At 61.4% G+C, this 56,336-nt stretch carries 49 protein-coding genes, 1 tRNA gene and 1 pseudogene (2 of these 51 cut by a window edge); 16 read left to right on the plus strand and 35 right to left on the minus strand.

Annotation, left to right across the window (positions count from 1 at the left end; genetic code table 11):
- Window positions 1-544, plus strand: the 3' portion of a protein-coding gene (locus ASD15_RS15315; RefSeq protein WP_057155814.1) for a response regulator transcription factor. It extends 86 nt beyond the left edge of the window; only the last 544 of its 630 coding nucleotides appear in the window; its start codon lies beyond the left edge, outside the window; it ends in the stop codon at window positions 542-544.
- A 65-nt stretch (window positions 545-609) separates the two neighbouring features.
- Here ASD15_RS15315 and ASD15_RS31740 read toward each other — a convergent pair.
- From ASD15_RS31740 to ASD15_RS32355, 10 genes and pseudogenes are all read right to left on the minus strand, one after another.
- Window positions 610-905 (minus strand): annotated as a pseudogene (locus tag ASD15_RS31740) (type I restriction enzyme endonuclease domain-containing protein); the annotation flags it as partial.
- 71 nt (window positions 906-976) lie between these two features.
- Window positions 977-2,665, minus strand: a complete 1,689-nt coding sequence (locus tag ASD15_RS15320; RefSeq protein WP_057155815.1) for a DUF262 domain-containing protein — start codon at window positions 2,663-2,665, stop codon at window positions 977-979.
- 20 nt (window positions 2,666-2,685) lie between these two features.
- Window positions 2,686-3,321 carry a hypothetical protein gene (locus ASD15_RS32340; RefSeq protein ID WP_157200951.1) on the minus strand — a complete coding sequence of 212 codons (636 nt, stop codon included), beginning with the start codon at window positions 3,319-3,321 and terminating at the stop codon, window positions 2,686-2,688.
- 410 nt (window positions 3,322-3,731) lie between these two features.
- The gene (locus ASD15_RS32345; protein ID WP_157200952.1) at window positions 3,732-4,520 is read right to left on the minus strand and encodes a hypothetical protein; all 789 of its coding nucleotides are present in this window, start codon (window positions 4,518-4,520) and stop codon (window positions 3,732-3,734) included.
- Between the two features lie 93 nt (window positions 4,521-4,613).
- Complete coding sequence (locus ASD15_RS32350) at window positions 4,614-5,327, minus strand: hypothetical protein (RefSeq protein WP_157200953.1); 714 nt, start codon at window positions 5,325-5,327, stop codon at window positions 4,614-4,616.
- Window positions 5,328-6,076: 749 nt separating this feature from the next.
- Window positions 6,077-9,007: a DUF927 domain-containing protein gene (locus ASD15_RS15325; protein WP_057155816.1), complete on the minus strand. Its 2,931-nt coding sequence runs from the start codon at window positions 9,005-9,007 to the stop codon at window positions 6,077-6,079.
- A gap of 157 nt (window positions 9,008-9,164) precedes the next feature.
- On the minus strand, window positions 9,165-9,542 hold the full coding sequence (locus tag ASD15_RS15330; RefSeq protein ID WP_057155817.1) for a hypothetical protein: 378 nt from the start codon (window positions 9,540-9,542) through the stop codon (window positions 9,165-9,167).
- A gap of 692 nt (window positions 9,543-10,234) precedes the next feature.
- Entirely contained in the window at window positions 10,235-10,444 is a 210-nt protein-coding gene (locus tag ASD15_RS31745) for an AlpA family transcriptional regulator (protein WP_082551855.1), read from the minus strand.
- Window positions 10,445-10,861: 417 nt separating this feature from the next.
- A complete protein-coding gene (locus tag ASD15_RS15335) occupies window positions 10,862-11,551 on the minus strand; it encodes a hypothetical protein (protein WP_057155818.1) in 690 nt (229 codons plus the stop codon).
- The gene (locus tag ASD15_RS32355) at window positions 11,541-11,882 is read right to left on the minus strand and encodes a hypothetical protein (protein ID WP_157200954.1); all 342 of its coding nucleotides are present in this window, start codon (window positions 11,880-11,882) and stop codon (window positions 11,541-11,543) included. The genes ASD15_RS15335 and ASD15_RS32355 overlap by 11 nt, the downstream gene beginning before the upstream one ends.
- Before the next feature lie 345 nt (window positions 11,883-12,227).
- On the opposite strand from ASD15_RS32355, the gene ASD15_RS15340 reads away from it, so the two are divergent.
- The 6 genes from ASD15_RS15340 to ASD15_RS31760 all read left to right on the plus strand — a co-directional run bounded on the left by ASD15_RS15340 (window position 12,228) and on the right by ASD15_RS31760 (window position 17,433).
- On the plus strand, window positions 12,228-12,677 hold the full coding sequence (locus ASD15_RS15340; protein WP_057155819.1) for a hypothetical protein: 450 nt from the start codon (window positions 12,228-12,230) through the stop codon (window positions 12,675-12,677).
- A 1,647-nt stretch (window positions 12,678-14,324) separates the two neighbouring features.
- Window positions 14,325-14,807, plus strand: coding sequence for a hypothetical protein (locus ASD15_RS32360; protein ID WP_157200956.1), 483 nt, complete (start codon window positions 14,325-14,327; stop codon window positions 14,805-14,807).
- Between the two features lie 70 nt (window positions 14,808-14,877).
- Window positions 14,878-15,366: an HAD family hydrolase gene (locus ASD15_RS31750; protein ID WP_082551856.1), complete on the plus strand. Its 489-nt coding sequence runs from the start codon at window positions 14,878-14,880 to the stop codon at window positions 15,364-15,366.
- A 157-nt stretch (window positions 15,367-15,523) separates the two neighbouring features.
- On the plus strand, window positions 15,524-15,763 hold the full coding sequence (locus tag ASD15_RS32365) for a hypothetical protein (RefSeq protein ID WP_157200957.1): 240 nt from the start codon (window positions 15,524-15,526) through the stop codon (window positions 15,761-15,763).
- A 44-nt stretch (window positions 15,764-15,807) separates the two neighbouring features.
- The gene (locus tag ASD15_RS31755) at window positions 15,808-16,035 is read left to right on the plus strand and encodes a hypothetical protein (RefSeq protein ID WP_082551886.1); all 228 of its coding nucleotides are present in this window, start codon (window positions 15,808-15,810) and stop codon (window positions 16,033-16,035) included.
- A gap of 825 nt (window positions 16,036-16,860) precedes the next feature.
- Complete coding sequence (locus ASD15_RS31760; protein WP_229418200.1) at window positions 16,861-17,433, plus strand: HNH endonuclease; 573 nt, start codon at window positions 16,861-16,863, stop codon at window positions 17,431-17,433.
- Between the two features lie 1,194 nt (window positions 17,434-18,627).
- Here the strand turns inward: ASD15_RS31760 and ASD15_RS15350 are convergent.
- The 6 genes from ASD15_RS15350 to ASD15_RS15375 all read right to left on the minus strand — a co-directional run bounded on the left by ASD15_RS15350 (window position 18,628) and on the right by ASD15_RS15375 (window position 25,627).
- Window positions 18,628-19,959: an integrase arm-type DNA-binding domain-containing protein gene (locus ASD15_RS15350; protein WP_229418201.1), complete on the minus strand. Its 1,332-nt coding sequence runs from the start codon at window positions 19,957-19,959 to the stop codon at window positions 18,628-18,630.
- Window positions 19,960-20,054: 95 nt separating this feature from the next.
- A tRNA-Ser gene (locus tag ASD15_RS15355) sits at window positions 20,055-20,144 on the minus strand.
- A 22-nt stretch (window positions 20,145-20,166) separates the two neighbouring features.
- The gene (locus ASD15_RS15360; protein ID WP_057155821.1) at window positions 20,167-22,200 is read right to left on the minus strand and encodes a bifunctional diguanylate cyclase/phosphodiesterase; all 2,034 of its coding nucleotides are present in this window, start codon (window positions 22,198-22,200) and stop codon (window positions 20,167-20,169) included.
- Between the two features lie 2 nt (window positions 22,201-22,202).
- Window positions 22,203-23,306 carry an EAL and HDOD domain-containing protein gene (locus ASD15_RS15365; protein WP_307188281.1) on the minus strand — a complete coding sequence of 368 codons (1,104 nt, stop codon included), beginning with the start codon at window positions 23,304-23,306 and terminating at the stop codon, window positions 22,203-22,205.
- 296 nt (window positions 23,307-23,602) lie between these two features.
- Window positions 23,603-24,238 (minus strand): response regulator transcription factor, encoded by a 636-nt coding sequence (locus tag ASD15_RS15370; protein ID WP_057155823.1) that lies wholly within the window; start codon window positions 24,236-24,238, stop codon window positions 23,603-23,605.
- A 15-nt stretch (window positions 24,239-24,253) separates the two neighbouring features.
- On the minus strand, window positions 24,254-25,627 hold the full coding sequence (locus tag ASD15_RS15375; RefSeq protein ID WP_057155824.1) for a cache domain-containing protein: 1,374 nt from the start codon (window positions 25,625-25,627) through the stop codon (window positions 24,254-24,256).
- Window positions 25,628-25,895: 268 nt separating this feature from the next.
- Between ASD15_RS15375 and ASD15_RS15380 the strand changes: the two genes are divergently transcribed.
- Both ASD15_RS15380 and ASD15_RS15385 read left to right on the plus strand, forming a co-directional pair.
- The gene (locus ASD15_RS15380) at window positions 25,896-27,956 is read left to right on the plus strand and encodes a carbon starvation CstA family protein (protein WP_057155825.1); all 2,061 of its coding nucleotides are present in this window, start codon (window positions 25,896-25,898) and stop codon (window positions 27,954-27,956) included.
- A complete protein-coding gene (locus tag ASD15_RS15385; RefSeq protein WP_057155826.1) occupies window positions 27,956-28,156 on the plus strand; it encodes a YbdD/YjiX family protein in 201 nt (66 codons plus the stop codon). The genes ASD15_RS15380 and ASD15_RS15385 overlap by 1 nt, the downstream gene beginning before the upstream one ends.
- 289 nt (window positions 28,157-28,445) lie before the next feature.
- On the opposite strand, the gene ASD15_RS15390 is transcribed toward ASD15_RS15385, so the two are convergent.
- From ASD15_RS15390 to ASD15_RS15420, 7 genes are all read right to left on the minus strand, one after another.
- Window positions 28,446-29,510: an AAA family ATPase gene (locus ASD15_RS15390; RefSeq protein WP_057155827.1), complete on the minus strand. Its 1,065-nt coding sequence runs from the start codon at window positions 29,508-29,510 to the stop codon at window positions 28,446-28,448.
- Window positions 29,507-30,874 (minus strand): AMP-binding protein, encoded by a 1,368-nt coding sequence (locus ASD15_RS15395; RefSeq protein ID WP_229418202.1) that lies wholly within the window; start codon window positions 30,872-30,874, stop codon window positions 29,507-29,509. Before ASD15_RS15395 ends, ASD15_RS15390 begins: the two co-directional genes overlap by 4 nt.
- Window positions 30,875-30,881: 7 nt before the next feature.
- Window positions 30,882-31,469 (minus strand): hypothetical protein, encoded by a 588-nt coding sequence (locus tag ASD15_RS15400; RefSeq protein ID WP_057155828.1) that lies wholly within the window; start codon window positions 31,467-31,469, stop codon window positions 30,882-30,884.
- Window positions 31,466-33,271, minus strand: a complete 1,806-nt coding sequence (locus ASD15_RS15405) for a VWA domain-containing protein (RefSeq protein WP_057155829.1) — start codon at window positions 33,269-33,271, stop codon at window positions 31,466-31,468. Before ASD15_RS15405 ends, ASD15_RS15400 begins: the two co-directional genes overlap by 4 nt.
- Entirely contained in the window at window positions 33,268-34,275 is a 1,008-nt protein-coding gene (locus tag ASD15_RS15410; RefSeq protein WP_057155830.1) for a hypothetical protein, read from the minus strand. Before ASD15_RS15410 ends, ASD15_RS15405 begins: the two co-directional genes overlap by 4 nt.
- Before the next feature lie 14 nt (window positions 34,276-34,289).
- Window positions 34,290-35,870: an AAA family ATPase gene (locus tag ASD15_RS15415; RefSeq protein WP_057155831.1), complete on the minus strand. Its 1,581-nt coding sequence runs from the start codon at window positions 35,868-35,870 to the stop codon at window positions 34,290-34,292.
- A gap of 72 nt (window positions 35,871-35,942) precedes the next feature.
- On the minus strand, window positions 35,943-36,380 hold the full coding sequence (locus ASD15_RS15420) for a DUF29 domain-containing protein (protein ID WP_057155832.1): 438 nt from the start codon (window positions 36,378-36,380) through the stop codon (window positions 35,943-35,945).
- Between the two features lie 89 nt (window positions 36,381-36,469).
- Here ASD15_RS15420 and ASD15_RS15425 point away from each other — a divergent pair, with 89 nt between their 5' ends.
- Window positions 36,470-37,102, plus strand: coding sequence for a hypothetical protein (locus ASD15_RS15425; protein WP_157200958.1), 633 nt, complete (start codon window positions 36,470-36,472; stop codon window positions 37,100-37,102).
- 258 nt (window positions 37,103-37,360) lie between these two features.
- Here the strand turns inward: ASD15_RS15425 and pnp are convergent, their stop codons facing one another.
- The 3 genes from pnp to ASD15_RS15440 form a co-directional block, all read right to left on the minus strand.
- The gene (pnp, locus tag ASD15_RS15430) at window positions 37,361-39,487 is read right to left on the minus strand and encodes a polyribonucleotide nucleotidyltransferase (protein ID WP_057155834.1); all 2,127 of its coding nucleotides are present in this window, start codon (window positions 39,485-39,487) and stop codon (window positions 37,361-37,363) included.
- A 237-nt stretch (window positions 39,488-39,724) separates the two neighbouring features.
- Window positions 39,725-39,994, minus strand: coding sequence for a 30S ribosomal protein S15 (gene rpsO / locus ASD15_RS15435; protein ID WP_056405183.1), 270 nt, complete (start codon window positions 39,992-39,994; stop codon window positions 39,725-39,727).
- A 115-nt stretch (window positions 39,995-40,109) separates the two neighbouring features.
- On the minus strand, window positions 40,110-40,841 hold the full coding sequence (locus tag ASD15_RS15440; protein WP_057155835.1) for an MOSC domain-containing protein: 732 nt from the start codon (window positions 40,839-40,841) through the stop codon (window positions 40,110-40,112).
- A gap of 131 nt (window positions 40,842-40,972) precedes the next feature.
- Between ASD15_RS15440 and bamE the strand changes: the two genes are divergently transcribed.
- Window positions 40,973-41,473 (plus strand): outer membrane protein assembly factor BamE, encoded by a 501-nt coding sequence (gene bamE, locus ASD15_RS15445; RefSeq protein ID WP_057155836.1) that lies wholly within the window; start codon window positions 40,973-40,975, stop codon window positions 41,471-41,473.
- A gap of 37 nt (window positions 41,474-41,510) precedes the next feature.
- On the opposite strand, the gene ASD15_RS15450 is transcribed toward bamE, so the two are convergent.
- From ASD15_RS15450 to ASD15_RS15460, 3 genes are all read right to left on the minus strand, one after another.
- Window positions 41,511-43,058 (minus strand): 2-isopropylmalate synthase, encoded by a 1,548-nt coding sequence (locus ASD15_RS15450; protein ID WP_057155837.1) that lies wholly within the window; start codon window positions 43,056-43,058, stop codon window positions 41,511-41,513.
- Between the two features lie 53 nt (window positions 43,059-43,111).
- On the minus strand, window positions 43,112-43,984 hold the full coding sequence (gene pssA, locus ASD15_RS15455; protein ID WP_057155838.1) for a CDP-diacylglycerol--serine O-phosphatidyltransferase: 873 nt from the start codon (window positions 43,982-43,984) through the stop codon (window positions 43,112-43,114).
- A 97-nt stretch (window positions 43,985-44,081) separates the two neighbouring features.
- The gene (locus tag ASD15_RS15460) at window positions 44,082-44,843 is read right to left on the minus strand and encodes an SIMPL domain-containing protein (protein WP_057155839.1); all 762 of its coding nucleotides are present in this window, start codon (window positions 44,841-44,843) and stop codon (window positions 44,082-44,084) included.
- A gap of 160 nt (window positions 44,844-45,003) precedes the next feature.
- Between ASD15_RS15460 and ASD15_RS15465 the strand changes: the two genes are divergently transcribed.
- Window positions 45,004-45,420: a YidB family protein gene (locus tag ASD15_RS15465; RefSeq protein WP_057155840.1), complete on the plus strand. Its 417-nt coding sequence runs from the start codon at window positions 45,004-45,006 to the stop codon at window positions 45,418-45,420.
- 10 nt (window positions 45,421-45,430) lie between these two features.
- Here the strand turns inward: ASD15_RS15465 and ASD15_RS15470 are convergent, their stop codons facing one another.
- From ASD15_RS15470 to ASD15_RS15480, 3 genes are all read right to left on the minus strand, one after another.
- The gene (locus tag ASD15_RS15470) at window positions 45,431-47,230 is read right to left on the minus strand and encodes a bifunctional diguanylate cyclase/phosphodiesterase (RefSeq protein WP_057155841.1); all 1,800 of its coding nucleotides are present in this window, start codon (window positions 47,228-47,230) and stop codon (window positions 45,431-45,433) included.
- 351 nt (window positions 47,231-47,581) lie between these two features.
- The gene (locus ASD15_RS15475; protein WP_057156106.1) at window positions 47,582-48,829 is read right to left on the minus strand and encodes an MFS transporter; all 1,248 of its coding nucleotides are present in this window, start codon (window positions 48,827-48,829) and stop codon (window positions 47,582-47,584) included.
- Window positions 48,830-48,831: 2 nt separating this feature from the next.
- On the minus strand, window positions 48,832-50,274 hold the full coding sequence (locus tag ASD15_RS15480; RefSeq protein ID WP_057155842.1) for an amidase: 1,443 nt from the start codon (window positions 50,272-50,274) through the stop codon (window positions 48,832-48,834).
- Window positions 50,275-50,428: 154 nt separating this feature from the next.
- Between ASD15_RS15480 and gcvA the strand changes: the two genes are divergently transcribed.
- The gene (gcvA, locus tag ASD15_RS15485) at window positions 50,429-51,361 is read left to right on the plus strand and encodes a transcriptional regulator GcvA (protein ID WP_057155843.1); all 933 of its coding nucleotides are present in this window, start codon (window positions 50,429-50,431) and stop codon (window positions 51,359-51,361) included.
- A 41-nt stretch (window positions 51,362-51,402) separates the two neighbouring features.
- On the opposite strand, the gene ilvC is transcribed toward gcvA, so the two are convergent.
- From ilvC to ASD15_RS15500, 3 genes are read right to left on the minus strand one after another with little or no spacing between them, the layout of a single operon-like run.
- The gene (gene ilvC, locus ASD15_RS15490; RefSeq protein ID WP_057155844.1) at window positions 51,403-52,419 is read right to left on the minus strand and encodes a ketol-acid reductoisomerase; all 1,017 of its coding nucleotides are present in this window, start codon (window positions 52,417-52,419) and stop codon (window positions 51,403-51,405) included.
- Window positions 52,420-52,473: 54 nt separating this feature from the next.
- Complete coding sequence (ilvN, locus tag ASD15_RS15495; RefSeq protein ID WP_057155845.1) at window positions 52,474-52,965, minus strand: acetolactate synthase small subunit; 492 nt, start codon at window positions 52,963-52,965, stop codon at window positions 52,474-52,476.
- A complete protein-coding gene (locus ASD15_RS15500; RefSeq protein WP_057155846.1) occupies window positions 52,965-54,689 on the minus strand; it encodes an acetolactate synthase 3 catalytic subunit in 1,725 nt (574 codons plus the stop codon). The genes ilvN and ASD15_RS15500 overlap by 1 nt, the downstream gene beginning before the upstream one ends.
- 481 nt (window positions 54,690-55,170) lie before the next feature.
- Between ASD15_RS15500 and ASD15_RS15505 the strand changes: the two genes are divergently transcribed.
- The 3 genes in view from ASD15_RS15505 to ASD15_RS15515 are tightly spaced (at most 2 nt apart) and all read left to right on the plus strand, a layout consistent with a single transcriptional unit that may run on beyond the window.
- Window positions 55,171-55,743, plus strand: coding sequence for an RNA polymerase sigma factor (locus ASD15_RS15505; RefSeq protein WP_057155847.1), 573 nt, complete (start codon window positions 55,171-55,173; stop codon window positions 55,741-55,743).
- Window positions 55,740-56,141, plus strand: coding sequence for a DUF3619 family protein (locus ASD15_RS15510; RefSeq protein ID WP_057155848.1), 402 nt, complete (start codon window positions 55,740-55,742; stop codon window positions 56,139-56,141). The genes ASD15_RS15505 and ASD15_RS15510 overlap by 4 nt, the downstream gene beginning before the upstream one ends.
- 2 nt (window positions 56,142-56,143) lie before the next feature.
- On the plus strand, window positions 56,144-56,336 hold the start of the coding sequence (locus ASD15_RS15515) for a DUF3106 domain-containing protein (RefSeq protein WP_082551858.1). It continues 614 nt past the right edge of the window; only the first 193 of its 807 coding nucleotides appear in the window; its start codon is at window positions 56,144-56,146; its stop codon lies off the right edge, out of view.

Here is a 56,336-nt window from a genome sequence, read left to right on the forward strand (position 1 = left end):
TCCACGCTTCTGCGTGGTGGGCGAGGCCGATGACGGCATCGGGGCGGTGGAGCTGTTCAGGCAATTCCGTCCCGCTATCACCTTGATGGACCTGCAGATGCCCGGCCTGAACGGCATCGACGCGACCAAGGCCATACGCCACATCGATCCCGAGGCGCGCATCATTATCCTGACGACCTTTGATGGCGACGTGCAGGTGACCCGCAGCCTGCAGGCGGGGGCCAGCGGTTACATTCTGAAAAACCTGACCCGCACCGACTTGATCGACTATATCCTTTCGATCCATGCGGGCGGGCGGCAACTGCCGCCGCAGGTGGCCAGCAGCCTTGCCGGCAGTTTTCAATCCGACTCGCTGAGCAAGCGCGAAATCGAAGTGCTCAGGCTGGTCGCCGGCGGCAATACCAACCAGCGGGTGGCCGACGAGCTAGGCTTGCGCGAGGACACCATCAAAGCCCATATGAAAGCCATCCTGCAGAAACTCGGCGCGCGCGACCGCACCCACGCGGTGATGATCGCCATGCGGCGCGGGTATTGGGAAGGCTGATACGGCCTCGCGCCCAGAATTCATCACGCCGCACTGCCCGTAGCAGAATGGCATGGTTGGACGTGTCATCCGTACATTGAAAGAGCTTCTCCCAAAACCTCAGCTTGCCTCAACACCATTTCCACCGCCTGCTCTTGCTTATCTGGCGGGTACTTGTACTTTCGCCGGATTCGCTTGACCATCAAGCGCAGAATCGCGCGCACACTTTCGCGTGCAGACCAATCGACACTAACGTTATTCCGAAGATTTTCGGTGAGCTCATGTGCTGTCTTCTGAGCATCTCATCGGCCAATTCATGCACAGCAGACTCATTACTCGCCAGCGCATCATAGAACTTCACCTCATCGTCCGTGAGCCCTAGAGAACCGCTGAATTATTCCTCAGCGGCTGCACGATTACTGTCAAACGAAACTGACGAGGAAAGCATCGCTCTCAATTCAGAGCCCAAGCAGTCCGCAATACGTCCAACAGGTCTTCTTGGCGTCGCTTGACAACCTCCGGAGTCCAGCTAACAACGCTCAGTACTTGCGTAGTCAACACGTAGGAAGACACTCCTTTTTTACCAACGAAATAGGCTTTCTTCTTACGTTCGAAATCGAAATTTTTCGCTTCGGAATTCCGACGCTGATTTAACGGTACAAGGTTAGCTAATTTATGCAGCCACGACGCGCGCTCGATAACTTCGGGCCACAGCATCGACCACTCGGTGCCATCCCGCACCGTCTGAGGAAGCACATGTTCAATAGTGAGAATCGAAGGGTCGTACGTAGCAGCACCATCAGTCATGAACGAATCCAAACGAAGAATCAGATAGTTCCGACGACGCGCAGTCATCAGGTAGACGTCACCTCGTAAATGGGCTTGGAACTCTGCTTTCTCTTTGGAAGACAATTCCACCGTTAGCACGGGATGAGTAATTGAATGCGGATTTTCCATTGCAGTCAAAATCTGGGCGTAACGCTCAATACGGCTGTTCACGTCATACGCGCAAATATGCATAAAAGCTGCGAGTCGCTCAAGTCGAATCAGGAACCAATGAACGTATGAGGCATCCGAGCCATGCTGCGCTAAAAATTTCATCGCACTAGGCAGCCAATCAGAGTTGTCAATGCGGTTGAGCCACTTCAGAAACGCATTGATTTCAGCCGCATTAGACGTAGAAACGTATTGAGAATGCTTCGCGATTAAGTAGGCTCCAGTATAGGGGACAATAACATCGGACACTAGGCTCTCGGCTGATACCGCCTTGCTAATTACACGCTCTCGAAATTCCTCGAGCAACGCGCGCCGAGCCTTGTCTTTTGCGTGAATCATCCGGATATGAGCGAAGACCTCAGCGAAACCATCACGGCCAGTCTCAACCTCGAGCTCCTCCCAGGTATCGTTGTATTCGTCGCGCTTGGCTGGCGCCACTTTACCGATAACATCAGACTTAATGATATCGGTAGGCAGCAAGTCAAGGCCGCGACTGTTCAACACTGAAAACACCCGAAACGCTGACTGCTGGCTGGGCGTAGATACCGCCACCAGGAAACATCGCTGCACTAAAAAACCACCAAATTGGGTCGCTGCGGCCACGTCATTGCCGAATGCAGCTTCCAGCCGCTGCAAGAAAAGGCGAGCATTCGCTTGCATATTTCGCTGCGACTCATTCTCGAGTTGAGCAGGGTCGAGCATTAATAGCTCATTCAATGCCACGTCTTGAACGTACTGCTTAAAAAACCAGCGGTCGCGCTCGCGCAGTGTGAGCCTGGGCTTTTGAGGCAAATTCTCCAACACGTTGCCCGGCTCGCTAAGATAACGCTGAAACGCATCACGAATGGCGCCGCTTGCACGGTGTGTCAAAGCAGAAAGAAGAATGGTCAGAGTTGTGAGACGTTGCTGACCATCGATTACTTCAGAATGAGGTGCGCCCTCCTCCTTAATCAAAACAATACTGCCTAGGAAGTAGGTATCGTCTCTATCCTCTTTGCTGTAGAAGTCATAGAGGTCCGAGAACAGCTCACCTGCCTGGACTGTAGTCCAGGCATAAGGACGCTGATAGCTAGGTATTACATAATCAAAATCAGAGCTGAAGATTTTGGCAAGAGGGAATTCTGCCCCGCTAATTTTCTTTGACATGTTCTTTACTTTTCACTCGCTCACTTCTTCCCAACGCTCTTGTACGCGCCCAATACTGCGCCGGCAGTAGCGCCGGTTACCGTTCCAATGACCGGCAGCACCGATGCCAATGCTCCACCGACTACCGCGCCAGCGGCGGCGTCTTTAACAAGTTGCGACTGTAAAGCGCTCTTACCCAGCTGGCCAAGTTCAGAGGCCGCGGAACCAGCAACGGCCTTGACTTTGGCAGCAGCGATTTTTGCGTCCTCGAAATCAACTTTTCCGTCACCGTTCAAATCGCCGACTAAGACACCAAACGCTCCGAGCACCTCACCGGCGGAATCGGCGGCGATACCCAGAGCCGTTGCGGCGCTTTTCGCGCCGGCAGATGCTGAATCACCAGCCAAGGCTGCACCGAGTTTCACGGTAGCCAACGACCTTGTGGCGCTGCTTGAAACCGCAACTCCAGTCTTTGAAGCAAAGCTCGAGGTAGCCTGCGCAGCGCCGACCGCAGCTATGCCGGCCGACCGTCCTAATTCAACTGCAGAATGGCCTGCCTTCCCTGCGGAAGACTTTGCGGCGGTTAAGGAGGCATCGACAGCCCTTGATGCGGCGTCGGCGGCTGAGGCGGCAGCGCCGCCCATATCTTTGAGGAATTCTGGGAATGTGCTTTTCATAGATTCTTATTTTGGGTGGCGGCCATGCAGATTGCAGGCGTACTATCGCAGTCTAAACATGCAGCGTACAAATGTCCATTAGGCAATTTTCTCGCGCTGACTGAAAAGCGGCAACTGCATTACTGTGAATCGCCGCGTCAAAAGTCGCCAGTTACTACGATGTAGCTACGGAAGCCGTATCCGCAACTACGACCATCTACACGCCCACTTACGCATAACAAGATTGACATCGCCAAATGCACAGACGAAAAAAAACCCTTGTAGTACAAGGGTTCCTTTGAAGATCTTGGCGGAAGCGGTGGCAGTCGAACACCCTCCTATAGGCCGCATAATATCTGAGAAAGAAGCACTCCAAGCAACTAGCATGCCCCCAAACATGCCCCCAAAAAAATTCCTCCTAAGAACGCTGCTCATGAGCTGGGGCAATGCTGCGATGTCAACCGCAGCATGTCCAAGACAAGGGGGAGTAGCACGTTGTCAACAGCGACCATAAATTCGTGCACATCTGTTTCAGATGCTTTCCACTCTCCGTCTGATTCAGCAAAGACGGTGCGGCCATTAGCGTAGAAAATTGGAACTAAATGCTTATGCTTTGCACAGTTGACAATATCTTGCAGCTTAGAAAACAACGGCTGTTTCGAGAACGCGACCAATCGGTCTGCCAATAGATTCTCACCTAAATTTCTTGCCCCAGTTTCGAGTAACTCGATACTTTGTTGGGTCCACCCTATACTTCGTGAGTCAAATGATACTACTCTAAGATACAAGTTCAAAACATACGGAAGAGAGTCGCACAGAGCATGAGCATTCTGCAAAAACGCAATGACTTCGGCATTGTATTTAATGGCGTTGACGTGTCCATTCCCGCCAAGGCGTTCGCTCAGTTTTCCCGCGTATGTCCCTGTTTCCTTAACATCTTTCCAATTCTTATAATGGTAGTGGACAATGTTAAGCCTGCTATTAATACTTTCGGTGATCGGACCTAGCAACTCAATTGCACGATTAATTTTCGCGATTTCAGCGACTACGTTCAACGCATCACGTTTCAGGCGCGTGGCTTCCAATCCAGCGTTACGTCTAGCATCAGCATCCCCATCCCCGCCCCTCTTCCGCCGGAGAACGTCTGCCTCAACCAACAGTTCTGCATGACGCATTTCGAGTTGCCTTCTATCTTTTACCAACCGAGTGTCCAGTTCCATACATCCCCAATTTAATCCCCAGAGGGGCAATTCAGCTCTTACACGCAAAGCTCCGCTTCCATTCGCTACAACTGCGCCCAAGGAAAAACGGCCCTAATTGCGTAGATATCTTATCTCATAGCGTCGGAGCCGATCAAGGAATCCATCCGTCTTCATGAGAATGTCATAAGATGAATTTTCGTTAAGTAAGATGCTTGCGGCAAGCGTCGCGTGAGAGATGTGCGCTGCAAAATCCTCAAGTAGAGCTGTGAGTAAATTTATGTCGAAGAACGGGCCGATTTTCGGTGTGCCGCAAGACGTTATGAACTGTGTCCCTTTGAACGTTGGGTGAATCGCCACATCGGAATAGACGGAATAAATATGGTCACGTCGCTGCCCATTAAACTCGGGGTTCTTCTCAAGTGTCGTACGTACCCTAAAAGGCTTGAATTCATCACCTGCCCGTTTGTCCTGAACGGACATCCAGCGCTCCAGAGCCGCAGGGTCAATTCTGAATAAATCGAGCAAATTTACGAGTTCCAGAGCATCTCGCAAGAGTTGAAATGCAGCCTGATAATATCCGGTAAGTCCTACATTAAGCGTGCTTCCTCCCAAATTAAATAGACGAATTGCGAGTAACTGCAAAGCGTGGTTTCTGCCACCTGGATGAGCAGGTACTTCGAGCAAGGTGATGAGATGATCCATCGCATCGTGGACGGCAAACAGATGTTCCTGCAACACGACACTGACAGAGATAGCAGCGGTGATTTGCTCGCCTATAAGCTGTTCCTGAGCACGTAAATTATGTAAACCTTCAAGGTTTTTCATATGCGATAAGTGTTGTTGGAGACAATACACTGTAACTCAGCTTCCTACGATTTCTCACAAGTTTCCATCCATCGTGACAGTGAAGATGGCACAACATTTACGCACTCCTTGCATCCCAACAACTCAACCCAGACCTCATTCGTCAGCCTTGGCTCATCTACGTAAGTTGTCAGGCAGTTTGTCAGGAAATCTTTTCGGCATCCGCTAGCACGTCGGCGGGGTCTGAATCACCCTTGTCCCTCTAACGTCCTGGAAGTACCTTCATGGGGGGCAACGCCCACGCGGTCGAGATCGACTGGAGACAGTCACCGGCCAGCGACGTGCCAGCGCGGCCAACCCGAACCCGTCCCGGCCAAGGCGGCGCGAGGACGGCACCCGCTAACGACCACAGACAGTCGGGCTTCCTGAGGACCGCTGTTTTTACCGGGACGCCGGGACAATTGTTAAATGCATATATAAGCCTTTGTTTTATAAAAGAAAAACTGTCCCGGGAAATGTACTTTTTGCAACCGGGACAAGCCGGGACAGCCGGGACAACGCGGTGTCAAAGATAAGAAACGCGTTGAAATCAGCAGAAGAACTCACTATTTCCGATTTGGAACAGATCGTTGATTGCTAAATACCAATCATTTAGGCAATAAAAAAGCGGGCTTCGCACCCGCTTTTCCTGGCATTCCGATCACGAAAGCCTAATTTTCTTCGCGCAAAAGGAGTCTCCCCGCGCCGCCCACCGCCCGGCGGCGGAGATTTCAAACATCAATCCCTGCAATTTCTGGTTTAAAACGATAGACCCGCGCAGCCCCAATGCCTGGCAGACGCTCTCTACGGGTTGCCCCGCCATCGCTGTCCGTCATCAGCAAGCCGCGCTCGATCAACAGGCGCGTGACGGTTTTGGGATTGAAACCCTTGCATATCTCTTCCCTGAAAACCTCACTCAGTACGAAATACTCCTGTTGGGATTCTTCCGCATCCACAGGGTGCACCCTGTCCCCATACACCTTGTGGTGATCCGCATTCGAGTTGATGGCCGTGCCGTCCCGCGTCAGCAGGCGCTTGAAGCCGGCACGGTTTATCGTGTTCGGCTTGTGGTCATCCGTCGCACGATGCCACCAGACAAAGCGCGCCTCACCATGCGCTTGGAAGAAGCCACTCACCTGACGCAGTATCGAGACATGCTCGACGTTACCGGCACCGCCACGGCCATCTAGCCAAGCCGCAAAGCAGGCGCGGGCGGCGTCTGTGGCTTCACCTGCCGCCCAGCCAGTAATTCCCGCAGTCGTCGCCAGTTCACCCGCCATCCCCACCAAGGCAAAGCGCGTTGCCACCCGCGCCACCTGACCATGAGAATCAGACGGGCATATCTCCCTCGCCATCTCAGCCACGCCGGACGGCAACGCGTCGGACAGCGCTTCGGCGTGCTGCACGGCGTATTCGATGAAGGCCATGCCCGCCGTACCATAGTGCTGCTGCGCCTTGCTAACCAAGTGATCGGACAGCGCTGCCCCACTGGGAAAGCCGTTGAGCGTTTCGTATACACCAAACCCTCGGCCCGCATCGGCGGCGATATGGGCCATCCGAACGTCATGCCCCGCCTTGGTTCCCTTACCCGCTTGCTCCATGTGATTCGCCAAGCTGATTTCACCATCGGACAGGAACAGTACGCGCCATGTCGCCACCTTGCGCGCTGTGGCTGTTTGCGTGGCGCGGCCTTTGCCGGACTCGTTCGCCAGCATGTACACGGTATCGCCCACCACCTTGGGATCGACTTGGGCGATTTCGTCCAGCAAAAGCAAGGCATCGCTATGCTGCGTTGCAACGGTCTCCAGCGCGTTATCTGTCATACGCCAGTTGCGCGGGTAATCCTTGCCGCCAAACACCGACCCGGCTACCTTGAATGCGGAACTCTTGCCGCTAGAACTGTCACCCCATATGTGGAATCCACCAGACGGCACACGCGCCAAATGCAGCAACGGCGCCGCGAACGCGGCCGACACGCAGAACAGCATGCGGGAATTGCCCCGACAATGACGGGACACCTCGTTGCGCCACTCCGCAAGCGTCCCGCGCTGTTTGAACTGCGAAATCACGCCGCCCGCCGCCTGAAACATTACCGTCTCGCCACCGCCGCCAATGGTGCGATCCGGCAGCACATAGACATTGTCATGCCAGCCGATGCGGTCCGTACAGCGCACCCGAACGGCGGTCTGCTGGGTCTGGATATAGACGCTCAAATGATTCTTCGCCGCCGTACCCGATCCGATGCGTAACCCCATCCCCAGGAGCGTGGAGCGGTATTGCGTGCCGTCCCCGGCTAGCAGGCTGGCGGGCATGGCCCAACGCTTTGCATTACCGTCGCCATCGTTGAATTCCAGAAGATAGCCCCATTCACCGTTTGCGGAGTCACGGGACTGCGCGGTAATATGCAGCTCGCTACAAATCCATTGCGCGGGCAGCGGGTCTCCCTGCTGGCTAAAACCATGAAACCACACGCCTCCCTCATCGACGTGAAAGAACGGGCGCGACGCTTGGTTCGGACCCTTTGTGGATACCGCCGTGCCCTCTTTGCCTGGGCTCTTGCCCTTCGCAGCTTCGGATTTCTTGCCGCGTAAATTAACTGCGCTGTCCGCAGGGGTTGCGGGGGTTGCCGCCGTATTAGTTGGGGACAACTTATCTACACTCGCTATGCCATCCACCTTCGCAATCGCCGCCGCCAGTTGCATGCGCACCGTCTCAATGCCCGCCGTTGCGGCTAGGTCGTTGAAGTCCGACCCGCCCACCAGCAGACCCTCGGGCTTACACCAATAACCGCCAACGGCGGCAGCGCTTTCCAACGCAGATATGATGCCTGGATTCTTACCAGTCCTCTCTTCCGTTTCCTTGTCATCGTCGGCGCACAGCATCAACCTGGCGTCCGGCCGCGACTGACGCATCACTGCGGCCACATGGCGCACGTTGCCCTCGTTGAAAGCCACCACCACGGCATAGCCCGTTGCCGCATGCAAAGTCGCAGCTGTCGCGTAACCCTCCGCGATCAACACCCAGGCCGACTCAGCAATGTCGCCGATCACATGAAAACATCCCGACACGCGGCCGCCGGCGGGAAAGCGCTTGTCGCCCTTGGCAAATATCCGCTGCACGTTCCACAGCTTACCCTCGCCATCGCGCAGGGGCACCAACAGCACGCCGCCACTCAGGTAACGCAATCCGTACGCCTGCACACCCTTGCTCGTCAAGTATGGGCTTGCACCGACCTCCGCCGCACTCGCCCACGCTTGACCAGCCTCGACGGCCGCCGCCTCGTGTTTCTTCGCCAAGTCTTTTGCCGCAGCATCGTCCCGCGCTTCCCGCTCCTTACGGATGCGCACCTTGTCGGCAGCCGACAGCGGCACCGCAGGCGCAAATTCTTTGGGATCGAAGCCGCCCCGCTTGGCTTCCAAAATTAATGTACCGATCGTCACCCTGCCACCAGGCTTGAAGCTGTTCCAAGTTGATTTCACCGCCTTGGCGTCGAAGCTCGCGCCCCGCTCACTCCAATTCTGGAATAGGTCGAACCCACCCTCTCCAAACTCCGATTTCAGCGCCATGCCTATGCGCCACCACACCTCCCGATCATCCGACGGGATGAAACCGAGCGCGGCGCGCGCCGCATCAACGCTGACTGGAAAAGCCTTGTCACTCATTTGTTGTTCCTTTACTTCATGCTACAAGCAGCAGCTTGGGTCGCCTCAATGCGCTTCGTTCTTACACCACGGCTCCGGGCTACAAAACCATCTACGCTAGATGCCAATCAGCGACTTTTTCAGCATTGTGTGTTGCTCGTTCCGTCCAAACTACTTCCTAATGACTGCCATCGCGACTGCTGAAAGTTGGCTCCTGAGAACGAAGCAACCCGTCATCGTGGAACAGCCGCAGCTCTTGCTGAATCCGCCCCAAATACCCTGCCGCGAAGGCGTCTGTGCAGCCCTGCATCGCAACCGTGGGAACAGTTTTAGTGGCCCGCATTCCTGCACGCACACTCACCATGAATTCATGCATCGAAAGTGCGATATGGTCGTGCAGGCCGACGGACGTCATGTCGTCGAAAAAGCACACAGCAGCCGCCACGCCGGCATCAACGCAGGGTTGATATTGGGCCGATATATTCAATGACAGCGGCGGTAGATGAGGACCGCCCAGGTGCATCAGCAGCGCTTGGTGTTTATCCCAGCTACTCATGCCGCACCTCCGATCCGGTGCGCTTGCCGTCCATTGCGTTGGAGCTTGATGCGAATATCTCCGTGCCAATGCGGAGGAACATCAATCAGCTCCTGATGTGCATCAATCGCCGAGGCGGCGCTTTGATGAGAAACACCAACCATAAGAATTTCGCCACGCTCATTCAGAACGTCATACAACGGCTCGCACCGGGCTAACCCGACGAGCAGCGAGGCCGCCAGTGTGCATGGTCTAGAAATGTGGGATTGAATGGTTGAACTGGATTGTTCAGGCGTGCGAGTACAGCTAGGCATGTGTGCCTCCTTGGGTAGCGGTCTTGCCGCGCCCCGCGTCCAAACGAGGTGAGCGGCGAATGGCAGGGTTGGACGACTGGTACCCAAAGAAACCAGCAAGCCCGAAGGCTTCCCCACCATCGCCGCTCATAGAGACGTACGAAGGCATACACACGTAAAAAAACCGCATGGCGCGGTCTGTGCGCTTTGAGTATTCAGGTGTCCAAGCCTGGTCCCGTCTTTTTCGGGGACATACATAGAGTATCCTCTAATTCGAAACCATGCAAGAAGCCTGCTCATCCGTTTGGCCAATCCATAGCGAACCCCACTGCTCTACCAAGGTTGAAAATCGTAAAAGTACATACGTCTGCACTAGGTCGCGGTCCTTCCGCGCAATCGGCGGAAAGACCGTTGGACACGTCAAGCCTTGACTTTTTGTCCTTGCGCAACCATCGAAGCAATCCAAGCTTCTATTGCCGAAGATGGCCAGGCGACGGCACGTGCTCCCAATTTGATCGGTGCGGGGAAATCGCCCTGACGAATTCGCCTGTAGATTTCCGTCTTCGAGAGGCCAGTCTGCGCCTCAATTGTCGGCATACGCCACAGCGGACCGTGTGCTGAGTTAGACATTATTCCCCCTTACCGATAAAAAAGACTTCAATGGCTTCCAAAACCTGATTCCGTGCATGCCCGCCAGCTCGATAGGTGCCAGTGCACTGGACGCATACGTCGTATTGCGTTGCAATAGGTACAGGCAAATCACTCCGATACAAGCGCAGCGTCATACCCCGTGCAAGACAGGCTGAGAATTTTTTCTTGCAGCCCGGGCAAACTTCCTGGACGGCTCCAATGGGCAGGGACAAATGCGATACACCCGCCCACTCCCGCAAAAGATCCCCCACCGTTAATCCTGCAGGGATTTCATACATTGAATGATTACAGTTCATTTATGCTTTCATGAGTGTTCTTATGTTGCGCGCAAGTACGCAAATCGCTGACAACCGAAACCGCAAAATTCCTAGCAATTCGGCCACCGAAAAAATGCAATCAGCGTAGCAAGGCTAGCTCGCGCACCAACTCATCCACATCCGTTGATTGCATCGCATACCTTTCCGCGCACAGGAAAATGCCCGGATCGAAGTAGCCGTCAGACACTTGAAGCCGAACGGAAACTTCCTTGGAAGCGGGGCCAATCACGGGCAGCTTGATGTCGCTGCTGGCGTGGAGTTTGTACGGGCCGTAATCCTCGCCTGTCAGGCGATACATAAGCTTTCCGCACGAGCGCGCACGCCGGAAGTGTTTGACCACCTCAGCAACGGCTTCGGTATACGCCAGATCGGCGGCTTGCAGTTCCTCAAACGCCCAAGCCCGCTGGACTTCTTTAAAAGAATTCTCGGCATTGGACAGGGCGCCTCTAGCAACTGCTAAATGCCGAGACAGGCCATCGCGCTCAAGCGCTTTCTCTGAGCGTGCGCTCTTGCTTTGTTCGAACGCGCTCTGGGCTATCCGCAACGCGGCCTTGGCTTGTTGCTCCTCTGCGTCGGAAGCGTCCCCTAAGGCCCGGCTTGCCAAAAGGTCTTCAACTCGTTCCCTGCTTCTCAATACAGCAGCCTCATCAATCTCTGGGATGACGATTGATCGCAGTGTCCTCTCTACTCGCTCGACCTTCTCCTTGGCTTTTGCCAGAGTGGACCATGCCGAACGGACTGCTGCGGCCTGCGGATTCTTAAATTTCATGAGGAACTCCTAAACTATTTATATAATTTTCACGTAGCACAACGGACCGTGAAACACCGAGAACAACAACCGCGATGATAGATAGGCGTCGAACCTCAAAATAGGGCAATTTGAGACTACTTTCGAAATTGGTTTGTCGCTGGCGATTCATCGTGTAACTAGACGCCACCGATTCACTGAGTGGCGCGACTCGCTGACCAGCACGAGCCAGCGCATCAAGCGCAGCCAAGGCGACAACAGGCGGCAACAGGCTCGCGCCAGCTAGACGGCCGCAGCGACCGACTACACCGCCCGCCGCAGCCGCACGGGCCAGCGCATCGAGCGCAGCCATGGCGGCATGCGGCACGCACCAGCCAGACCGCCACAGCGACCAGCTGCACTTGCAGCACGCCGCCGATGAATCGCAGCAACCCAACGGATCACAGCACCAGGCACGCAGCAAGGCCAGAGCACACAGCCATGACCTGCCGCAACCTCACGAGCCAGCGCATCAAGCGCAGCCACGGCGGCAACAGGCTCGTGCCTGCCAAACGGCCGCAGCGACCGACTACACCGCCCAGCGCGTCGCCGATGAAGCACACTAACCCAACGGATCACAGCACCAGGCACGCGGCCAGGCCAGAGCACACAGCCATGCCCCGCCGCAGCCGCACAGGCCCTCGCATCAAGCGCAGCCATGGCGGCAAAGCGTGAAGAAGTCGCGGCCAGCAGCCGCAAGCGCGAGTTCGCCAGCCGCATGGATAACTGGCGCCGTGTGGTGAACTCGCAGACGGGCAGCGCGTCGAGCTGCTGCGCAGCGTGGGCGAAGTGGTACGTCGCTCTGCGCGTGTCGGAGGGGCCGCCCGCAAAAGACGTGTTGGATGAAAAGGTAAAACCGCTTCGCGGTGTGGTTACGGCGGACCACCTGGACGGCTGGATGATCGAAGCCGCGTGGCGGATGCTCGGCGACTATAACGACCGTATGGCGCTGAAAGCCAAGTACGTCTTCCAGTTTCCAGACGACCGCATCAGGCTGCAGTTGAAGGGCGTACGCGGGCCGCACGTCAAGCTGGTGGTGGCCCGTGCGGAAAAAAGATTGCAAGACCTCTTGATAACTTTGGAAAGCGCGGATACGATCCTGTCTTGAAACAACTTGCCTGCCGGGGTGTCCCGTGCCTTCCGCCGAATCGGCGCTTCCCTGTGGGAGGCGCGCGCTCGGCGGTTGCTAGTGAGGATGTAATCCCTAAAAAAGTAGTATCTCCGACGAGAAGTGACACTCGCTGTCGGGTGGTTAGAGTTTGTCCTTGCCGCTTCCGGCCAACAGCAGACGCTAATGCTAGATACCACGAAAGCTAAGTTGACTTAATGGACCAACCAACAGGAAATCGGGCTCTGACACCCGATGAGCATCGGCTAGCCCGCTGGATGCTTGAACACGGCAATGCTGAGGCGTCGGCGTTTCTTCAGCAAGTTGACCTGGCAGAAGTCACTTCATGGAAATGTCCATGTGGATGTGCCAGTATCAATTTCCAAATCAAGGGACGCCCTCTGCCACCTCCCGGTGTAAATATTTTGGGCGACTACCTAGTAGGCGAAGGTGATGAGGTAAGTGGTGCATTTATATTTGAGAGTGGCGGGGTACTGAGTGGAATCGAGTTTTATAGTCTTGGGGGCGATGCGCTTCAGCATTTGCCAAGCATTGACGAACTACGCCCGCATGCGGATGCGAAGCGAGCTTGAGTTACCCGCTTCCGGCCAGTAGCCGCCGTTCAAACCCCGGCTCGAATTTTAAGAAAGCGATTCCGCAATGCCATTGAGTCATCCGGGAGAGGTCGAGCACTATGCATTTTTCAACACTCACTTGGGGCCGCGATTTCAATCTGCGGGTCTGCGTGTATAGTTTCATTACAACCAAGTGCCAGGAATTCGCTTCATTGTCGAGCCGCCTGAAGAGTACGCTGCGGCGATTTTGAAGGGTCTCAATGACGGGCTTGCTCGATACTTCCCAAATTTTCCAGACACAGGCAGTGTGTGGGTTAAAGAGGTTACTGTGCATGATGTCAGTTCGTCGCAGGCAGCTTTCTATCGTGCAGGTCTGCTCGTCATGAGTCAGGCGTTTGCTCTGGTGGAAATCGCCGAATCAGGTGCTCGGATGACGGACTCGGTTTAGAGGCGCGATGGCCCATTTCGGCCAAGAGCGGACGGTCGGCACATGGCATTAAGGCGGAGAACAAGATGAGCATCGTACCAACAAACCGAACCGCCGCGATTACAGGAGTCTGGTCATCAATGGGCCTTGTAACTTCCGATGCGTGGTTCGAACACGCGAGGTTTGCCTCCGTCCTCGCCCACGATTTAGCATGGTTGTCGGTATTTGCTGTGTTCTTCTTCCTGCCCGTACTCTACTTTGTGATTGGTTGCCACACCGGCGCTGTTAGTCGCGGGTGGTTTTTTGACCCCTCCGAGCGTGCGGGATACTTGGTCGTCGTAAAAAGGATGTTGGCCTGGTTCGGAGGCGCATGTTTCGCAGGAGGTTTCTCATCAATAGCCATGACCCTCCTCCTTAGGCTGTAGTTGCTGTTACTGAGTGCCGCTTTAGGGCGAAAATGCATCACACGCGACCGGCTACAATGAGGCGGCTTCGGCCTGGAGTGAGGTTTTGTGAGTTTTGCAGATGAGTAAGCTGCTATCCTGAACACCGTCGGCCGAGTTCGGCCACAAGCCGTCGTTCAGAACGCAGTGTGGGACTGGCTTATTAGCCTTTCAAATTGGGATTGTCATAATGTGTTCTTGCGTGCAGTTCAATGATTTAGAGTTTCTTCGTGCAGCTGTAACGAAAAGAATAAAAGACAGCCGTCAATTGAAGAAGTCGTTAGCCGTGCTTTCCAAGCATCTAGACGGTGAGCATAGGCTCTATCATTGCGCGACCTGCGGTCAACTCTGGCAAGGTAGTCGGGCATGGAATTGGGGCAACGAGGAATACCTTTTCAGGGTGCCGCCCGTCGAACCTACTGAGTGGCAATCTGAAGTTTATGTGCAACCTGACGAACTTCTAATCTTCGCCGCTGTCATGCATGATTTTTTGACGCGCGGTGCGTTTACAGATACTGCCTCGATTTGCCGAACTGAAGGTTGTTCAAAAAATGCGGTTTCCGGCGCAGTCAACTGCCTGAGACACCATCTGGGCAACTTGCAAAATTTAGGGACTATGCCGTCATACCCAGTTGGACGCTGGTTTGGTCCGTATGTTCGTGAGAATATTGTTCCAGACTTCTAGCATTGTTACTACTTTATGATAGGGCCGACATCGGCCAGAAGCCGCCGCCCAATCTAATGATAGGCAATGCATGACAAGTAATCTCCTTATCTTCGACCTTGATGAAACGTTGGTGCATGCCACTCCCAAAAAACTTAGTCGGGATGCAGATTTTGAGTATGCTCCTTACTTCGTCTACAAGAGGCCATTTCTTTTTGAGCTTCTTAGCGCTGCTAAGCCTTTATACGATTTTGCTGTTTGGTCTTCCTCTTCGCGAGAATATGTAGATGCAGTCGTAGCGGAGATTTTCGCCGGCTTTGATGTGAAGTTTTCTTGGGCGGTAGAGCGTTGTATTCAACGTGTGGATACACAGTCCAACGGCTACGTATATATTAAGGACCTTCGCCGCGTGCAAAGTCATGGTTATCCAGTCGAACGTATTACCATCCTTGATGATTCGCCTGAAAAAATAGCCCGCCAGCCTCGCAATCATCTCAGGATAAAACCCTATCATGGCCTAGAGGGGGACCGAGAGCTGCTGGCAATAGCTGAAGAATTGGTTGTCCGCTCAAAAAGATAACGCCGCGCGACCGGCGGCTTTGGGGCGACTTCTGCCGGGTATGATAATTCGTGAGTTTTACATGCAGGCAACATGCTATCCTGAACGCCAACGGCCGGGTTCGGCCAATACCGGACGATTGAGTTGGTAAATATTTATAGCGATTTCGGGATTATGTATGGCTAACTGCGATTCGATTAAAATAAAAAACACCTCGGGTTCAGCGCTTGCCATTGTAATTGAGCCGTGGGCGGTGGAATTTCTTCTCCCGATAAACTCTAGTTGCAATGTGGTTTCTGTTGGAGGTGTGGTGCCCGCAGTCATAAATTTGGAAGTGCTGACCGGTCGAATCATCTGTTATGTCGAAACAGAGGGCGCAGTATATGAATATTGGCAGGATGGGAAGCTGGTCGGCTGACATCGGCCACAAACGGACGTTGTAAAATTTAAATTAGGATGCTCATGGAAGTACGTGCATCAATTTGCGCTTTGGTTGATAACGCTGGCGAAGTGGGTGAGGCAGAACATTGGCTGGAGCAGTATCGAGAGCAACTTACCTATGTATCCGAAATGAATGGATGTGGTTGCTGCGTGTTTTCCTGGGATATACAGGGGGCCAAGGAAATCATCGACACGCTACCCTTCCACTTATCTGCTGGGGGCACATGGGCGGCGACTGCTCCTGAATGAGCACCACCATCGCTTAACGGCCAAGAGCGGCAGCCGCTGTTTGATGTTGGCAGACGCAATAGATGAGGTACGCAGGATGGGTAGTAGTGCTAGGTTTACAGATCAACGAATGGGCGTCTACTGTTGTGGGCACTTGTTCCGACGAGAGCGACTCGCGCTCTTGGTCGTTAGGGAAGAGGGGGACTGGCAATTCCTGTGCGGTGCCGCTGATCACGATGATCCCCTCGAACCTTATCATGTCAGCGTAGGCGCGTTGCTTAGTGCGGATCCCACCCTAAATGAGATCGCAGACCTGCATCCTGAGTGGGAGGCCGAGCGTGCCAATACCAGCACCGACTGGCTGCGAACTCGCGGGCAGCAGTAGACTGACTTTAGCCTGTACCCCTATTAATGCGAATTGTTGCGACGGGCTATTCAGGGTCCGCTATGGGGCGGAAGCTGCCTCCCAACTGACAACCCATATCTGATCAAGTCTTAGCTACTGCACCTCGAACGATTGAATGCCAGCCCGCGCCGCGCGGGTTTTTTTTCGTCCTGATTTTCCATCAGCGTTTGCGCTTCTGTCCGGCCTGGCTGGCCATTGATATTCGTTGGCCGGTACAACCCGCCACAACGTTCGTGCGGATGCGTCGGCCGGTGCAGACGTCTGCACAGATAAATTTGCCAGGAGGCGCTATGCCAGTCTCAGCACCCCGTCCGTGCAGCTTTTCTACCTGTCGCGTGCTGGTCCGCGACGGAAGTGGCCGATGCCTGAAACATCCACGTGAACAGTGGCGCAAAGACGTGAAGGCCACACCACGTATTACCCGACGCTGGCTACAGGCCATGCGCGCCTCGCTGTTCCAGCGTCATCCGCTGTGTGCGGAGTGCCTGCGTAACGGGCGCGCTTCCCCCGCAACGCAGCGCGATCACGTCATCCCGCTTGCTGAGGGCGGCCCCGACGATGAAACGAACGAGCAAGCGCTGTGCGATGCGTGCCATGACGCCAAGAGCAAACAGGAACCCAACGGATCACAGCACCAGGAACGCGAGCAAGCCAGAGCGCACAGCCATGACCGCCGCAGCCGCACGGGCCGGCGCATCAAGCGCAGCACGGCGGCACAGACGCGCGCCAGCCAAACCGCAGCAGCAACCGGCTGCACCGCGCAGCACGCCGCCGATGAATCACACCAACCCAACGGATCACAGCACCAGGCACGCGGCCAAGTCAGGCGCACAGTCATGACCCACCGCAGCCGCACGGGCCAGCGCATCAGCCGCAGCCACGGCAGCAATAGGCTCGCGCCGGCCAGACGACCGCAGCGACCAACCACACCGCGCAGCGCGTCGCCGATGAATCGCACCGCCCAACGGACCACAGCACCAGGCACGCGACCAAGCCAGAGCGCGCAGCCCTGACCCGCCGCAGCCACGGCGGCAACAGGCTCGCGCCAGACAAACCGCAGCAGCGACCAGCTGCACCGCGCAGCACGCCGCCGATGGATCACACCAACCCAACGGATCACAGCACCAGGAACGCGAGCAAGCCAGAGCGCACAGCCATGACCGCCGCAGCCGCACGGGCCAGCGCATCAAGCGCAGCCACGGCGGCAACAGGCTCGCGCCAGACAAACCGCAGCAGCGACCAGCTGCACCGCGCAGCACGCCGCCGATGAATCACACCAACCCAACGGATCACAGCACCAAGAACTCGAGCAAGCCAGAGCGCACAGCCATGACCGCCGTAGCCGGTCCACCGACTAGAGTGATTCGCCGGCCAGCATAGGCCAACGCATCAAGCGCAGTAACGGTGGCACGCGGGCCGCGCCGGCCAGACGGCCGTAGCGACCAACTGCACCGCGCAGCGCACCGCCGATGAATCGCACCGCCCAAACGGATCACAGCACTAGGCGCGCGACCAAGCCAGAGCGCACAGACATGGCCGCCGTAGCGGTCCACCGACTAGAGTGACTTGCCGGCCAGCATAGGCCAACGCATCAAGCGCAGTGACGGCGGCACGCAGACCGCGCCGGCCATGCGGCCGCAGCGACTGGCTGCACCGCGCAGCACGCCGCCGGTGAATCGCACCAACCCAACGGATCACAGCAGCAGGCAAGCGACCAAGCCCGAGCATACAGCCAAAGCCGACGCAGCCGACCAAGCGCCTGGAGGTGCTTATCGACCAGCACGGACCAAAGTAGCAAGCGCGGCCAAGATAGTGCCGAGCCAGTACCAACTAAGCTCCAACATCAACCATCCGGCACAGCTTCAAGTACACACGTCTGCACATCCGGCGGGCGGCGGGGGAGCGCAAGAAACCCCTCGCGCACAATCCCAGGAGAGCAGGTAAGCACTAACCGAAGCTTCTCAGCCTCGATTAAATGTACCTAACGGCTTCAACATGAGACACTTGTCCCGGAGCCGTCCCGGCTCTGTCCCGGCAACCATATATGTTTACCGGGACAAATAAAGACTGAAGAATCAAAGACTTAACCTATGTATTTATTTGTCCCGGCTGTCCCGGCAAATTTTTTATCGTTTTCCATTTTGCGTTTCGCTTCTTGGGCCAAAAAAACCGTGCAAAGCACGGCTTCATGCGGGTTTGCAAGGGACTTACGCCCGCTTGAAACTAACCGGTATGACGTTGCCGCCGTTCTCGACCATTTCGATGTAGTCGGCGTACGCCTGCATCATCACCTTGCGCTCTTCCTGAAATTGCTCGCGGTCGTAGGCCTCTCCGTACTCATCGTTCGATCCATGTGCAAGCTGGCGGTTCACTACCTCATGCCTGTAGCCAAGCCGCGCCTTGATGATGCCCATTGCCAGCGAGCGGAAGCCGTGACCCGTGTGCCGCCCCTGATAACCCATACGCCTCAGCGCCATCAAGATTGCGCCATTAGACGCGGGCTTTTCATGATCAGTCCGATTGGGGAATAGGTACACACCGTGACCAGTAAGCTTGTGCAACTCACGCAACAGGGTCCAGCCCTGGCGTGGTAGGTGGACATAATGGTCCAACTTACGCGGGTTAACCTGTTTCTTTCCCATCTTCATACGCTGCCAAGGTATGACCCAGGCTTCGTTCGCCAAGTCGATCTCTTCCCACCGTGTTTCGATCAGCTCACTGGTGCGTACAAATACCAGAAGCATTAAGCGCATCATGATCCTGGTCGGCAAAAACATGCCCGCCTCGGCTTTCGCCAGCGCAGCCAGGAACTCCGGTAGCTCATCGGTTCCGATAGCCGCGTGGTGGCCCCTTGCACGCGGCTTGAGTGCACCTCGCAGATCGGGAATCGGATTGTATTTCACGAGCCCCTTGGCGATGGCAAAGCGGAAGACAGCGCTACAATGCGCGCCAACACGAGCGGCCATATCGACCGCGCCACGCTTCTCGACTTGGCGTAGTACATCCAGCATGAGCGGCGCGTCCACCTCAGAAATCGGGCGGTTGCCGATGCGCTTAAACACGTCGTTCTCCAGGCGTGCCAACGCCTCTTTGGCCGTGTTGGGCTTCCATGTCTCGGCCTTGTTCGCGTGCCATTCCCTGGCTAGAACTTCAAATGTATTCTCCGCAGCGACCTTCTTCTGCAGCTTCTCGACCCTCTTACTTTGGGCAGGATCAACGCCACTTGCTTGCAGCTGCTTGGTCTTGCTGCGCTCAGCACGCGCGCCCGCCAGTGACACGTCGGGATAAGCCCCAAAGGTGAGCCGAGATTCTTTGCCATTCGCTTGGCGAACTTTCATACGCCAAAACTTGGAACCGTTCGGCATGACTTCGACATACAGGCCTCCGCCATCGGCCAACTTGTAGGCCTTGTCCGCCGGTTTGGCGTTGCGAAGTTTGATATCTGTGAGTGGGGTAACTAGTTTGGGCATCTTGGGGGCATGTGATTTTAAGGCGTAGATTGTGCCCCCAACCATGCCCCGAAAAATACGGGATGTCAATCAACTTCCTGGCACTTCCTGAAACTAAAAACCCGCGTTCTCACTTGGAGAAACACGGGTTCCGGGTCCTTCTGGCACTGCTTGGATTCAATTTTTGGCGGAAGCGGTGAGATTCGAACTCACGAACGGCTCACACCGTCGGCAGTTTTCAAGACTGCTGCCTTCAACCACTCGGCCACGCTTCCTGAGTGGCAGCATTATACAGAATTACCGCCCTTCCGCCAGCCAGTCCTCCCGCAGCGCTTTTTCGAACGCTTCCGCCGGCAGCGGCTTGGAGAATAAGTACCCTTGCACTTCATCACACCCGTTGTCCTTGAGGAAAGCGAGCTGCTCCACCGTTTCCACGCCTTCGGCGATCACTTTGTGGTTGAGCTGCTGGGCGATGCTGATGATGGTACTGGCAATCGCGCAGTCGCTGGCGTCGGTGGGAATGCCGGTGGTGAAGGAGCGGTCAATCTTCAGGGTGTCGATCGGGAAGCGCTTCAGGTACGACAGGCTGGAGTAGCCGGTGCCGAAGTCATCCAGCGACAGGGTCACGCCCAAGGCGGTAATCCGGTCCATGATGCCGATCACGCGGTCGATGTTGTGCATCAGCGTGCTTTCCGTAATTTCCAGCTCCAGCCACGACGGTTCCAGCCCGTAGCGCTCCAGGGTCTCTTTCACCCGCCCCGGCAGCGCGGAGGTAAATTCGCGGGCGGAGACGTTGACGGCCAGGCGGATCGGCGGCAAGCCGCCGTCCTTCCAGGTCTGCGCTTGCGCACACGCCGCTTCGAGCACCCATTCGCCCACTTGCACCACCAGTCCGGTGGCTTCGGCCAGCGAAATGAATTCGGCCGGCGGCACCAGGCCGCGCTCGGGGTGGCGCCAGCGCACCAGCGCTTCGGCACCGATGATCTTGCTGTCGGCGATGGAGAACTTGGGCTGGTAGTGCAGCTCGAGCTGGCCGTTGCCAAGCGCTTGCCGCAGCCCGGATTCGATGCGCATGCGTTCTTGCATGCCCTGGTTCATGTCGCGGCTGTAGAAGGCCACGTGCTCGGCGTCCGAGTCGCCGCCCTGCTTGGCGCGGTACATGGCAATGTCGGCCAGCCGCAGCAGCGTTTCGGCGTCGGCGCCGTCCTGCGGGTAGACGCTGATGCCGATGCTGGCCCCTACCCTCAAATCGTGGCCGTCCACCATGAACGGTTCGTTGAGCGCGGCCAGCAGCTTGTGCGCCACGCGGCTCGCTTCGTAGTGCTGGCCGATGTCGAACAGGCCGACGGCGAACTCGTCGCCGCCCAGCCGCGCCACCAGGTCCTGGTCGCGCAGCACCACGCGGAAACGCGCGGCCACTTCCTTCAACAGCGCGTCGCCGATGCGCCGGCCCAGCGTGTCGTTGATCAGCTTGAACCGGTTCAGGTCGATGAACAGCACGCAGCCGTGCAGCTTGCTGCGCTGGGCCACCGTCAGCGCCTGGTCGACCAGCTTGGTCAGCAGGGTGCGGTTGGGCAGCCCGGTCAGCGCGTCGTAGTAGGCCAGGTGGTGGATGCGTTCTTCGGCCAGCTTGCGCTCGGTGATGTCGGTCAGGTAGGCGATCATGCCGGTCGGCCTGCCGTCCATGTCGTGCAGGGTGGACAACGACAGGCTGGCCCAGAACACTTCGCCGGACTTTTTCTTGCGCCGCACTTCCATCAGGCGCCCGCCGTGCTCAAGGAAGGGGTCGCTGAAGCCGACGTCTTCGTCATCGTACAGGAACAGGATGTTGCGCCCCACCGCTTCCACCGGGGTGTAGCCGAACAGCCGCTCGGCGCCCTTGTTCCAGCTGGTGATGAAGCCGTTCATATCCATCGTCAGCACGGACTCGTGGATCTGGTCCAGGATCTGTGCCTGGTGCTGCAACTGGGCTTCCACCTGCACGTAGGCGTGGGTACTGCGCTGGGCGATGGAGTGCACCTGCAGCACGCTGGCGGCCAGCGCGGCCAGGCTGGCCAGGTGCTGGCGCTCGGCGTCGCTGTAGTCGTCGCGCCCCGCCACTTCAAAGCGGCCGAAGTACTGGTTTTCAAAACGGACTTCCTGCACCATGCCGCCCTGCCATGCGGAGGCCCCGTCGGCGCCGGCGGGCAAGTAGCGCCCCTGCGGCGAGTGCACCACGTCGCGCGCGATGCGGCCCAGCTCCTCCGCCAGGGCCGCGCCGCGCAAGCGCAGTACCGCGTCGCACAGGGCTGCGCTGCTACCCAGGAAATCGGAGACCGGGTGGGCCAGCATGGCTAGAGGTTCCTGCTCACCTGGATCGCCCAGTGGCAGGCTTGCAGCAGGCTGCGCCAGTGCGTTTCGTGGTCGATGCCCAGGTCGTGCAAGGCGCTGGTGTCGGACATGTCCTGCTCCACCAGCTTGAGCATGTCGCCCATCGGGCCGGCGCGGTCCAGCAGCGCCATCACCACGTCCAGGTCCAGGCTGAGCGCGCTGACGATTTCCGTCATCGGCATGTCGAGCAGCACGTCCAGCAGCGAGAACACGCCGGCCACGAAGGCCATGTCCTGCTGGTCGCGGTCGCCGCCGCGCGCCTTGCACAGCGCTTCCATGCGGGCCGCGCGCACGGCCGCCAGCGGCAGCAGCGCGTTGGCGCCGCCGTCGTCCTGCTGGCGCGCGTACAGCAGCAGTTGCAGCCAGCGCTGCAGCTGGCGCCGGCCCAGCACGTTGATGGCCTGGCCGAAGCTGTGGATCGGCGACTTGGCGGCGAACGCGGCCGAGTTCACCACCTTCAACAGGTGGTAGGCCAGCGCCGGGTCTTGCTTGAGCAGGATTTCCAGTTCGCGCGAGTCCGCGTCGCGCGCCAGCAGGCCGAGCAGCGCCAGCAGGCGCTTGCGCGAGGTGCCGTCGGCGGCGCTGCTTTCGCGCTGCGGGTGGCGCACGTAGTCGCCGCTGAACAGGGTAAAGCCGGCCGCGCGGCAGGCTGCCAGCCGGGCCGGGGTGTCGACATTCAGGGCCAGGTGCGGGCCGGCCATGGTGAGCATGGTCAGTTCACTGGGCAGCGTTGCGCGACAATCGAAGGCCAGACTGCGGATGGCGCATTTGCCGGCGTCGATGCCCGCTTCGCCGTCCACCATCAGGCGGTAGCCGGCCTCGGCCAACTGCTTGCACTTGGCTTGCATGGCCGGCTCGGCGCAGGCCGCGGCGGGAACACGCAGGATGGTGCGCGCCGGCGCCAGGAAGGCCAGTTGGCTGAGGTCGTACTGCTGCAGGCCGGCGACGGTGACCAGGTAGTCGAGCGGCGCCAGCGCGGCGTCCATATCCGGATAGCCGAACACGGTTTGCAGCGTGGTCAGCTGGGTTTCGTCGGGGACGGCGGAAATTTGGAATGACAGGGCCACCCACTCGTTTTGAGCGTTGGACACCGCTGTGAGGCCCACCAAAGGAAACGGGCTTGCGTCAGACAAGGACATCAGTATCTCGGCGTGGGTAGTGCGTGCAATAGTAGAACAAATATTGATTCAAAGCAACTCTTTGTAACCAAAATAACAACGGTTCGCATTTCGCGTTGCCTGGGAGCAGGAATATATCAGAAATTGCCGATTGGACAGGTTCTGTACGCTAGAGTGCGTGCTCTGATTGTGACATTGTTGCAGCCCGCCGACGCGTTATTGGCGGCTTCAGCGGTGGTTTGTGGCTATTTAGTCTGTAGTGACGGCGTACCGTTGGCAAATTGCACGGCATAGCGTATCAATTCGGCCTGCCCTTCTATTCCCAGTTTGCGCTTGATGTTGAGGCGGTGGGTTTCCACCGTGCGCACCGACAGGTCCAGGTCGCGCGCGATCTGCTTGTTGGACTGGCCGTTGGCGATATGCAGCAGCACCTGGTGCTCGCGCGAGGTGAGCTGGGCGTCCAGGTTCTGCGGCTTGGCCAGCTGGCGCGCAAGCGCGGCGCTGTAATAGATACCGCCGGACATCACCGTCTCGATGGCCACCACGATGTCCTTGCCGGGCGCGTCCTTGAGCACGTAGCCGCGCGCGCCGGCCTGGATGGCTTGCGATACGTACTCGAGCTTGTCGTGCATGGACAGGATCAGCACGGCGATATCGGGAAACTGCTGGCTGAACTGGGCAGTGGCTTCGATACCGTTGCCGCCGCGCATATTAATATCCATCAGCACCAGGTCCACGGTGCAGTGGCGCGCCTGCTCCAGCGCTTCCTGCGCGCCGCCGGCCTCGGCCACCACTTCGAATTGCGGCACGGCCTCCAGCCGGGCGCGCAGGCCGTCGCGCACCAGGGGGTGGTCGTCCACCAGCAAGATCTTGATTGTCATCGGATTAACTTTCGTTTAGCGCTCATTCGAAACGTGGGCCAGCAGCACGGTGCCCGCTGGCGAGGACGAGATGGAGAATTGCCCACCGATGGCCTCCATGCGCTCCATCATATTGCGTAAGCCGATGCCCCGCTTGGGGTGGACGGCAATGCTGTCGGTGTCGAAGCCATGGCCGTCGTCGGCAATGCGCAGGGTGACGGCGCGCTGGGCGCCGGTCAGGCTGATCTCGATATGGCTGGCGCCGGCATGGCGCTCGATATTGGTCAGCGCTTCCTGGGCAATGCGGAACAGCACGGTGTTCGCCACTTCGGGCAGATCCTCGGTGCTGCCCTCGGCCGAAAACGTGATGGGCACCTCGCTGCTAAGGCGGAATTCTTCGGCCAGGTGGCTGAGCGCGGCAGCCAGGCCCAGGTCGTCCAGCAGCGCCGGGCGCAGGTTGTGGGAAATGCGGCGCACTTCGCCCAGCACGTTGTTGAGCTGTTCGGCGGCGTGCTCGAACACGCCCTGGGCGGCGGCGCACTGGTCCGGCCCGGCGGCCGGCTTGACGTTGCCGAGCCGGATGATGCCGGCCTCGATCTGCAGCTTGATCGACACCAGCCATTGCGAAATGCCGTCGTGCAGGTCGCGCGACAAGCGCGCCCGCTCCTCCTCCTGCGACTCCACCACCCGTTGCGCCAGCGCCTTGAGCTTGGCGTCCGCGACGCGCAACTCGCTGATGTTGAGCGCCACGCCGGCGCCCGCCACCACCAGCGCGGCCAGGATGGCGATGCCGGTAATCCACAGCATGGTGTTCTGGATGTTGGCGCGCTGCTGCGTGTCCACCTTTTCCAGCGCGCGGTCCACGTCGTCCAGGTAGATGCCGGTCCCCAGCATCCAGCCCCACTCCTTCAGCAGGATCACATAGCCCAGCTTGGGCGCCGGCTGGTGGCTGGAGGGCTTGACCCAGTAATAGCGCTCGTAGCCGCCGCCGGCCTGGGCCCGCTGCAGCAGCCGCTGGATGGTGGGCGTGCCGTTCTGGTCCTTCAGCTCCCACAGGTTCTGCCCCACCAGCTCGGGCTGGCGCGGGTGCATCAGCGAATTGCCCTTCAAGTCGTAGATGAAGAAATAGCCGTCGTCGCCGAAGCTGAGCGAGCCGAGGATGCGCTTGGCTTCGTCCATGCTGGCCTGATCCTTGGCGCCGGACTTGTACAGCCGCGAAATGGAATGCGTGGCCAGCGTCACGTAGTGCTCCAGCTCGGCTTCCTTGCTGTCCAGATAGGCCTGCTGGATGGTGTCGCGCTGCTGCTGGGCCAGCACATTGGCCTGATGGCGCACCGCCAGCGCAATGGCGCACAGCGCCAGGATCAGCGGCGTAATCGCCAGGAAAATGACTTTTTGGCGCAGCTTCATGTCTAAGGTTCCGAGCTCGGGTCCGATGGGGTGACGCGGATTGTACGTCGCCGGCACCGCCTGGCGCTCCGTAGTAGTACGTAGTCTATCTGCGTAGTGCTGCGCTTGTGGCAGATATTTGCTTCATGAATACTAGCCATAAGCCGAAAAGGTCTCGTAGGGCGGGTTAGGCGTAGCCATAACCCGCCATGCGTCTCGGCGGCTCATGGCGGGCGACGCAAGCGAACCCGCCCTACGAAAACTATAGCTATCTCTCGGAGGAAAAACCATGCAAGCACTGCTACGCAAGCTCGGCTGGGCGGCACTGTCGCTGGCCGGCGCAAGCGCCCTCGGCGTCATCGCGCTCAAGCGCGGCGAAGCCATCAGCGCCATCTGGATCGTCATCGCGGCCGTCTGCGTCTACCTGATCGCCTACCGCTTCTACAGCCTGTTCATCGCGAAGGAAGTGATGAGCCTGGACAAGAACCGCATGACCCCGGCCTACAAGCTGAACGACGGCCTGGACCACGTGCCCACCAATAAATACGTGCTGTTCGGCCACCACTTCGCCGCCATCGCCGGCGCCGGTCCGCTGGTCGGCCCGGTGCTGGCCGCGCAGATGGGCTACCTGCCCGGCATGCTGTGGATTCTGGCCGGCGTGGTGTTCGCCGGCGCGGTGCAGGACTTCATGATCCTGTTCATCTCCATGCGCCGCGACGGCAAATCGCTGGGCGACCTGATCAAGTCCGAGCTGGGCCCGATCCCGGGCAATATCGCGCTGCTGGGCACCTTCATGATCATGGTCATCATCCTGGCGGTGCTGGCGCTGATCGTGGTGAAAGCGCTGACCGGCTCGCCGTGGGGCAGCTTCACCGTCATGGCAACCATCCCGATCGCGCTGTTCATGGGCGTGTACTCGCGCTATATCCGTGTCGGCCGCATCGGCGAAGTGTCCATCATCGGCTTCGTGCTGCTGATGCTGGCCATCGTCGGCGGCCAGTACGTGCAGGAGAACCCGGCGCTGGCGCCCATGTTCAACTACAGCGGCACCGAACTGACCTGGATGCTGATCGGCTACGGCTTCATCGCCTCCGTGCTGCCCGTGTGGCTGCTGCTGGCCCCGCGCGACTACCTGTCCACCTTCCTCAAGATCGGCACCATCGTCGGCCTGGCGCTGGGCATCGTGATCGTCGCCCCTTACCTGCAGATGCCTGCGGTGACCAAGTTCATCGACGGCACCGGCCCGGTCTGGTCGGGCAACCTGTTCCCCTTCCTGTTCATCACCATTGCCTGCGGCGCCGTGTCCGGCTTCCACGCACTGATCTCGTCCGGCACCACGCCGAAGATGATCGAGAACGAATCGCACGCCCGCTTCATCGGCTACGGCGCCATGCTGATGGAATCGTTCGTCGCCATCATGGCGCTGGTGGCCGCGTCCACCATCGATCCGGGCATCTACTTCGCCATGAACGCGCCGGCCGCGTTGCTGGGCACCACGCCTGAAGCGGCTGCCGCCGTCATCTCAGGCTGGGGCTTCCACATTACTCCGGAAGTCCTGGTACAGACCGCCAAGGACGTGGGCGAGCACTCCATCATCTCGCGCGCCGGCGGCGCGCCGACGCTGGCCGTGGGCATGGCCCACATCCTGTCGAACGTCATCGGCGGCAAGGCCATGATGGCCTTCTGGTACCACTTCGCCATCCTGTTCGAAGCGCTGTTCATCCTGACCGCCGTGGACGCGGGCACCCGCGCCGGCCGCTACATGCTGCAAGACTTGCTGGGCGCCTTCCACCCTGCGCTGAAGGATTCCAAGAACGTGTTCGCCGGCCTGCTGGCCACCGCGCTGTGCGTGGCGGGCTGGGGCTACTTCCTGTACCAGGGCGTGGTCGATCCGCTGGGCGGCATCAACACCCTGTGGCCGCTGTTCGGTATCGCCAACCAGATGCTGGCCGGTATCGCGCTGATCCTGGCAACCTGCGTGCTGTTCAAGATGAAGCGCGCGCGCTTCGCCTGGGTCACCATGGTGCCAACCGTGTGGCTGCTGCTGTGCACCCTGACCGCCGGCTTCCAGAAGATCTTCGACGCCAATCCGAAGATCGGCTTCCTGGCCCACGCCGCCAAGTACTCGGCCGCAATCGCCGAAGAAAAAGTGCTGGCCCCGGCCAAGTCGATGGCGCAGATGCACCAGATCGTCTTCAATGACTACCTGGACGCGTCGCTGGCCGGTTTCTTCATGGTGGTGGTATTGAGCGTGCTGGTGTTCGGTGTGCGCACCGCGATGATCGCGCGCGCCAACGCCAAGCCGACCGTGAAGGAAAGCCCGTTCCAATCCATGCCTGCGGTGCAGTAATGTTTCAGGAACTGGTACAGGCCGGCCGCTATCTCGGGCAAAGCATGCGCCTGATGGTGGGCCTGCCCGAATACGACACCTACGTGGCGCATCATGAAAAGACCCATCCGGATCAGCCCATGATGAGCTACGAGGAGTTCTTCCGCGAGCGCCAGGAAGCGCGCTACGGCGGCGCCGGCAAACGCGGCGGCTGCTGTTAGGCTTCCTTCCCCCTAAAAGCCCCTTGCTCCCCAAGGGGCTTTTTTATGGTTCTTCACGGATATACGGGAACCAGGCATTGCTCTCGGGGCTTACCTGCCGACGGTGCACGGCAGCCCCGAACCGGCCGGGCCGACAGCCCGCCGCGCAGCGCGCCGGCGGCAAAGGAAGGAGACAAGAGCAAGCACGCCTCCGGGACGGGCTAGCCGCCGCAAGCGCCTCGCGGCGAAACACCATCTCGGAAATCCGCGATGGCCCTTTGTTCGTTTTAACAGGCGCGCAGACAAACCCTTAGCAGCGGAGGCACTGCAGCACGGTTGCGATGCGCCGCTGCAGCGGGCCTTCCAGCAGCACATGGGAAATCTCGCGCCGCGCCAGTTCGGCGAGGTACCAGCTGTGCTGGCGCTGGCGGAATTCCGCCTCGCGCCGCGTGCCGTCCTGCACGAAGTCAAAATCCGGTGCGCACAGGAACACGTGGTCGTAGCGGCGTTGCGCCATCCTCTCCAGCGCAGGTTCGGCCCGGCCAAACATCTCGCCTGAATAGAACAAGGTGGTGAGCGCGGACGTGTCGCAGAACAGATAGCGGCGCGCCTGCAGGCGCTGGCTGTCTTCCCGCCGCTGCTGCGTTTCCGCGATGCGCGCCATGTCTGCGTAGGCAAGCCGCCCGCCCTGCTCCATCCACAGCTCGCGCCCATACTCGGCGGCCCAGACGGTCTCCATGCGCGCCGCCATGGCTGCGGCCATGGTGGTCTTGCCGCTCGATTCCCCGCCGAGGAAGCACACAGTCTGCACGAAGCTGCTATAGACCTCGGGCGACAGGAAGGCGCGGTGCGCGTGAGGGTCGCTGCGCACCAGCGTGCCGGACGCCGGCACCGCCTTGCGCGCCTGGTCGACGCACACGTGCTGCACTGCCGCCAGTGCGCAGCCCTGCGCCACGGCAAACGCGCGAACGCCCGCGTCCCTCTTCGCTTCCGCGCACGCGCGCCGCGCGAAATACCGCGTCAGCTCGGCTGCGAAGCCGTCGCCGTAGTCTTCACTGGTAAATACCGCATCGACAGTGGTGCCCAGCACGTCCACGCAGAGCCGGCCGACGAATTCGCGCTGCGCCAGCGCGTCCGCGTCGTTGTGCGGCAGCGCGTGCCGCTCGCCGTCCAGCACCAGCACCCGCGCCTGAGGAAAACGCGCGCGCAGCCACTGTTCGCGCTTCCATGGCTCACAGCCTTGCAGTTCGGGCAGCGAGTAACTGATGATGATGGTCTCGCCGCACGCCTCCATCGCGCGCCGTATCAGCAGCTCGTGCCCGAGATGCAAAGGGCTGAACTTGCCGACCACCAGACCGGTCCTGAAAGCTTTCATGCGTGCGCGCCTTCCAGGTCGGATGAGTACTGGAGTGTCTTGTCGTCCGCTGCCAGTACTTCCAGCGTGACCTGGCCTGCGCCGAACAGCGTCTCCAGCGCGGAGCGCGCCTCGTCGCCCAGCGGGGTGACGGCCTGCTTCATGCGCAGCACCACCTTAGCGTCCGCGTGCTGGTGCACGCTGAAGTGCGGGATGGGCAGGTTCTGCAAGGCGTGCGTGACGTCGATGTTGTTGATCCACTTGCCGGAAGCAAAATAGCGCACCGGGGAGCGCCCGGACAGGCCCACGAGCACCGGCGCGCCAGAGGCGGCGTCGAACGACAGCGACGCAAAATCGCCGGTCCGGTAGCGCAGCAGCGGCAGGCAGAAGTTGAAGCCGCCCGTGACGGTGATTTCGCCGCGTTCGCCGTAGGGCACCGGCTGGCCGCCGCGGTCCAGGATCTCCACGTAGAGCTGCGGTTGCAACAGCACGTGGCCGCCCGCGCGCGCGTCATGCACCGCCACCGGGCCCACTTCGTTCAGCGAGTAGATGTCCAGCACGGGACAGCCGAAGCGCTGCTCCAGCCGGGCGCGCAAGGCCGGCAGCAGCAGCATCGACACCGACAGCAGGGCGCGCGGTTTCATGGTCAGCGGGATGTTGAGCAGTTCTGTGAACGAGATCGGATCACCCGCGATCACCTCAGGCGCCAGTGCGTCCAGATAGACCGCCCGATCTTCCGGCGTGCGCCACTCGTCCGGATACAGGTTGATCTTGGCCAGACCGGATTCGCCCATTGTCGGCGTTACCGACACGTAGGTGAAGCAACGCTTCTGATGCCCCAGCAGCACCACGCCCACCTGCCCGCTGCCATGCGTCAGCTCGACGCCGAAACGCCGCAGCGCGCGCTTGTGGAAGGCCAGGTAGCGCGCCGCCACCACGGGGTGCGATGCAATCACCAGCGGATGGCCGGTGGTGCCGGTGGTACGGAAGTTGATCATGCGCTTCACGTCGGCCGTATCGGGAACGAAGGCAGCAATGTCGGCAGCGAAGTCGGCGCGGCAGACTGTCGGCAGCGCGTTGAAGTCCCTGGGCGGGGAACCAAGCTGGCGGTAGTGCGGCACGCTCTCGAAAGCGGCGCGCACAAAATCGTCCATCCACGTGGGCCGGCCCTGGCCGGACCAACCCACGGTGGCTTGTGCCACATCCTGCTCGAATGCACGCACCTGCTCCACCTCGTGCGCCAGCAGCTTGTTGCCGCTCTCGTTGCGAAACACCGGAGCCGACGGGTGCTCGCGCAGGAAATTGAGCATGGCGCGGCCAGCAGCGGTGAGCGTGGGGAAGCGTTCGGCGTCTTCGTCCATGCGTTCGTCGTTCAATGCTGTCACGCGTGCCTCACTCGCGCGACCATTTGTCGGCGGATTCTTCGGCCGCCTTGCGCGCCAGCGCGGCGCGGATTTCGGCCGCACGCTCCTCGGCCGCACGGCTCGCTTCGAGCAGGCGGCGGCGCTCCACGCCGCTGATGCCGGACAAGCGGTCTGTCGCCTGCGCCACCGTCTCGCCGGCGGGCCGGTAGTCCAGCCGCGCCAATACCACGCGCGCCAGTTCTTCGCGCCGGTCCGGATCGGTCACGAATTTATGGGCCGGCGTGGCCTCCGCCAATTCCTGCATGGCGGTTTGCAGCAGCGCCAACACCTTGGCCTGAGGCATGCCGGCGGCCACGAACCAATCGTCGGCCAGCAGCCAGGCAGCGATCATCGCCAGCGCCAGCCGGTTGCGGTCGCGCCGCGCGTCGGTGCTGGTGAAGCGGTCCAGCGCGGCAAAGGGCGCGCGCTGGCCGTGCAGCGCCAGCACGTCATTCACCAGCGCGGCGACATGCACGGTGCCCACCGTGCCGATGCGCGGCTCGGCCAGGAACTCCGCGGGCGTTTCGGCCAGCCGGTGCGTCAAGGTTTCAATAGGTGGGCCGGCGTGTTCCATCATGCTTTCGTTCTGCGTGGCGCGTTCTTTGTTGCGCTCTTTGGCCCGTAGTGGCGGCGGCTGAAGGCGCGGGCGAATTCTACCAAGTCTTCGAATTGCTCGATGGCGTGAATTTCCCAGCCTTGCGCATCCCTGGCGCGCCGCAGGGCGTCGTATGCTTTGCGGTTCCAGCGCGAGACATCCTCGCCGTCCCAGTCGCGGGCGATGTTGAGCGCCATGGTGCCGCCGGCGTCGCCCGCCGCCAGCGCTCGCGCGGAAACATCCCAGCCGCTGTTGCCCTGCTCATCCCGGTCGAACATGGTGGTGATGCCGTCGTCCGAGATCATCAGGATATGCGTGCGGCGCTGGCGCGGCCTCTTGAATGTCTCCCGCAACTGATGAATCGGAAAACAGGTGGCGCCGCCGTAGAAGCCGGTGAGGATACCGAGCACCGCGCGGTCGTCGCGCACGAATCCATCGGTGGCCATGGCTTCGCCCTTGCCGCTCCACAGCGTCGCCTGCACGCTGGAACCTGCGCGCAGCGCGGACAGCGCGATGATGGCGCCTGCCAGCGTGAGGTAGGAAGTCCGGACGCGGGGATCCGGCATGGAGCCGGAGCTGTCCACATAGAGGTCCAGATCGATCAGGGCCGGTTTTTCCGGCCGCGCGGCCTCGACACCGTAGCTGCGCTGCACCGTGGTGAGGCCGGGGATAACGCGCGGGCTCTGAATCACGCTTTGCAGCCAGTCCACGTTGTCCAGCGGGTCGCCGGTCTGCCACGGCTCCAGCCCCTCCATCTGCAGCTCGGCCGACGCGGGCGCGGGGACTTTGGGGAAGGAAATCAGGTGCGGCAAGGCGCGTTCGCGGTAGTAGCGCACGGCGATGTCTTCCTCGCTCAGCTTCAGGCCTGCGGCTTTGAGGATTTCGCCGTATTCGTAGGGCTCGCGGGTCTGCCCGGCTTCACTGGCAGCCGGGGTGTCGGCCGGCGGCTGGTCCGGTGCATCGTCCAGGCCGGAGATGCGCGCATCATGCACGGGATGGACGGCGTCCTCCACCTCGCCCGGTTCGATTTGCTGGCCGCCGGCGGGCTCGCAGCCTTCGGCTGCGTCGCGGGTGTCGAACATGCGGCGGAATTCCTGCTCGTCCTCTATGCTCTCGACCAGGTAGGGCAACAGCAGCGTGGCGAACTTTCCGGCGCCGTCCATCCAGTCCTTGGCGTAGACGCGGATCAGGCGCGCACCCAGCCAGGCGTCGGTGTCCATGGCGCTGGTGCACTCCTCGCCGCCCAGGTCGCCCTTCTGCAACTGCCACAGGTTCTCATAAATGCGTACGTACAGCGACCAGACCTTGCTGCGCGCGGCGGGAGCGCGCCCTTGTTCCAGGCGCCGGTAGATGTGGTCGATGCGCAGGTGCGCTTGCCGTTGCAGGCGGTCGTTGATGTACAGGTCCGTGTACAGGTTGGCCACCATGGCGGCGTGCCGCTCCAGCGTGGGCAAGGCCCGGCGGATGCGGGCCAGCAGGCGGAACTGATCTGTGGCGCTGCCGGGCGCCAGCACGTGGTGGCCGATCTCGTGGGCGAGTATTTCCACGGCGTAGTCATCCAGGCCGAGCTCCTGCACGCTTTGCATGTCCACCACCACGCTCTGGTCGAGCAGGCGGATCATGGCGAAGCTGCCTCCCAGCCCTTCCCTTGCCGCTTCCACCGTACTGGCGCACAGGCGCGCGTCGCGCAGGCGGGTGAACTTGCTCCACGCTTCCAGCGCCTGCGGCCAGGCGGCGCGCCACTGGGCGAGAAGCTCTGCGGTCGGCGTGCCGGTGGCGCTCATGGCAGCGGCAGCACGCGGATGGCGTGGCTGTAGGGAGAGGTGATGGCCACAGTGTGCTCGTTGCAGACGATGCGCAGCGCGTCGGCCGGCAAGTCCACGGTGAACTCGCGGCCGTTGATGGCGATGCGTTGGCCAGACTGGCTAACCTTGGCGCGCACGGCCGGCGGCTGCGGCTGCTCGTATTCATCTTGCGTGGCCGCGTGCAGCACGGCGCCGCAGGCATCGGCCACCAGCAGTGCGTAGCGCTCGCCGCTGCGGACCCAGAAGCCGTCGGCGGCGGGTCGCACTTCGGGCGGCTCGGGGAAGGCGCCGCCAAAGCCGGTAAAGCTGCCGATGTCCGCTCCGTCCTTGGCGCGCTCGCGGGCGGCATGGTCGGGTGTCCACCACGGGTCGCGCAGCGCCGTCTCGCGCAGCGCGGGCCAGGCGCTTGCCGGCATGCCGCCAGCGCCGGCGGGCACGCCGAACGCGGCCAACGCCAGCGGTTCGGGCAGGCTGCCGGCGGCGGCGATGGCGCCTTGGCGGAAGTGCGCCATGCCGGCGCGCCAGGCGCATACCTGGCCGGCGGCGCTCAGCTGCTGCAGATCCGCGATCTGCGGCGCGAGTTCGGCCATCAGCGCCAGCCACTGGGCAGGCCGCGCATGGCCGGACTTCTCAAGGTGCAGCGCAGCGTTGCTCAGCATGCCGAGCACCTGCGCCGGCTGAGCGCACAGCAGCGCCGCGTAGCGCGGCGCCAGCTCGCACCACACCTGCACAGCGATGCCGCCGCCCTGCCCGTGCGCCACCAGCTCCAGCGCCACGTCGAAGGCCGCCATGGCGACAGCAGGCAAGCGGTCAGAGGCGCCCGCCGCCGCCGCGGCGCGGAAGGCCTGGTCGGCGGGACCTTGCACGAAGGCGCCGAAGGCTGCCGTGTCGAAGGCCGGATAGCGGCGGCGCGCCTCGGCCACACGCCGGTTGAACTCGGGGCGGCCGGATGCAAGCAGGCTGGCGAACTGCGGCGACATCATGCTGGTGCCATCCCCTATTGCGACCGCAGCCACACCAGGTAGTTGGTGTAGCGCTGGTGCAGGTACTTCAGTTTGAGCAGGTCGTCATACAGATGGCCGTACAACTTGCGCCCCCTGGTCTGCTCGGCCACCTGCCGCTCGATCTTGCTCAGGCGCGACAGCACTTCGCGCTCGCTCAGGCCGTCCAGTCCCTCCGCGAACTTCGCGGCGAAATCGCCGACCGGATCGTTGCGGTCCAGGTCCAGGCGGTCATAGTCGGCGTTGGAGGCGTCCAGCAGGCGGCGCAGCCAGCTCAATCTGTCGGTGCGGTAGGCGGCGTTTTCCGGCAGGCCGAAGAACGGCGCATCCAGGTCCGGTTGCAGCTTGTCGTGCAGGACGAAAGGCAGCACCTGCCGCACATCGTCCAGCTCCACCTCCGCATTGCCCCGGAAGTAGGCCAGTGCCTTGGCGTAGATCAGCAATGTCATCAGGTTGCGCACCGAGATGCCATTGAGGGTCTGGCAGCCCAGGTCCTTCAGGCGGTCGCGCCCATTGTCGGCGGCGGTGATCTGGCTCCAGTCGAAGCCCGACAGGCGCGCTGTGTCCTTGGTCATGTACTCGAACTGGCCGCCCGCCGTCTCCAGCAGCTCAAACTGGCTGGTGAAAAATTCCAGGCGGCGCCGCACCGGCTCCGGCACCAGCACCGCGCGGATCTCCTCGCCGATGCGGTCCACCTGTTCCGGCGTAAAGATGATCTCGGCCGGCACCAGTTCCTCCGGCTTCAGGTTCTCCTCGATGCGCACCAGCAGTTCGCCGAGGAAGCGCGGATTGAAGGACAGCGCCTGCACGATCACATCGATGCGGTCGCGCAGCGCTTCGATCACCTCGTAGGTGCCGCCGCCCTGGTCGTCGTTGGCGGTGAGGTACCACGCCGATTCCGGGCACTCGTAGATATGGTTCAGCACTTCCGCGTAATTGTCTCCCATGAGGGTGAGCAGCGCACTTTGCGTGCGCGTGGGGATGCGGTTGTATTCGTCGATGATCTTGACCCGCATGCCCAGCCACCTGCGCCACGCGATGCGGATGTCGTCCATGCTCTGCGCGTTCACCAGGTCGGCCGGCAGCGGGTTGCCCAGCAGGTCGGCGATGGTCATCTGCGGATGCCCGTGCTGCATGGCGCGCTTGACTTCTTTCACCGACGCGCCCGAGAGCACGCCCATCAGGATGGCGCTGGCGGTCTTGCCGCGTCCCGGGCCGCCCACGAACAGGCATTTGCGGCGGGTGGCGAAGGTGAGCAGCGGCAGCAGCACGAAGCTGGAGTAGCTTTGCGCCGACGGCAGGTTCAGGGTGCGCTTGCTGTCGCCCACGGAGTAGGATTGCGCGGGACCGCTGTTGTACTCGATGTCGTAATGCGGGCTGATGATGGCGTTGTTGACGATCCAGAAGTAAGCCTGGCGCAGCTTCTCGTCCAGCGGCTGGGCGACGGCGCCCTCTTGCGTGCCCAATTTGACCGGCCCGTCATACAGGTCCGCGACGTCGAACTGGCGCGGCTTGGGCGCCGCCTTGGGGTTGGTCGGCGCCTTCGAGACGCGCTGGAACAGATTGAACGGGGACATGGGCGCAGGCCGTTGAGAAATAGGCAATGCGCAAAGTATAGCCGAGGCCGCCAACGGCAGCGCGTACGGTAGTTACTCAGGGAAAAACTCCGGCGTGCGGATCTGCTCAAAGGTCCAGGCCTTCGCTGCCTGCAGGATGGCATCATCCAGATTCGCTTCATGTACTGTTTTATCGACTGCATCCTCCCACGCATCCGCCCGCCAGGCGGCGTCGTCCATCACATGCTTGAGGCTCGGCGCCCGCGCGAGCAGGCGCTCGATGCGGCTGCGCTGGTGGCGTGTGGTATTGCGCCAGCTTGAACAGCGGCGATCCGGCTGATAGCGCCATCTCAGCAGGTGGCTGATCAAAATAATGTAGCGGTGCGCCAGCTCGTGGCGCTCGCGCAAATTCAGCTCGGCGATTTCCTCGGCAATGTGCTCCACATCGAGCAGATCCCACTGCCGGTCGCGCAGCAGCGCAGCCTGCTCCTGCGCCCATGCTGCAATGTCCTGGTCGTACAGCGTTCCCATGGCGGCCCCCTTAGTGATTTGACCGTCGAGGACGCCAAACGTTCCCCCGAAAATGTAAGATGATCAGGTTTATCTAAGGGATACCAAGAATGAGACACTTCTGGATCGGTAGCTTGCTGGCGCTGGCCGCAGCACAGGCGGTGGCGGACTGTCCCGGCAAGGACGACGTGTGGGCGGACCAGTGTTTCGAACCGGCCGGCGATGGCGAGCGGCTCAAGAAGGCTTACTTGAAGAAGGTGAAGTTCGACAAATCGGGCCATGCGGTCCTGACGCGCGAGCCGATGGAGCTGGCCGCGATCGACCGCCTGGGCGTCATCAAAGTGCCGGGCATCTACTTCGCCGGCGACTTCGACTACCAGGACGCGGAAGCGGGCATCGGCCGTTTCGGCGTGCAACGCTGCGGCTACTTCAACGTCAAGACCTACCAGATCGTGATTCCCGCCACCTACGACCAGTGCCAGCCATTCCACGCCGGCCAGGCCGTGGTCTGCAACGACTGCATCCGCTACTGCACCCAGCCGGAATGCCAGGACAGCGTACTGGCCGGCGAACGCATCCTGGCGCTGGACGCGAACAACCGCGAACTGCGCCCCGCATGGCGCCGCAGCGTGGAAGACATTTGCAAGCAGCAGGGCGTGCTGGAAGAACGCCGGATCAACCGCAGCAGCCTCTACGTGCGCTGCAAGCCAGACCCCGCCGACCCGTTCCGCAAACTGCAATAGCGCGGCTCACTCACCGTCGGGGAAGAAGTCCTGCGACCGGACTTGTCCGGATGTCCCAGGCCAGGCATCGGGTGCTTGCCTTCACGCAGCAGAGCCGCCTGCTCCCCGGCCCAGCGCAACACACCCTCGTCGTATAGCGTGCCCATGGCGTCCCTCCTGATACTGAAACAGGCGAACGCGGCACAAGTTCCAGCCGGGCGAAAAAAAAAAAACCGCCAGGCTTGCGCACTGGCGGTTCCGGATGAAGCTAGAGCTCGATTACTGCGCTGCGGCTGGCGCTGCGCCTTCTTCGGCGGCGGCTTTCATTGACAGCTTCAGGCGGCCGCGGTCGTCGGTTTCCAGAACCTTGACGCGCACTTGCTGGCCTTCTTTCAGGTAGTCGGCAACGGCGTTGACGCGCTCGTTGGCGATCTGCGAGATGTGCAGCAGGCCGTCCTTGCCCGGCATAACCTGGACGATGGCACCGAAGTCCAGCAGCTTGAGCACGGTGCCGTCGTAGGTCTTGCCCACTTCGACCGATGCGGTCAGCTCTTCGATGCGGCGCTTGGCTTCCTGGCCGGCGGCAGCGTCGACGGAAGCGATGGTGACCACGCCTTCATCGCTGATGTCGATCTGGGTGCCGGTTTCTTCAGTCAGCGCGCGGATCACGGCGCCGCCCTTGCCGATCACGTCACGGATCTTCTCCGGGTTGATCTTGATGGTGATCAGGCGCGGTGCGAAGTCAGACAGCTCGGTCTTCACGTGCGGCATGGCTTTTTGCATTTCGCCCAGGATGTGCTCACGGCCTTCCTTGGCTTGCGCCAGCGCCACTTGCATGATTTCCTTGGTGATGCCCTGGATCTTGATGTCCATCTGCAGCGCGGTAATACCATTGGCGGTACCGGCTACCTTGAAGTCCATGTCGCCCAGGTGGTCTTCGTCGCCCAGGATGTCGGACAGCACGGCGAAACGGCCGCCTTCCTTGATCAGGCCCATGGCGATACCGGCCACGTGCGCTTTCATCGGCACGCCGGCGTCCATCAGTGCCAGGCAGCCGCCGCACACGGAAGCCATCGACGAGGAACCGTTCGATTCGGTGATTTCCGATACCAGGCGCACCGAGTAGCTGAACTCGTCGGCTGCCGGCAGCGCGGCGATCAGCGCGCGCTTGGCCAGGCGGCCGTGGCCCACTTCGCGGCGCTTCGGCGTACCGACGCGGCCGGTTTCGCCGGTGGCGAACGGAGGCATGTTGTAGTGCAGCATGAAGTCGTCGGTGTACTCGCCCATCAGCGCGTCGATCTTCTGCGAATCACGGGCGGTGCCCAGCGTCGCGACCACCAGTGCCTGGGTTTCGCCGCGGGTGAACAGGGCCGAACCGTGGGTGCGCGGCAGTACCGAGGTGCGGATCGCGATCGGACGCACGGTGCGGGTGTCGCGGCCGTCGATGCGTGGCTCGCCTTCCAGGATCTGCGAACGCACAACCTTGGCTTCCATGTCGAACAGGATGTTGCCAACTTCCACGCCGTCCGGCGCGTCGGCGCCGTTGGCCGCTGCGTCGGCGGCCAGGTCGGCCACCACTTCGGCGGACATGGCGCGCAGCTTGTCGGTGCGGGCTTGCTTGTCTTTGGTCTGATAGGCTTCGCGAATCTTCGATTCGGCGAACTGCGCCACTTTGGCGATCAGCGCTTCGTTCTTCGGCGCCGGCGACCACTGCACTTCAGGCTTGCCGCCGTCGCGCACCAGGTCGTGGATCGCGTCGATGACTGCTTTCATTTCGGTGTGGCCAAAGACCACGGCGCCCAGCATGATTTCTTCGGACAGCTGCTGCGCTTCCGATTCCACCATCAGCACGGCGGTTTCGGTACCGGCCACAACCAGGTCCATCTGCGAGGTCTTCAGCTGGGTGGTGGTCGGGTTCAGGATGTACTGGCCATTGGCGTAACCCACGCGGGCGGCGCCGATCGGGCCGTTGAACGGTACGCCGGCTACGCACAGGGCAGCGGAGGCGCCGATCATCGAAGCGATGTCAGGATCGATTTCAGGATTGACCGACAGCACGTGAATGATCACTTGCACTTCGTTCATGTAGCCTTCCGGGAACAGAGGGCGGATAGGACGGTCGATCAGGCGGGAAGTCAGGGTTTCTTTTTCGGAAGGACGGCCTTCGCGCTTGAAGAAGCCGCCCGGGATTTTACCGGCTGCGTAAGTCTTTTCAAGGTAGTCAACGGTCAGCGGGAAGAAGTCCTGGCCAGGCTTGGCTTCCTTGCGCGCCACGACGGTTGCCAGCACGACGGTGTCTTCGATCGACACCATCACCGCGCCGGATGCCTGGCGAGCGATCTCGCCGGTTTCCAGGGTTACGGTGTGTTGGCCGTACTGGAAGGTTTTCGTAACTTTGTTAAACATGGGTAATCCCTTTCTATTTGCCGACAGATTTTCAGGAGCTGTCGTTCACCTCACCACAGACGACGGCCGGGGCCGCCGCCTTTACTGCTTATTTTCTGCTTGTTTTCTGCTTGTTTGCCACTTACTGCGTTGCTACAGGTATTGCCGGATTGCCCTATTTTCCCGGCTCAGAATGACAAAATGCCCGCGGCAGAGAACTGACGCAGGCATTTCGGCTCAAGCCGGGACGTACAAAAATTACTTACGCAGGCCCAGTTTAGCGATCAGGTCGCGGTAACGGGTTGCATCTTTGTTCTTCAGGTAGGACAGCAGCGATTTACGACGGTTAACCATCATGATCAGGCCACGACGGCTGTGGTGATCCTTGCTGTGGGCTTTGAAGTGACCGTTCAGTTCGTTGATGCGTGCGGTCAGCAGCGCAACTTGAACTTCTGGGGAGCCGGTGTCGTTCTGGCCACGTGCGTTGTCCGCGATGATCGCGGCTTTGTTGATGTTTTCTACGGTCATGATATTACCTTTCACATGCGGTATGCGGAGTCTGAACCCTGCGCACCGTGATTACGATTTAAGAAGCTGATCCAAAGACCAGACCCGCGAGTATAACGGATTTGGACGGCGGTGGCTAGAAAGTATTGGGCGTGTCCAGCCTGCGGCCCCAGTCTTCCACTCCGCCGCGCTCCAGGCGCAGGCGGAAATTGGCGCGCCAGTTCTCGGCCAGCGGCGCCAGCGCGGCAGCGGCCTGCCATTCGGCACGCCAGGCCGCAGCGCCGGGCCGGCCAGCCGCGGCGCCCTCGCCGGCCGGACGCGGCAGCAGGAACAAAGCCGCGATCAGCCGCGCCAGCGGCCAGTCCGGCAGTGGTCGCTCTTGCAATTCCAGCAAGTCTGCCGGGGCGATCCAGCCTGGGCGCAGCACGCGGTAGTACCAGCCGGTCAACCCCGAATCCTGCACCGCGCGCGCGGCATCCGGCTGGCCGAAGCGCAAGTTCAGCTTCCAGCAAGGCTGGCGCCCCTGCGACACCTGCACCAGCGCCGTGCCGACGCGGTACACGTCGCCGACATGGACGTCCCGCTCCGTCATGCCCAGTGTGGCGATATTTTCGCCGAATGCGCCCGGCCCCTGCAGCGGCGCGGCGGCGCCGAAGCGGCCGCGCCAGTGCGGATAATGTTCCAGCGCATAGTGATGCAGCGCCTTCTCCGGGCCGCCGTGGTACTGGCGGTCGCCCTGCTCGTCGCCGCGCAGGCCGTCCGCCGCCAGCCATAATGGGCCGCCGGCAGGCAGCTTGGCAATGCCGGTGGACACGCCCTGCCCCAGCGCTACCGCCTTGCCCGTTAATAACGCTGTGATTGCATGCATGGCGCCTCCCGTCGTCGAGCCACGATTATACGGTGCAAACCCAATTTATGCAGGAGTCCTACCGATACCAGGGAGGCGACGCGCCGCGCGCCGGCGGCTTACAATCCTCATAACACAACTCGGTGAATGACATGACCATCAAACGACTAGCCGCGGCATTTCTGCTGCCGGTGCTGCTGGCCGCGTGCGCCGGCCTGGGCGGCCCGCCGCCTGCCATCGGCGAGCGCATGGATGCGGTCCAGGCCAAGCTGGGCCGGCCCACCGCCGTCTATCCGGTGGGCGGGGACACGGTACTGGAATACACCACCCAGCCCTTCGGGCAATACGCCTGGATGGCCCGCTTCGGCCCGGACGGCGGGCTGAAATCGTACGAACAGGTGCTGACGGACGAAAAATTCGCCACCTTGAAAGTCGGCCTCGCCACGCGCGACGAGGTGCTGCGCACCATCGGCCATCCGGCCGAGACGAGCTATTTGTCGCTGCGCGACCTCACGGTCTGGTCCTACCGCTACAAGCAGTCCGGCGTATGGAATTCCTTGATGCACGTGCACTTCGACCAGGCCGGCATCGTGCGCGAAATGATGGCCGGGCCCGACCCGGCCTACGAAGAAAAGCCGCGCTTCTTCCGCTAGCCCCAGTGTGTCTTGCCCCCGAGGTCAGCCCCCGGCCTTACTCGGTTTGCGGGTTCACGCGCTCGATCTTGGAATGCAGCTTGTTCAGGCCGGACAGGTAAGCCTTGGCCGAGGCCACCACGATGTCCGGGTCCGAGCCGACGCCGTTGACGATGCGCCCGGCATTTGACAGCCGCATCGTCACCTCGCCCTGCGACTGGGTGCCGGTGCTGATGGCGTTGATGGAGAACAGCACCAGCTCGGCGCCCGATTTGGCCTGGCTCTCGATCGCGTTGACCATGGCGTCCACCGGCCCGTCGCCCTGCCCTTCGCAGCTGCGCTCCTTGCCGTCCATGGAGAACACCACCTTGGCGTGCGGCGTCTCGCCGGTTTCGGAGCGCTGCGCCAGCGACACGAAACGGTAGTACTCGTTTTCCTGCGCCACTTCCTCGTCCGCCACCAGCGCCATGATGTCTTCGTCGAAGATCTCGGACTTGCGGTCTGCCAGTTCCTTGAAGCGGCCGAAGGCGGCGTTGACCTCGGCTTCCGACTCCATCTCGATGCCCAGCTCCTGCAGCCGCTGCTTGAAGGCGTTGCGGCCGGACAGCTTGCCCAGCACAATCTTGTTGGCGGTCCAGCCTACGTCCTCGGCGCGCATGATCTCATAGGTTTCGCGCGCCTTCAGGATGCCGTCCTGGTGAATGCCGGAGGCGTGCGCGAAAGCGTTGGCGCCCACCACGGCCTTGTTAGGCTGCACCGCGAAGCCGGTGATCTGCGACACCATCTTGGAGGCGGCAACGATCTGCGTGGTGTCGATGCCCACCGTCAGGTTGTAATACGCCTGCCGGGTGCGCAGCGCCATCACCACCTCTTCCAGCGCGGTGTTGCCGGCCCGTTCGCCCAGGCCGTTGATGGTGCATTCGATCTGGCGCGCGCCGCCTATCATCACGCCGGCCAGCGAGTTGGCCACGGCCAGGCCCAGGTCATTGTGACAGTGCACCGACCACACGGCCTTGTCGGAATTGGGAATGCGCTCGCGCAGGCGCTTGATGGTGGCGCCGAACATTTCCGGCACCGCGTAGCCTACCGTGTCGGGGAAGTTGATGGTGGTGGCGCCCTCGGCGATCACGCCCTCCAGCACGCGGCACAGGAAGTCCTCTTCCGAGCGGCTGCCGTCTTCCGGGCTGAATTCAATGTCGTCGGTGTGGTTGCGGGCGAAGCGCACGGCCAGTTTGGCCTGCTCCAGCACCTGCTCGGGCTCCATCCGCAGCTTCATCTGCATGTGCAGCGGCGAGGTGGCGATGAAGGTGTGGATGCGCTTGCGTTCGGCGGGCGCCAGCGCCTCGGCGGCCCGGGCGATGTCGCGGTCGTTGGCGCGCGACAGTGAACAGACGGTCGATTCGCGCACGTGGGAGGCGATGGCCTTGATGGATTCGAAATCGCCCTGCGAGGCGGCGGCGAAGCCGGCTTCGATCACGTCCACCTTCAGCCGCTCAAGCTGCTTGGCGATGCGCAACTTCTCTTCACGCGTCATGGACGCGCCGGGCGATTGCTCGCCGTCGCGCAGGGTGGTGTCGAAAATGATGAGGCGGTTGCTAAGGCTCATAACGAATTCTCCTTATGGCTGGGATGGAACCGCCTGCATCACATCTGCGCTTGCTAGCGGCGTTCGCTTTCGTCGACCGGCTCTTCGTCGGTCTGGATGATGCTCACCGGCTTGCCCTTGGCCAGGCGCCAGAACGACACCAGGTAGCCGGACAGGCCGTATGCAATAAACAGCGGGAACAATACCTTGGGCGGATCGATCGACACCAGCGCGAAGAACAGCGCAATCAGGAACACCGCGATAAACGGCACCGACTTGCGGAAATTGACGTCCTTGAAGCTGTAGAACGGCACGTTGGTCACCATGGTCAGGCCCGCGAACAGAGCGATGGCGAACGAGGTCCAGGCCAGCTGCAGGCCCGGCATCTCCAGATCCACCATCAGCAGCACGAAGCCGCCGACAATGGCCGCCGCCGCAGGGCTGGGCAAGCCCTGGAAGAAGCGCTTGTCCACCACTTCGATATTGGTGTTGAAACGGGCCAGGCGCAGCGCGGCGCCGGCGCAGTAAACGAAGGCGGCGATCCAGCCCAGCTTGCCCATGCCGCGCAGCGACCATTCATAGATCACCAGCGCCGGCGCGGCGCCGAAAGACACCATGTCCGACAGGGAGTCGTACTGGGCGCCGAATTCGCTTTGCGTATTGGTCAGGCGCGCGATGCGGCCATCCAGGCCGTCGAGCACCATGGCGATGAAGATAGCCCAGGCGGCGTGCTCGAAACGCTGGTTCATGGCCATGACGATGGCGTAGAAACCGCAGAACAGCGCTCCCGTCGTGAAGGCGTTGGGCAGCAGGTAGATGCCGCGCGAACGCGGACGGTCGCCGCCGCCCTCGCCCCGGGCCTTGCGCGCGAACCGTGCAAAACGCGAGTTCTTGGGCTTGGCCGGTGCTACGCCATTCTTAGGTCTGCGACGGGGGAAATTTGCCATTGGGTTCCATTTCTAGTGCTGCGGGTGAGTACATTGTTCCACCCTATTATATAAGGGACACCGCAGCAAAAGAAATGAACTGACAACGACGCTCTGCTTACTTGAACTTGACTTTGCCGACAACACGCATCTCCAGCGTGGTCTCGCCGGGTTCGAAACTCGGCTCGGACACTTCCGCGCTGTCCATGGCTTTGCCGCGCATCATCATCATGGGCGCTTGCGCGGCCATCGCTTCGCGGGCGTAGGCCCCGGAGCCTTCGAAGTCCACCGTGTCCAGCGTGGCGTCGCTGACCTTGCGGCCCATGGCGTTGGCGATCGCGGCGATGCGCTCGTTCAGGTTCTGGTAGGTGGCGGCGATGCGCTGCTCGTCCAGCTTCCTGGTGGCGGCCGGCGACAGGCCGAAGTTCAGGTTGTTCAGGGTCAGCACCTTCTGCGCGGCGGCCACGGTTTTCGGCAGCTTGTCGAGATTGGTGGTGGTCACTTGCAGGTACTGGCCCACGCGCCAGGCGGTCGGCACACGCGGTTTGGGCGCGGCGCCCGGCGCGACCGGGCGGTCTTCCGGGTACACCGGATAGGTGTAGTAACCCTGGGTTTTCAGGCTGGCCTGCGGATCTTCCTTCTTCACGATATCCAGGCCCTGCTTCATCTTCTGGTTCACGCGCGAGGCGGCGGCGGCCTTGTCCTTGTCCTGCTCTTCGATGGCCAGCGTGGCGACGGCCTGGTCGTTATTGGCGCGCACTTCGCCCTGGGCGGGAACGATGACCAGGGTGCCGCTGGTCGGGGTTTGCTGAGCCTGCGCTTGTGCGTGGGCGCCCAGTATCAGCATGGCGGCGGCGAGGATGGTCTTCTTGGCGGTCATTGTGTTGCTCCTTGGTTAAATCGTGGAGCAACTTTACCCGAAAATAGCGATGCTCCAAGCACAACTAAGTGAGCGTTTGTAACAGTGCGGAATTTTTTCAGCGTGATAATATGAACAACACCCTGCATCACCCCTCAATGCGGTCAACCGGAGAACCATCATGGGATTACTCGATCAACTCGCAGGACAAGTGCTCGGCTCGCTGGGCGCACAGAAACAGGACCCGGTGCCGCAAGGCGACTTGATCGGCAGCGTGATAGGCCTGATCGACCAGGCCGGCGGCCTGCAGGGGCTGCTGCAGAAACTCCAGGCCAGCGGCCTGGGCGACCAGGTCGCGTCCTGGGTAGGTACCGGCGAGAACCAGGCCGTGTCGGGCAACCAGATCATGGACGCGCTGGGCGCTGGCCAGCTGGCGCAGATTGCCCAGCAGGCCGGCCTGGAGCCGGAACACGCCAGCACCGGCCTGGCCCAGCTGCTGCCGCAAATCATCGACCAGCTGACGCCGCACGGCGCCGTGCCGCAGGACGATATGGTGGCGCAAGGCATCAGCCTGCTCAAGGGCAAGCTGTTCGGCTAGACCGCGAACCTCAGGCCAGCGCGCGCAGCAAGCGCCCCTGGCTGTGCGGCGCCACCTTGCCGCCGCACCATGCCTGGAAACTGGCCGCCTCCAATGGCCGCGCAAACAGATAGCCCTGCGCCTCGTCGCAGCCTGCCAGCCTCAGGAAGGTGTGCACTTCGCCGCATTCCACGCCTTCCGCCACCACCCGGTGGCCGAGGTCGCGCGTCAGCGAAATCATGGTGGTCACCAGCGACTGCTTGCGCTGGTCGTCCTCCAGGCCGATGATGAAGGACTGGTCGATCTTGACCACGTCGGCCGGCATGTTCTGCAAGTACGACAGGCTGCTGTAGCCGGTGCCGAAATCGTCGATGGCCAGCCGCACGCCGATGGCGGCAATGGCCTCCAGCGTGGCGTGGGCGCGTCCCGGATGCGACATGATGGCGCTTTCCGTGATTTCCAGCTCCAGGCAGGAGGCCGGCAAGTCATACATGTGCAAACCGTGCTCGACCTGGGCCACAAAATCCGGCTCCAGCAAATTGGCCGCCGACACATTGATCGACAGCAGCAAGTCCAGCCCGGCGTGGCGCCACAGGCGCTGCTGCCGCAGCGCCGCGTTCAGCACCCAGGCGGTGGTGGCCTGCGCCAGCCCCGAACGCTCGACCACCGGGATGAATTCGCCGGGCGACAGGTTGCCCAGCTCCGGGTGTTTCCAGCGCAGCAGCGCTTCGGCACCCACGCAATTCCCGGTTTCCAGGTCCACGCGCGGCTGAAACACCAGGCGCAACTGGCCGCCGCTTTCCAGCGCGCCGCCGAATTCATTGAGCAGCAGGAAGCGGCGCTGGCAGGCCGCGTCTTCGCTGCGCGAGTAGACCGCGATGCTGCCAGGCTGGCCGATCGCGTCATGCGCCGCGCTCTGGGCCGTGCGCAGCACGTCCAGGCAATTCGCCCCGCCCAGCACGAACGGCGCCACGCCCACCGACGGCGTGGCGATATGGCGCGAGCTGGCGAGACCGGCCGCGCGGCGCAGTTTCTCCTTCAGCACCGGCACATAGTCCTCCACCGTCATGCAGGGCGGCGCGAACAGCGCAAACTGCGCGTCGCCGACGTGGTACACCCTGCGGCTCAGCCCCAGCTGGCTGCGCATCCACTGCGCCGCCTCGTTCACCAGTTCGTCCAAGTAAGAGGAGCTCTTGACGCGTGCTGCGCTGTCCAACTGCTCCGGCGTGGCCAGGTTGATCACCGCCACCAGCCGCAGTTCATCGGGCGGGCTGTCGCGCTGCATGTCCTGGAAGTCTTCGATGAACTGGTTACGGTTGGGCAAGCCGCTGCGCGCGTCGACACGGCCCACCGCATGCCGCAGCTCGATCTGCGCCATCACCATGGCGGCCAGGTCGGACAGGTAGGCGATTTCCTCCTGCGTGGTGTGGCGCGGCGCCAGGCCCAGCACGCACATGGCGCCCAGGCAGTGGCCGTCCGCCGTGATCAGCGGCGCGCCGGCGTAGTAACGCACGCCGCTGGCGGCCAGCGGGCTGTCGCGGAATGCATCGTTTTCCAGCAAATCGGGAATCACCAGCACGCCGGAAGTATCGGCCACTGTGCCACAGGGCGCCTGCAAGCGCGGGATCGAGGTGTGCTCGACGCCCACGCGCGACTTGAACCACTGGCGGTCGACGTCGGTGAGCGACACGGCGGCAATGGGCAGGTCGAACACGCGCGCGGCCATGCGCGTGATGCGGTCGAAGGCTTCACAGGGAGGGGTATCGAGCAGGCGCAGCTTGTACAGCGCGTCAAGGCGGTTCGCTTCGGTCTGGCAGCAGAAAATGGTCATGGCTGGTCCGGTCAGGTGTCGATATGGCGCACGCAGACGCGGCAGCGGCGGCGGGCGGGTAATCAATGCGGGACGGGGCACTGGCACGTGCCGGAGGCGGCACGAGAATTCAATTGCTTGAGCGGGAGTGGGGCTCGGGGGAAACTAACTATTGCTGTGTAGAAGGATAGCATGCTGATACGGAAAGTGCACGCGCGGCGTGTACGTAGCCCGTCCAAACACAGCAGGTGTGCGCACGAGACAGCAAATGTCACATTCCTGCTTAATGGAGAATGTGGACGAGTATGCAATTGCCCGCGCCATGCCCAGCCTGCCAAACTGCTCCCCTCCCCCAGGAATACGCACGCCCTATCACGAGCCTGGGCCGGCGCCGGCCAACGGCTTCTTCAGCATGACGGCCAGCACCGCAGCGGCGATGACGTTAGCCGCAGAACATGCGATTATCGTCAGCAAGTCGTCGTGCAAAACGTCGTGCAGGAAGCCGGCGCTGCTGGGTCCGGCCAGCGTGCCGATCGCCACGCTTGTGTACAGCACGCCAATCACGGCGCCAACGTGCTTGGCGCCAAAAAGGTCGGCCACGACCGCCGGCAGCACGGCCACCCAGCCGCCATAGAACAGGCCGAAAACCAGTGCGAACGCTGCCAGCGCCAGCCAGGTGCCGCTGGCGGCCCAGATCGCAAGCGCTGCCGCCATCCCCAGATGCATGGCGATCAGGAAGCGTTCCCGGCCAACCTTGTCGGCCATCCCGCCCAGCAAGAAGCGGCCGGCCGTGCTGCCCACGCCGATGGCTCCCAGCAGCCATGCGGCGGCAGTAGCCGGTACGCCATGCTCGACCGCATAAGGCAGCAGGTGGACGAACGGGACGAACACGCCCAGCGAGCCGACCAGGCATGCGATGTAGAGCCCGCGAAACGGCCGTGTCCGCATGGCTTCGCGCACGCTCAGGCCTTCCTGCCGGCGCGGCACTGAACCCGCTGCCGGACGCTGGCCATCCGGATGCAGCCCCCGGGATGCCGGGTCGCCTTCCATGAACCATGCAGCCGCACCGCCCAGCACCACCGCCAGCACGCCCAGGACGAGGTAGGCGTTGCGCCATTCGAGCTGAGCGATGAGCCAGGTGGCCAGCGGCGGCAGGACCAGGGTTCCGACGCCGATGCCGCTGACCGCCAGGCCGGAGGCCAGGCCGCGCCGCTGGACGAACCAGCGCTGCACGGCGCCCAGCGCCGGCACATAGGCGCAGCCCACGCCCAGTCCGACGCCCAGTCCGTAGGCCAGGTAGACTTGCATCAGCGTGCTTGCGCGGCCCGCAAGAATCAGGCCCAGGCCCACCAGCGCCATCCCGGCGGCCGTCAGCACCCTCACACCCCAGCGGTCCGCGAGCGGGCCGGAAATGGGGCCGAGGGCGAAGTACAGGAATCCGGCAAGCGAAAACACCAGCGACACCGAGCCGCGCGATGCGCCGAACTCGGCCTGGAAGGCGGCGAGAAACGATGCGAAACTGTAGGCGCTGCCGAAGCCGACAAAGGTGACGACGAAGGCGGCGGCGACCACAATCCAGCCATGAAATATTCCGGAGACGGCCGTGTCTGGCGAACGCATGATCATTGTCCTTGCGCCACGGCGGGCGCGCCCGTATCCGGCAGCGGCGGACGCCGCCGGTGCCAGCCGGTGGCCGACTGGAATGCGATACCTGCGCGCAGCAGCGTCTGTTCGCCGAAATTGGCGGCCACCAGCTGCAAGCCGATGGGCAAGCCGTCTTGCGCCATCCCCGCCGGGAAAGTCAGCGCGGGGTGGCCGCTCATATTGAACGGGCAGGTGTAACGCTGCAGAGCGGCTATCAGTTGCGGCTGCTCGCCCAGCGTTGCCACCGTCGCCAGGCTGAGCGGCGCGAATGGCTGGACCGGCGTCAGCACCAGGTCCACATCTGAAAACAGCGCCTCGACGCGGCCACGGAAAGCAGCACGCCGCAACAGGATTTTCTGGTAGTCCAGCCCCGGGACGGCGCGTCCCGCGTCGATCACCTGCGACAGTATCGGCCCGTACAACTGCTTGTGCGCCGCATAGCCGGCCTCGTGCGCTACCGCCGCCTCGACGGCGCAATTGCTCACCCAGTCGTGCACGATCCGGGTGGCGTCCGGAAACACGACCTCCACCAGCGTGGCGCCCAGCGCGCTGAAGGTTTGCGCGGCGGCGGCCAGCGCCCCGCGCGTCTGCGGTTCGACGCCTTCGCTGTTCCAGTGCGGGTCGATGCCGATGCGCAAGCCTTGCGCGCCAAGCAGTGCGGCGTCCGCAGGAGCGGGCAGCGGCGCCGGAGCGGCCGTGGGGTCGGCGTCGTCGCGGCCCGCGATGGCGGCCAGGATGGCGCCCGTATCGGCTGCGGTGCGCGCAATCGCGCCGACATGGTCGAGCGAGGCGGCCAGTTCGAATACGCCATGGCGGCTGACGCGGCCCCAGCTCGGCTTCAGCCCGGTGACCCCGTTGGCCGCCGAGGGCCAGCGTATCGATCCGCCGGTATCGGACGCGATGGCGCCGTAGCAAAGACCGGCGGCGACAGCGACTGCGGAGCCGCTGGAAGAAATGCCGGCCCAGTAGTCTTTGTTCCACGGGTTGACCACCGGCGTGACGGACGGATGATAGTCGGAATAGGCGCCCTCGGTGAGCTGCGTCTTGCCGAGCAACACGGCACCGGCTTCCTTGAGCCGGCGCACAACGGTTGAGTCCGTGGGTGGAAGAAAGTGCCGGTGGACAGCGGTCCCCGCAGCGGTCGGCACACCCTCGATCCAGCACAGGTCCTTGACGGCCAGCGGCACGCCATGCAGCGGACCGCGGCGCAGGCCGGCGGCGATCTCCCTGTCGGCGGCGTCCGCCTGCGCCAGCGCCGTGTCCGCCAGTACCTGGGCATAAGCATGCAACTGCCCATCAAGCTTGGCTATGCGGCCAAGCTGTGCTTCGGTCACCGTTCGCGCGCTCAGCTCGCCGGCGGCGATGCGCTCGCCTACAGCGATCAGGTCCCACATTTGATTGTCAGCCGTGTCGTCCACCATGTCGTCCTCTTCGCATCGGTTGGGGTTTTTTCATGCGGCAGATATACTTAAGCATACCGGCTTGGCATCGTTCGGATAGTGATGGATGCTATCGCAGGTGGATAAGGCCTACAAACGAGAATATTTACGCGGCATACTTTAGTTTTTCTAATCCATGACACAACGCCTTCCGCCTTTGAACGCACTCAAGGCTTTCGACGCAGCCGCCCGCCACCTGTCCGTGAAATTGGCGGCGGAAGAGTTGTGCGTCACGCCCGGCGCCGTCAGCCAGATGCTCAAGGGCCTGGAGCGCCATCTCGGCGTGAAGCTGTTTGAGCGGGTGACGCGCGGCATCTACCTGACGGACAGCGGCCGCGACTACCTGCCGCCGATCCGCAATGCGCTGCGCCAGATTGCGGAGGCGTCGCGCCGGGTCGCGGCCCCGGCCGCCGGAAGCGGCCTGCTGACCGTCAGCGTCACGCCATTCTTCGCTTCCGCGTGGCTGGTGCCCAGGATGAAGTCATTCCAGGATGCGCATCCCGACATCGACCTGCAGGTCATCGCCAGCAGCACACTGGCGGACTTCTCCCGCGAAGCAATCGACGTCAGCGTGCGGCATGGCCTGGGACGCTATGCCGGGCTGCGCAGCGACCGGGTGGTGGCCGTTGAAATGGTTGCCGTCGCAGCGCCGTCGCTGCTTGCGGGCCGGGGCCTGCCTGCCGCCGCTGCGGACCTGGTGGACTGGCCGAAGGTGCATGACGCCGAGCGCAAGGCGTGGGCAGCCTGGTATGCAGCCAATGCAGTGCACGACAGCAAGCCGCCGCGCGGGCCGTCGTTCAATGACACGGGGCTGTTGCTGGACGCGATACAAGCCGGCCAGGGCGCCGGCCTGCTGCCGGCCGCCATGATCACCAGCCAGCTTGCCGACGGCACGCTGCTCCAGTTGCTCGAGGCCCGCCAGGTCGAGGAGTTCGCGTATTACCTGGTCTGCCCCGAGGCCACGCAGAGCCAGCCCAAGATCGCAGCGTTCCGCGCATGGATGCTGCAGTCGGCCGGCGATGACCGCCCTGCAGAAATGAAAACACCCTATAAGTTCGGGAACTTATAGGGTGCATGAACCAAGGCGCCGGATGCCCGGCGCTTTGCTTGTTAGTTTTTCGACTGGTCGACCAGCTTGTTTTTCGCGATCCAAGGCATCATGGCGCGCAACTTGGCGCCCACTTCTTCGATCGGGTGCTCGGCGGTCAGGCGGCGGCGGGAAATCAGGGTCGGGGCGCCGGCCTTGTTTTCCAGGATGAAGCTCTTCGCGTATTCGCCGGTCTGGATGTCCTTCAGGCACTGGCGCATCGCTTCTTTCGTTGCCGAGGTCACCACTTTCGGGCCGGTCACGTACTCGCCGTATTCGGCGTTGTTCGAGATCGAGTAGTTCATGTTGGCGATGCCGCCTTCGTAGATCAGGTCGACGATCAGCTTCAGTTCGTGCAGGCACTCGAAGTAGGCCATTTCCGGAGCGTAGCCCGCTTCGGTCAGGGTTTCGAAGCCGGCCTTGATCAGCTCAACGGCGCCGCCGCACAGGACAGCCTGTTCGCCGAACAGGTCGGTCTCGGTTTCTTCGCGGAAGTTGGTTTCGATGATGCCGGCCTTGCCGCCGCCGTTGGCCGAAGCGTACGACAGGGCGATGTCGCGGGCGTTGCCGGACTTGTCCTGGTACACGGCGATCAGGTGCGGCACGCCGCCACCCTGGCGGTAGGTGCCGCGCACGGTGTGGCCTGGAGCTTTAGGGGCAACCATGATCACGTCCAGGTCGGCGCGTGGCACGACTTGGCCGTAGTGCACGTTGAAGCCGTGCGCGAAGGCCAGCACTGCGCCCTGCTTGGCGTTTGGCGCCACGTTTTCGTTGTAGACCTGGGCGATGTTTTCGTCCGGCAGCAGGATCATGATGACGTCGGCCGCTTTGACGGCGTCGTTCACTTCAGCCACTTTGATGCCGGCTGCTTCTACTTTCTGCCACGAGGCGCCGCCTTTGCGCAGGCCGACGGTGACGTTCACGCCGGAGTCGGTCAGGTTCTGCGCGTGCGCATGGCCCTGCGAGCCGTAGCCGATGATGGCTACGTTTTTACCCTTGATCAGGGAGATGTCGGCGTCTTTATCGTAGAAAACTTTCATGGTCATTCCTTGGTGAGATATTCGGTGAAATACTTGATTGATTTTTATTGAGACTTAAACCTTGAGGATGCGCTCGCCGCGTCCGATGCCCGAGCCGCCGGTACGGACGGTCTCCAGGATCGAGGTGCGGTCGATCGAATCGATGAAGGCGTCCAGCTTGCTCTTGGCGCCCGTCAGCTCGATGGTGTAAGTCTTTTCGGTGACGTCGATGATGCGGCCGCGGAAGATGTCGGCGGTGCGCTTCATTTCCTCGCGCTCCTTGCCCACCGCCCGCACCTTGATCAGCATCAGCTCGCGCTCGATGTGCTGGCCTTCGGTCAGGTCGACCACCTTGACCACTTCAATCAGGCGATTGAGGTGCTTGGTGATCTGCTCGATGATGTCGTCCGAGCCGGTGGTGACGATGGTCATGCGCGACAGGGTCGCGTCTTCGGTCGGCGCCACGGTCAGCGTTTCGATGTTGTAGCCGCGGGCCGAGAACAGGCCCACCACGCGGGACAGCGCACCGGCTTCGTTTTCCAGCAATACAGAAATAATATGTCGCATTACAGATCCTCCGAACCCAAGAGCATTTCGGAGAGGCCTTTGCCTGCCTTCACCATCGGCCACACATTCTCGCTCTGGTCGGTAATGAAATTCATGAAGACCAGCTTGTCCTTCATACGGAAGGCGTCCTTGAGCGCGTTCTCGACGTCGCCCGGCTTTTCAATGCGCATGCCGACGTGGCCATAGGCCTCGGCCAGCTTCTCGAAGTCCGGCAGCGAATCCATGTAGGACTCGGAGTAGCGCGAACCGTAGTCGATCTGCTGCCACTGGCGCACCATGCCCAGGAAGCGGTTGTTCAACAGGATGATCTTCGGCGTCAGGTGATACTGCTTGCAGGTCGCCAGTTCCTGGATGTTCATCTGGATCGAGCCTTCGCCGGTGATGCAGGCGACGGTGGCGTCCGGATTGGCCATCTGCACGCCCATGGCGTACGGCAGGCCCACACCCATGGTGCCCAGGCCGCCGGAATTGATCCAGCGGCGCGGCTTGTCGAACTTGTAGTACTGCGCAGCCCACATCTGGTGCTGGCCGACGTCGGAGGTGACGTAAGCGTCGCCGCCGGTGACCTGCCACAGTTTTTCAACCACGTCCTGCGGCTTGATGACCAGGTCCGAACCGCTGTACTTCAGGCAGTCCTTGCCGCGCCATTCATTGATCTGTTTCCACCAGTTCGAGACGGCCGGATTCGGCTTCTGCTCGGAAGCGTCCAGCTGGGCCAGGAACTCGACCAGCACGTCCTTGACGTTGCCGACGATAGGAATATCGACCTTGACGCGCTTGGAGATCGACGATGGATCGATGTCCACGTGGATGATCTTGCGCGGGTTGGTGGCGAAGTGTTTCGGGTTGCCGATCACGCGGTCGTCAAAGCGGGCGCCGATGGCGATCAGCACGTCGCAGTTCTGCATCGCCATGTTCGCTTCGTAGGTGCCGTGCATGCCGGGCATGCCGACGAATTTCTCGTCGGAGGCGCGGTAGGCGCCCAGGCCCATCAGCGTATTGGTGACCGGGAAGCCCAGCTTGTCGACCAGCTTGTTCAGCTCGGGCGAGGCGTTGGCCAGGATCACGCCGCCGCCGGTATAGATCATCGGGCGTTCGGCTTGCAGCAGCAGTTGCACCGCCTTGCGGATCTGGCCGGAATGGCCCTTGTCCACTGGCTTGTACGAGCGCATTTCGATCTCCTTGGGATAGGAGTACGGCGCCTTGTGCATGCTGATGTCTTTAGGGATATCGACCAGCACGGGACCGGGACGGCCGGTACGGGCGATAAAGAATGCTTTCTTGACGGTTTCCGCCAGGTCTTTCACATCCTTGACCAGGAAGTTGTGCTTGACCACGGGGCGGGTGATGCCCACGGTGTCGCATTCCTGGAAGGCGTCCTGGCCGATGGCGTGGCTGGGCACCTGGCCCGAGATCACGACCATGGGGATGGAATCCATGTAGGCGGTGGACAGGCCGGTAACGGCATTGGTCACACCTGGGCCGGAAGTCACCAGCGCAACGCCCACCTTTTGCGAGCAACGCGAATACGCGTCGGCGGCATGGATGGCGGCCTGCTCGTGGCGAACGAGGACGTGCTGGAATTTGTCCTGCTTGAAGATGGCGTCGTAGATGTAGAGCACTGCGCCGCCCGGGTAGCCAAAGACGTGTTCTACGCCTTCCTCAGCCAAACAGCGAACGAGTATCTCTGCGCCCGTGATGGGTGCATTTGCTTCGGTGTTCATGAAACATTCCTTTCAAGGTCCATAGGAGATTGATCGGATGCTCTTTCCTGGCGAAGCTATGCAATGCGTGGCAGTTCTCCTGGCGTCCCTTCTTTCTGCGGTCACGTCACTTATTCGCGTACCCATAGATACGGTGCAAAGTGGCGCTAAACGCAACTCGTTTGGCCGGAGTGTCTGCCGCGGTTGTGCATACCTCTCGCGCTTGTGGCGCGGGTTAGAGCAAACTGCTGACAAATGAAAGCGGGAGTTACCAATGGCAGCGTTGTGTGCTGCCGGGTAAAACCAATGGCTTCGTGGTGTGCAAAGCGATCTATACGTTACTGCGCCGCACCAAATTGGTCAAGCAAAATTGTGAGCAACATTCAAAATGATTGCCGTTCTGGTGCATTTTCATGTTGGAAAGCTGTAAAAACATGCGGAAAGGCCCGTTTTTTGCTAGGATGCAGCCTGTTCATCTCCCCCGCAGTACGCTCCCCGACGCATGGCAACAGACAAAGAATTATCGGACTTCCTCGAGAACGTCGAGCGGCGCGCCTTCAAACAAGCCGTCTACGCGGTACGCAAGGACGAAAGCGCCCTGGACATCGTGCAGGACGCGATGATCAAGCTGGCCGAAAAATACGGCGACAAGCCGGCCGCCGAGCTGCCGATGCTGTTCCAGCGCATCCTGCAGACCACCATCCTCGACTACTTCCGCCGCGAAAAGGTGCGCAACACCTGGGTCAGCCTGTTCTCCGGCATGGGCTCCTCCTCCGGCGCCGAGCATGACGACTTTGATATACTGGAATCGTACGAGGCCGAGCAGGGCTCCCAGGCCGCCGAGTCCAGCGCCGACAAGGTCGAGCGCATGCAAACCCTCAGCGCCATCGATGACGAAGTACAAAAGCTTCCAGCGCGTCAACGGGAAGCCTTCCTTATGCGTTACTTACATGATCTGGACGTGGCCGAAACGGCCGAAGCGATGGGATGTTCCGAAGGGAGCGTGAAAACACATTGCTCAAGAGCAACTCACACTCTCGCCGAAGCGCTCAAAGCCAAGGGAATTAAACTATGAATACCGACGACCTCAACTTTGCCTATCGGGTGCGCCACGCACTCAATGAGAAGCTGGACGACCTGCCGGCTTCGACCACCGATCGCCTGGCCGCCGCCCGCAAGGCCGCCATGGCCCGTAAAAAGGCGCACGTGCCGGTGCGCGTGACGCAAGCCGAACTGGCCACCTCCGGCGCCGGCGGCTTCTTCAGCAACCCGTTCAGCTGGCTGGGCCGCATGCGCGTTGCCGTGCCCATGCTGATCCTGGTGGCCGGCATGGTCGGCGTGTACCAGTACGAAGAGCAGCAGCGCATCGCCGAACTGGCCGAGCTGGACGCGGCCGTGCTGTCGGACGAACTGCCGCTGTCGGCCTACCTTGACCATGGCTTCAACGCCTATCTTGAGAATCGCGAGCAATAAGGATGGCGCGTATCAGCTGGACTACGCTGTACCAGTACAAGGGTGAACTCGTCAGCGTGGCGATATTGGTCTGGGCCGCCGTGGCCTCCGCGCAGAGCGGCCCTGCTCCTGCCGCGGCGCCTGTCGCAGCCCCGCCCGGCAAGCACGCCGTCGCGCCCATCGCCCTGGAAAAGCCGCTGTGGAAAGACCTCACGC

The sequence above is a fragment of the Massilia sp. Root351 genome (assembly GCF_001425045.1).
Classification (GTDB): Bacteria; Pseudomonadota; Gammaproteobacteria; order Burkholderiales; family Burkholderiaceae_D; genus Rugamonas.

What these genes read in the sequence shown, in the direction of transcription:
- ASD15_RS32345 (WP_157200952.1), bottom strand. Translation starts at nt 4,520, where the DNA reads ATGGAACTGGACACTCGGTTGGTAAAAGATAGAAGGCAACTCGAAATG.
- ASD15_RS15470 (WP_057155841.1), bottom strand. Translation starts at nt 47,230, where the DNA reads ATGACCATTTTCTGCTGCCAGACCGAAGCGAACCGCCTTGACGCGCTG.
- ASD15_RS31760 (WP_229418200.1), top strand. Translation starts at nt 16,861, where the DNA reads ATGCGCGCCTCGCTGTTCCAGCGTCATCCGCTGTGTGCGGAGTGCCTG.
- ASD15_RS31750 (WP_082551856.1), top strand. Translation starts at nt 14,878, where the DNA reads ATGACAAGTAATCTCCTTATCTTCGACCTTGATGAAACGTTGGTGCAT.
- ASD15_RS15370 (WP_057155823.1), bottom strand. Translation starts at nt 24,238, where the DNA reads ATGACAATCAAGATCTTGCTGGTGGACGACCACCCCCTGGTGCGCGAC.
- ASD15_RS31755 (WP_082551886.1), top strand. Translation starts at nt 15,808, where the DNA reads ATGGAAGTACGTGCATCAATTTGCGCTTTGGTTGATAACGCTGGCGAA.
- ASD15_RS15320 (WP_057155815.1), bottom strand. Translation starts at nt 2,665, where the DNA reads ATGTCAAAGAAAATTAGCGGGGCAGAATTCCCTCTTGCCAAAATCTTC.
- ASD15_RS15375 (WP_057155824.1), bottom strand. Translation starts at nt 25,627, where the DNA reads ATGAAGCTGCGCCAAAAAGTCATTTTCCTGGCGATTACGCCGCTGATC.
- ASD15_RS32355 (WP_157200954.1), bottom strand. Translation starts at nt 11,882, where the DNA reads ATGGCTGCGCTCGATGCGCTGGCCCGTGCGGCTGCGGCGGGCGGTGTA.
- ASD15_RS15385 (WP_057155826.1), top strand. Translation starts at nt 27,956, where the DNA reads ATGTTTCAGGAACTGGTACAGGCCGGCCGCTATCTCGGGCAAAGCATG.
- ASD15_RS15465 (WP_057155840.1), top strand. Translation starts at nt 45,004, where the DNA reads ATGGGATTACTCGATCAACTCGCAGGACAAGTGCTCGGCTCGCTGGGC.
- ASD15_RS15425 (WP_157200958.1), top strand. Translation starts at nt 36,470, where the DNA reads ATGAGACACTTCTGGATCGGTAGCTTGCTGGCGCTGGCCGCAGCACAG.
- ASD15_RS15500 (WP_057155846.1), bottom strand. Translation starts at nt 54,689, where the DNA reads ATGAACACCGAAGCAAATGCACCCATCACGGGCGCAGAGATACTCGTT.
- ASD15_RS15450 (WP_057155837.1), bottom strand. Translation starts at nt 43,058, where the DNA reads ATGAGCCTTAGCAACCGCCTCATCATTTTCGACACCACCCTGCGCGAC.
- ASD15_RS15400 (WP_057155828.1), bottom strand. Translation starts at nt 31,469, where the DNA reads ATGATGGAACACGCCGGCCCACCTATTGAAACCTTGACGCACCGGCTG.
- ASD15_RS32365 (WP_157200957.1), top strand. Translation starts at nt 15,524, where the DNA reads ATGGCTAACTGCGATTCGATTAAAATAAAAAACACCTCGGGTTCAGCG.
- ASD15_RS32350 (WP_157200953.1), bottom strand. Translation starts at nt 5,327, where the DNA reads ATGAAAAACCTTGAAGGTTTACATAATTTACGTGCTCAGGAACAGCTT.
- ASD15_RS15415 (WP_057155831.1), bottom strand. Translation starts at nt 35,870, where the DNA reads ATGTCCCCGTTCAATCTGTTCCAGCGCGTCTCGAAGGCGCCGACCAAC.
- bamE (WP_057155836.1), top strand. Translation starts at nt 40,973, where the DNA reads ATGACCATCAAACGACTAGCCGCGGCATTTCTGCTGCCGGTGCTGCTG.
- ilvN (WP_057155845.1), bottom strand. Translation starts at nt 52,965, where the DNA reads ATGCGACATATTATTTCTGTATTGCTGGAAAACGAAGCCGGTGCGCTG.
- pnp (WP_057155834.1), bottom strand. Translation starts at nt 39,487, where the DNA reads ATGTTTAACAAAGTTACGAAAACCTTCCAGTACGGCCAACACACCGTA.
- ASD15_RS15330 (WP_057155817.1), bottom strand. Translation starts at nt 9,542, where the DNA reads ATGAGTAGCTGGGATAAACACCAAGCGCTGCTGATGCACCTGGGCGGT.
- ilvC (WP_057155844.1), bottom strand. Translation starts at nt 52,419, where the DNA reads ATGAAAGTTTTCTACGATAAAGACGCCGACATCTCCCTGATCAAGGGT.
- ASD15_RS15505 (WP_057155847.1), top strand. Translation starts at nt 55,171, where the DNA reads ATGGCAACAGACAAAGAATTATCGGACTTCCTCGAGAACGTCGAGCGG.
- ASD15_RS15335 (WP_057155818.1), bottom strand. Translation starts at nt 11,551, where the DNA reads ATGAAATTTAAGAATCCGCAGGCCGCAGCAGTCCGTTCGGCATGGTCC.
- ASD15_RS15390 (WP_057155827.1), bottom strand. Translation starts at nt 29,510, where the DNA reads ATGAAAGCTTTCAGGACCGGTCTGGTGGTCGGCAAGTTCAGCCCTTTG.
- pssA (WP_057155838.1), bottom strand. Translation starts at nt 43,984, where the DNA reads ATGGCAAATTTCCCCCGTCGCAGACCTAAGAATGGCGTAGCACCGGCC.
- ASD15_RS15360 (WP_057155821.1), bottom strand. Translation starts at nt 22,200, where the DNA reads ATGCTGGCCCACCCGGTCTCCGATTTCCTGGGTAGCAGCGCAGCCCTG.
- ASD15_RS15380 (WP_057155825.1), top strand. Translation starts at nt 25,896, where the DNA reads ATGCAAGCACTGCTACGCAAGCTCGGCTGGGCGGCACTGTCGCTGGCC.
- ASD15_RS15340 (WP_057155819.1), top strand. Translation starts at nt 12,228, where the DNA reads ATGGCGGCAAAGCGTGAAGAAGTCGCGGCCAGCAGCCGCAAGCGCGAG.
- ASD15_RS32340 (WP_157200951.1), bottom strand. Translation starts at nt 3,321, where the DNA reads ATGAAAAGCACATTCCCAGAATTCCTCAAAGATATGGGCGGCGCTGCC.
- ASD15_RS15480 (WP_057155842.1), bottom strand. Translation starts at nt 50,274, where the DNA reads ATGGTGGACGACACGGCTGACAATCAAATGTGGGACCTGATCGCTGTA.
- ASD15_RS15475 (WP_057156106.1), bottom strand. Translation starts at nt 48,829, where the DNA reads ATGCGTTCGCCAGACACGGCCGTCTCCGGAATATTTCATGGCTGGATT.
- ASD15_RS15325 (WP_057155816.1), bottom strand. Translation starts at nt 9,007, where the DNA reads ATGAGTGACAAGGCTTTTCCAGTCAGCGTTGATGCGGCGCGCGCCGCG.
- ASD15_RS15410 (WP_057155830.1), bottom strand. Translation starts at nt 34,275, where the DNA reads ATGATGTCGCCGCAGTTCGCCAGCCTGCTTGCATCCGGCCGCCCCGAG.
- ASD15_RS15460 (WP_057155839.1), bottom strand. Translation starts at nt 44,843, where the DNA reads ATGACCGCCAAGAAGACCATCCTCGCCGCCGCCATGCTGATACTGGGC.
- ASD15_RS15420 (WP_057155832.1), bottom strand. Translation starts at nt 36,380, where the DNA reads ATGGGAACGCTGTACGACCAGGACATTGCAGCATGGGCGCAGGAGCAG.
- ASD15_RS15405 (WP_057155829.1), bottom strand. Translation starts at nt 33,271, where the DNA reads ATGAGCGCCACCGGCACGCCGACCGCAGAGCTTCTCGCCCAGTGGCGC.
- ASD15_RS15440 (WP_057155835.1), bottom strand. Translation starts at nt 40,841, where the DNA reads ATGCATGCAATCACAGCGTTATTAACGGGCAAGGCGGTAGCGCTGGGG.
- rpsO (WP_056405183.1), bottom strand. Translation starts at nt 39,994, where the DNA reads ATGACCGTAGAAAACATCAACAAAGCCGCGATCATCGCGGACAACGCA.
- ASD15_RS15510 (WP_057155848.1), top strand. Translation starts at nt 55,740, where the DNA reads ATGAATACCGACGACCTCAACTTTGCCTATCGGGTGCGCCACGCACTC.
- ASD15_RS31745 (WP_082551855.1), bottom strand. Translation starts at nt 10,444, where the DNA reads ATGTCTAACTCAGCACACGGTCCGCTGTGGCGTATGCCGACAATTGAG.
- gcvA (WP_057155843.1), top strand. Translation starts at nt 50,429, where the DNA reads ATGACACAACGCCTTCCGCCTTTGAACGCACTCAAGGCTTTCGACGCA.